This window comes from Parahaliea aestuarii, assembly GCF_008064635.1.
Taxonomy (GTDB): Bacteria; Pseudomonadota; Gammaproteobacteria; order Pseudomonadales; family Halieaceae; genus Parahaliea; species Parahaliea aestuarii.
This window is the reverse complement of the sequence record NZ_VRYZ01000006.1, coordinates 115,343-171,958: the sequence shown is the minus strand read 5'-3', so window position 1 is coordinate 171,958 and position 56,616 is coordinate 115,343. Positions and strand designations below refer to the sequence as shown.

Annotated in this window: 49 protein-coding genes (1 of these 49 running past the window's edge); 14 read left to right on the top strand and 35 right to left on the bottom strand. The window is 65.2% G+C overall.

Features of this window, described 5'->3' with window-relative positions:
* The 8 genes in view from FVW59_RS14095 to FVW59_RS14060 are tightly spaced (at most 11 nt apart) and all read right to left on the bottom strand, a layout consistent with a single transcriptional unit that may run on beyond the window.
* Positions 1–250: the beginning of a sulfotransferase family protein gene (locus FVW59_RS14095; RefSeq protein ID WP_187275898.1), read on the bottom strand. The gene continues 668 nt to the left of window position 1, outside the view; only the first 250 of its 918 coding nucleotides appear in the window; it begins with the start codon at positions 248–250; its stop codon lies beyond the left edge, outside the window.
* Between the two features lies 1 nt (position 251).
* The gene (locus FVW59_RS14090) at positions 252–728 is read right to left on the bottom strand and encodes a glycosyltransferase (protein ID WP_148064994.1); all 477 of its coding nucleotides are present in this window, start codon (positions 726–728) and stop codon (positions 252–254) included.
* A complete protein-coding gene (locus FVW59_RS14085) occupies positions 725–1,201 on the bottom strand; it encodes a hypothetical protein (protein ID WP_187275897.1) in 477 nt (158 codons plus the stop codon). The genes FVW59_RS14090 and FVW59_RS14085 overlap by 4 nt, the downstream gene beginning before the upstream one ends.
* A complete protein-coding gene (locus FVW59_RS14080; protein WP_187275896.1) occupies positions 1,188–2,255 on the bottom strand; it encodes a glycosyltransferase in 1,068 nt (355 codons plus the stop codon). The genes FVW59_RS14085 and FVW59_RS14080 overlap by 14 nt, the downstream gene beginning before the upstream one ends.
* On the bottom strand, positions 2,245–3,147 hold the full coding sequence (locus FVW59_RS14075; protein ID WP_148064991.1) for a sulfotransferase domain-containing protein: 903 nt from the start codon (positions 3,145–3,147) through the stop codon (positions 2,245–2,247). The genes FVW59_RS14080 and FVW59_RS14075 overlap by 11 nt, the downstream gene beginning before the upstream one ends.
* Entirely contained in the window at positions 3,144–3,620 is a 477-nt protein-coding gene (locus tag FVW59_RS14070) for a serine O-acetyltransferase (RefSeq protein WP_148064990.1), read from the bottom strand. Before FVW59_RS14070 ends, FVW59_RS14075 begins: the two co-directional genes overlap by 4 nt.
* Complete coding sequence (locus FVW59_RS14065; RefSeq protein WP_148064989.1) at positions 3,617–4,837, bottom strand: hypothetical protein; 1,221 nt, start codon at positions 4,835–4,837, stop codon at positions 3,617–3,619. The genes FVW59_RS14070 and FVW59_RS14065 overlap by 4 nt, the downstream gene beginning before the upstream one ends.
* Before the next feature lie 11 nt (positions 4,838–4,848).
* Positions 4,849–6,321: an undecaprenyl-phosphate glucose phosphotransferase gene (locus FVW59_RS14060; RefSeq protein WP_187275895.1), complete on the bottom strand. Its 1,473-nt coding sequence runs from the start codon at positions 6,319–6,321 to the stop codon at positions 4,849–4,851.
* A gap of 390 nt (positions 6,322–6,711) precedes the next feature.
* On the opposite strand from FVW59_RS14060, the gene FVW59_RS14055 reads away from it, so the two are divergent.
* The 7 genes from FVW59_RS14055 (at position 6,712) to FVW59_RS14025 (ending at position 14,154) form a co-directional block, all read left to right on the top strand.
* Complete coding sequence (locus tag FVW59_RS14055; RefSeq protein ID WP_148064987.1) at positions 6,712–7,041, top strand: hypothetical protein; 330 nt, start codon at positions 6,712–6,714, stop codon at positions 7,039–7,041.
* 122 nt (positions 7,042–7,163) lie between these two features.
* The gene (locus FVW59_RS14050) at positions 7,164–8,576 is read left to right on the top strand and encodes an O-antigen ligase family protein (RefSeq protein WP_148064986.1); all 1,413 of its coding nucleotides are present in this window, start codon (positions 7,164–7,166) and stop codon (positions 8,574–8,576) included.
* A gap of 162 nt (positions 8,577–8,738) precedes the next feature.
* A complete protein-coding gene (locus FVW59_RS14045; protein WP_187275894.1) occupies positions 8,739–9,869 on the top strand; it encodes a helix-turn-helix transcriptional regulator in 1,131 nt (376 codons plus the stop codon).
* Between the two features lie 511 nt (positions 9,870–10,380).
* Positions 10,381–11,520, top strand: a complete 1,140-nt coding sequence (locus tag FVW59_RS14040) for a helix-turn-helix transcriptional regulator (RefSeq protein WP_148064984.1) — start codon at positions 10,381–10,383, stop codon at positions 11,518–11,520.
* Between the two features lie 22 nt (positions 11,521–11,542).
* Positions 11,543–12,511, top strand: coding sequence for a hypothetical protein (locus tag FVW59_RS14035; protein WP_148064983.1), 969 nt, complete (start codon positions 11,543–11,545; stop codon positions 12,509–12,511).
* A gap of 66 nt (positions 12,512–12,577) precedes the next feature.
* Positions 12,578–12,904, top strand: coding sequence for a YqcC family protein (locus tag FVW59_RS14030; protein WP_148064982.1), 327 nt, complete (start codon positions 12,578–12,580; stop codon positions 12,902–12,904).
* The gene (locus FVW59_RS14025) at positions 12,901–14,154 is read left to right on the top strand and encodes an NAD(P)/FAD-dependent oxidoreductase (protein ID WP_148064981.1); all 1,254 of its coding nucleotides are present in this window, start codon (positions 12,901–12,903) and stop codon (positions 14,152–14,154) included. Before FVW59_RS14030 ends, FVW59_RS14025 begins: the two co-directional genes overlap by 4 nt.
* Positions 14,155–14,172: 18 nt before the next feature.
* Here the strand turns inward: FVW59_RS14025 and FVW59_RS14020 are convergent, their stop codons facing one another.
* The 13 genes from FVW59_RS14020 to FVW59_RS13960 all read right to left on the bottom strand — a co-directional run bounded on the left by FVW59_RS14020 (position 14,173) and on the right by FVW59_RS13960 (position 26,683).
* Positions 14,173–14,892: a 3-ketoacyl-ACP reductase FabG2 gene (locus tag FVW59_RS14020; RefSeq protein ID WP_148064980.1), complete on the bottom strand. Its 720-nt coding sequence runs from the start codon at positions 14,890–14,892 to the stop codon at positions 14,173–14,175.
* Positions 14,885–15,349, bottom strand: coding sequence for a hotdog family protein (locus tag FVW59_RS14015; protein WP_148064979.1), 465 nt, complete (start codon positions 15,347–15,349; stop codon positions 14,885–14,887). Before FVW59_RS14015 ends, FVW59_RS14020 begins: the two co-directional genes overlap by 8 nt.
* Positions 15,339–16,523, bottom strand: coding sequence for a beta-ketoacyl-ACP synthase (locus FVW59_RS14010; RefSeq protein WP_148064978.1), 1,185 nt, complete (start codon positions 16,521–16,523; stop codon positions 15,339–15,341). Before FVW59_RS14010 ends, FVW59_RS14015 begins: the two co-directional genes overlap by 11 nt.
* 56 nt (positions 16,524–16,579) lie before the next feature.
* Positions 16,580–18,850 (bottom strand): MMPL family transporter, encoded by a 2,271-nt coding sequence (locus FVW59_RS14005; RefSeq protein ID WP_148064977.1) that lies wholly within the window; start codon positions 18,848–18,850, stop codon positions 16,580–16,582.
* Positions 18,837–19,475: a LolA family protein gene (locus FVW59_RS14000; protein WP_148064976.1), complete on the bottom strand. Its 639-nt coding sequence runs from the start codon at positions 19,473–19,475 to the stop codon at positions 18,837–18,839. The genes FVW59_RS14005 and FVW59_RS14000 overlap by 14 nt, the downstream gene beginning before the upstream one ends.
* Before the next feature lie 18 nt (positions 19,476–19,493).
* Positions 19,494–21,053, bottom strand: a complete 1,560-nt coding sequence (locus FVW59_RS13995; RefSeq protein WP_148064975.1) for an HAL/PAL/TAL family ammonia-lyase — start codon at positions 21,051–21,053, stop codon at positions 19,494–19,496.
* A complete protein-coding gene (locus FVW59_RS13990; RefSeq protein WP_222711521.1) occupies positions 21,050–21,997 on the bottom strand; it encodes a lysophospholipid acyltransferase family protein in 948 nt (315 codons plus the stop codon). The genes FVW59_RS13995 and FVW59_RS13990 overlap by 4 nt, the downstream gene beginning before the upstream one ends.
* Positions 21,990–22,718: a glycosyltransferase family 2 protein gene (locus FVW59_RS13985; protein WP_148064974.1), complete on the bottom strand. Its 729-nt coding sequence runs from the start codon at positions 22,716–22,718 to the stop codon at positions 21,990–21,992. The genes FVW59_RS13990 and FVW59_RS13985 overlap by 8 nt, the downstream gene beginning before the upstream one ends.
* Positions 22,718–24,415, bottom strand: coding sequence for an ApeI family dehydratase (locus FVW59_RS13980; RefSeq protein ID WP_148064973.1), 1,698 nt, complete (start codon positions 24,413–24,415; stop codon positions 22,718–22,720). Before FVW59_RS13980 ends, FVW59_RS13985 begins: the two co-directional genes overlap by 1 nt.
* Positions 24,408–24,965, bottom strand: a complete 558-nt coding sequence (locus FVW59_RS13975) for a COG4648 family protein (RefSeq protein ID WP_187275893.1) — start codon at positions 24,963–24,965, stop codon at positions 24,408–24,410. Before FVW59_RS13975 ends, FVW59_RS13980 begins: the two co-directional genes overlap by 8 nt.
* Positions 24,966–25,032: 67 nt before the next feature.
* Positions 25,033–25,296, bottom strand: coding sequence for a phosphopantetheine-binding protein (locus FVW59_RS13970; RefSeq protein ID WP_148064971.1), 264 nt, complete (start codon positions 25,294–25,296; stop codon positions 25,033–25,035).
* Positions 25,293–26,051 carry a lysophospholipid acyltransferase family protein gene (locus tag FVW59_RS13965; protein ID WP_148064970.1) on the bottom strand — a complete coding sequence of 253 codons (759 nt, stop codon included), beginning with the start codon at positions 26,049–26,051 and terminating at the stop codon, positions 25,293–25,295. Before FVW59_RS13965 ends, FVW59_RS13970 begins: the two co-directional genes overlap by 4 nt.
* Positions 26,051–26,683, bottom strand: a complete 633-nt coding sequence (locus FVW59_RS13960) for a beta-ketoacyl synthase chain length factor (RefSeq protein WP_187275892.1) — start codon at positions 26,681–26,683, stop codon at positions 26,051–26,053. Before FVW59_RS13960 ends, FVW59_RS13965 begins: the two co-directional genes overlap by 1 nt.
* Before the next feature lie 268 nt (positions 26,684–26,951).
* Here FVW59_RS13960 and FVW59_RS13955 point away from each other — a divergent pair, with 268 nt between their 5' ends.
* On the top strand, positions 26,952–27,605 hold the full coding sequence (locus tag FVW59_RS13955; protein ID WP_222711520.1) for a 4'-phosphopantetheinyl transferase family protein: 654 nt from the start codon (positions 26,952–26,954) through the stop codon (positions 27,603–27,605).
* A gap of 49 nt (positions 27,606–27,654) precedes the next feature.
* Here the strand turns inward: FVW59_RS13955 and fadA are convergent, their stop codons facing one another.
* The 3 genes from fadA to FVW59_RS13940 all read right to left on the bottom strand — a co-directional run bounded on the left by fadA (position 27,655) and on the right by FVW59_RS13940 (position 31,553).
* Positions 27,655–28,830 (bottom strand): acetyl-CoA C-acyltransferase FadA, encoded by a 1,176-nt coding sequence (gene fadA / locus FVW59_RS13950; RefSeq protein ID WP_148064968.1) that lies wholly within the window; start codon positions 28,828–28,830, stop codon positions 27,655–27,657.
* 18 nt (positions 28,831–28,848) lie between these two features.
* Entirely contained in the window at positions 28,849–30,996 is a 2,148-nt protein-coding gene (gene fadB / locus FVW59_RS13945) for a fatty acid oxidation complex subunit alpha FadB (RefSeq protein WP_148064967.1), read from the bottom strand.
* A 293-nt stretch (positions 30,997–31,289) separates the two neighbouring features.
* A complete protein-coding gene (locus tag FVW59_RS13940) occupies positions 31,290–31,553 on the bottom strand; it encodes a hypothetical protein (protein ID WP_148064966.1) in 264 nt (87 codons plus the stop codon).
* Between the two features lie 215 nt (positions 31,554–31,768).
* Between FVW59_RS13940 and FVW59_RS13935 the strand changes: the two genes are divergently transcribed.
* Positions 31,769–32,302: a retropepsin-like aspartic protease family protein gene (locus tag FVW59_RS13935; protein ID WP_148064965.1), complete on the top strand. Its 534-nt coding sequence runs from the start codon at positions 31,769–31,771 to the stop codon at positions 32,300–32,302.
* A 16-nt stretch (positions 32,303–32,318) separates the two neighbouring features.
* On the opposite strand, the gene FVW59_RS13930 is transcribed toward FVW59_RS13935, so the two are convergent.
* The 10 genes from FVW59_RS13930 to FVW59_RS13885 all read right to left on the bottom strand — a co-directional run bounded on the left by FVW59_RS13930 (position 32,319) and on the right by FVW59_RS13885 (position 50,400).
* A complete protein-coding gene (locus tag FVW59_RS13930; RefSeq protein ID WP_148064964.1) occupies positions 32,319–33,767 on the bottom strand; it encodes a coniferyl aldehyde dehydrogenase in 1,449 nt (482 codons plus the stop codon).
* Positions 33,764–35,437, bottom strand: a complete 1,674-nt coding sequence (locus FVW59_RS13925) for a GMC family oxidoreductase (protein WP_148064963.1) — start codon at positions 35,435–35,437, stop codon at positions 33,764–33,766. Before FVW59_RS13925 ends, FVW59_RS13930 begins: the two co-directional genes overlap by 4 nt.
* Complete coding sequence (locus FVW59_RS13920) at positions 35,437–36,705, bottom strand: cytochrome P450 (RefSeq protein WP_148064962.1); 1,269 nt, start codon at positions 36,703–36,705, stop codon at positions 35,437–35,439. Before FVW59_RS13920 ends, FVW59_RS13925 begins: the two co-directional genes overlap by 1 nt.
* 186 nt (positions 36,706–36,891) lie before the next feature.
* The gene (locus FVW59_RS13915) at positions 36,892–37,938 is read right to left on the bottom strand and encodes a GGDEF domain-containing protein (protein WP_148064961.1); all 1,047 of its coding nucleotides are present in this window, start codon (positions 37,936–37,938) and stop codon (positions 36,892–36,894) included.
* 137 nt (positions 37,939–38,075) lie between these two features.
* Complete coding sequence (locus FVW59_RS13910; RefSeq protein WP_148064960.1) at positions 38,076–39,311, bottom strand: tetratricopeptide repeat protein; 1,236 nt, start codon at positions 39,309–39,311, stop codon at positions 38,076–38,078.
* Positions 39,312–39,324: 13 nt separating this feature from the next.
* Positions 39,325–40,029: a DUF4331 domain-containing protein gene (locus FVW59_RS13905; protein WP_148064959.1), complete on the bottom strand. Its 705-nt coding sequence runs from the start codon at positions 40,027–40,029 to the stop codon at positions 39,325–39,327.
* Between the two features lie 16 nt (positions 40,030–40,045).
* Entirely contained in the window at positions 40,046–40,705 is a 660-nt protein-coding gene (locus FVW59_RS13900) for a DUF4331 family protein (RefSeq protein WP_187275891.1), read from the bottom strand.
* A 119-nt stretch (positions 40,706–40,824) separates the two neighbouring features.
* On the bottom strand, positions 40,825–42,399 hold the full coding sequence (locus tag FVW59_RS13895) for an inorganic phosphate transporter (protein ID WP_148064957.1): 1,575 nt from the start codon (positions 42,397–42,399) through the stop codon (positions 40,825–40,827).
* A 152-nt stretch (positions 42,400–42,551) separates the two neighbouring features.
* Positions 42,552–44,783, bottom strand: coding sequence for a phospholipase D-like domain-containing protein (locus tag FVW59_RS13890; protein WP_187275890.1), 2,232 nt, complete (start codon positions 44,781–44,783; stop codon positions 42,552–42,554).
* A gap of 40 nt (positions 44,784–44,823) precedes the next feature.
* Complete coding sequence (locus FVW59_RS13885; RefSeq protein WP_187275889.1) at positions 44,824–50,400, bottom strand: DUF7379 domain-containing protein; 5,577 nt, start codon at positions 50,398–50,400, stop codon at positions 44,824–44,826.
* A 227-nt stretch (positions 50,401–50,627) separates the two neighbouring features.
* On the opposite strand from FVW59_RS13885, the gene FVW59_RS13880 reads away from it, so the two are divergent.
* The 4 genes from FVW59_RS13880 to pncA are packed head-to-tail and all read left to right on the top strand — an operon-like array spanning position 50,628 to position 54,217.
* On the top strand, positions 50,628–51,719 hold the full coding sequence (locus FVW59_RS13880) for a pentapeptide repeat-containing protein (protein ID WP_148064954.1): 1,092 nt from the start codon (positions 50,628–50,630) through the stop codon (positions 51,717–51,719).
* A gap of 44 nt (positions 51,720–51,763) precedes the next feature.
* Positions 51,764–52,300, top strand: coding sequence for a hypothetical protein (locus FVW59_RS13875; RefSeq protein ID WP_148064953.1), 537 nt, complete (start codon positions 51,764–51,766; stop codon positions 52,298–52,300).
* Positions 52,301–52,316: 16 nt separating this feature from the next.
* Positions 52,317–53,507 carry a macro domain-containing protein gene (locus FVW59_RS13870; RefSeq protein WP_148064952.1) on the top strand — a complete coding sequence of 397 codons (1,191 nt, stop codon included), beginning with the start codon at positions 52,317–52,319 and terminating at the stop codon, positions 53,505–53,507.
* Positions 53,504–54,217 carry a bifunctional nicotinamidase/pyrazinamidase gene (gene pncA / locus FVW59_RS13865; protein WP_148064951.1) on the top strand — a complete coding sequence of 238 codons (714 nt, stop codon included), beginning with the start codon at positions 53,504–53,506 and terminating at the stop codon, positions 54,215–54,217. The genes FVW59_RS13870 and pncA overlap by 4 nt, the downstream gene beginning before the upstream one ends.
* 20 nt (positions 54,218–54,237) lie before the next feature.
* Here pncA and FVW59_RS13860 read toward each other — a convergent pair whose 3' ends face one another.
* Entirely contained in the window at positions 54,238–55,560 is a 1,323-nt protein-coding gene (locus FVW59_RS13860; RefSeq protein ID WP_148064950.1) for a hypothetical protein, read from the bottom strand.
* 164 nt (positions 55,561–55,724) lie between these two features.
* On the opposite strand from FVW59_RS13860, the gene FVW59_RS13855 reads away from it, so the two are divergent.
* Entirely contained in the window at positions 55,725–56,600 is an 876-nt protein-coding gene (locus tag FVW59_RS13855) for a toll/interleukin-1 receptor domain-containing protein (protein ID WP_187275888.1), read from the top strand.
* Positions 56,601–56,616 lie beyond the last annotated feature (16 nt).

Sequence of the window (56,616 nt, the reverse complement as noted above, 5' to 3'; positions counted from 1 at the left end):
GCACCACGTCGAGCAGTTCGTCATTGCCTAGGCCGAAGTCGCGCAGCCGCCTGTCGCGCAGCAGGGTGTCGAGAAACTGGCGACCGTTGCGGGCGTGTTTCAGCTGTTTGAAGGCGCTGCGAAAGTACTGGCTCTCCGGGCCGACCACCACGTTGCTCAGTCGGTTCAGCTGGCTGGCCAGCAGGGTGGTGCCCGAGCGGGGGTAGCCCGTAATAAAGGTCAGTGATTGTTCCAGAGGCGAACTGTTCATGTCAGGCCAATACCTTCCGCAGTGCATTCAGTGTGGTTTCCGGTGCGAAGCGGGACACCGTCTCACGTTGTTCCGGGTGCTGCCGGGCCTGCACCAGGGCGTCGGCAAGCTGGTCGGCATCGTTGATGGGATAGCAGTGTTGCAGGCGCGAGAAATAACGCAGGGTCTGCTCCTGGTGGTTGTCGCGGTGTTCACTGTGCTGTGCCAGGCGCGCCATCATGACAATGGGTTTGGCAAATTCCAGGGCGGTGAATATGGAGCCGATGCCAACATGGGCGATGACCAGCTCTGCCCGGCGGAATTGACTGCGGCACTGCGTGGCAGAAAGGAAGGGAACCGCCGCGAAATTCTCCGGCTGATAGCGGCCATCGCCGATTTGTCCAAAGACCTCCTCCCCGGGGTGAGCTGCACAGTAGGCGTCCACCGTGGCGACCAGCCTGTCAAAGGGCAACTGTGTGCCGACCGTCAGGAAAATCATGCACCCGGCTCCAGATTCAGCGGTATCAGGCTGCCGAGGTATTGCACGCCGGCGCTGCGTTGCAGGTGAGGCCACTGTGTGTAGCAGTGCGGCGTCAGGTGGCGGGCAATGCGACCCGACAGCGACATTTTTTCCGGATTGGCGATGCTGTCTATCCACACCAGTTTGTCACAGCGCAGCCGCGCCCAGACCAGGGCCAGGAGGCCCGGGGCCGCTCCGGTGGACAGCACCACATCGGGCCGCTCGCGAAACACTACTGCGGCCGTCTGCCAGGCGGTGCGCAGCAAGCGCAGTTTCTGTGTCGCGTTGCTGTCGGTCAGCCGGTAGTAGCGCGCGATGGCTTGGCCCTCCGGGGCTTCCGGCGCGGTGGACGCGAGTACTACGCTGTAGCCTTCAAACGCCGGCGTAAGGCGCAGCAATTCAATCAGGTGGCCGCCACCGGAGCACACCGCCAGGAGTTTACGCGAGCTCATGATAGAGCTTGCGAATCTGCGGCACGATGGAACCGGGCGTGAAGCGTTCGTAGTAGCTGCTGCGGCCCTGCCGGCCCAGCTGGTCACGGCACTGGGCATTGGCGGCCCGCCCCAGCAGTTCCACCAGCGCGGGGATATCGCCGGGGCTGTGCAGGAGCCCGTTCTCCCCCGAGGCGATCACCTCGGGAATGCCGCCGACGGTCGAGGAGACCACGCATTTGCCCAGGCTCATCGCCTCCAGTATCGCCATCGGCAGCCCCTCGTGGTAGGAGGGCAGCACCAGCACATCGGCGCTGTTGAGCATGGCGTATTTGTCGTCGCCCGAGATCCAGCCGACAAAGGTAACCTTGTCAGCTATGCCGCATTGAAGGGCCAGTGCCCTGGCCGCATCTATTTCTCCGCTGCCGCAGACGATGAGCTCGACCTTGTCGCACACCTTGCACAATTCGCCGAAGGCCGGCAACAGGTCGTAGATACCTTTGCGCTGCCCCACTTCTCCCATGTAGACGTAGCGCACCACGTCCGGCTGCGCCCGGTGCATCGCCAGCGCGCCGGTCAGCGGTATTTCCGGCACCGGTTCTACGTAGTTGTAGATGAGGCGGGAGCGGATGCCGCTGTCGATGTCCTCCACGGTTTCCTGCCAGCGCCGTGAAAGCACTACCACGAAGTCGGCGGCCAGCAGGGTGTGGCGCATCAGCCATTTCACCGGCGCACTGGCGGTTTCGTGATACTGGTCGAACTCCGAGCCGTGCAGGTGGAGTATGACCCTTGCACCGCTGAGTTTGAGCAGGAACAGGATGATCGACTTGCGGAAGAAACTGCCTTTCATCGCCATGTGCAGGTGGTAGAGCCGGTGCCCCCGCAGTCGCAGCCACAGCAGTTTGGCCAGGCAGCTGGCGAACAGGCCACAGCGGTAGAAAACGCTGCCTTCGGCGTGTGAAGCGAGCCAGTAGGCATCGTAGCCCGAGAAAACGTCGCTCTGCTGGTAATTCTCCACGACGGAACGGATACCCCCGGGGGCGCGGGTACTGATCGTCACGATACTATGCGGCATGAAAGTGCCTCCAGTGAATGGTTGGGGTTCCGGTGGCACGCAGCAGCTGGCGAACCCGCTCGACGTCGCGTGCATAGTAGTCGCGGAGCTGGTTTACCGAAGTCTGCGACAGGGTGGAATCCTCCGGTAATCCGGCGCCGTTCACGCGCCGGTACAGGGCGACGATACGTCGCTTCAGGCGCGGATAGCGTCGCAGCAGGGGCTCCAGGCAGTGATTGAGTTTCATGCTCCGGGCGTGCAGCCAGTGGTGCTTGCCCTGGAAGGTGGCGTTGGCCCGAAAGAACTCGAAGTCACGATAGAAGCCGGCGTCGAGGTCCAGCGCTCCGGCGATGCGCTGCATGACGGTATCGGGCTCGCGGTTCAACTGGTCGAAATCGAGCAGCATGACGCGGTCGCCGAAGTGATCGAAGTAGTGCTGGAGATGCTCGGCATAGCGACCGGCGGGCAGCACATCCAGGAACCAGGAGTTGTCGAAGGGGGTATCCGCAAGGGCGATGCGACCCTCGTCGTAGGCCATGCAAAGTTGCACGTAGTCGTCGATACCCAGCCACTGCGGAATGAAAAAGCGACTGCGATGGAAGCGGTAGCTGGACTGCAGGCGCTCAACCGGGTCGCGCAGAATAAACAGCAGCCGGCAGCCGGACAGCGTGGCGTCGATACGCGGTGCGACATCGCGAGCCAGTCCCAGGTAGCCTGGCGAGGCCTCCATGCAGACCTGGTCAGCGCTGCCGGGTGAAAACAGAGCCCGGTAGCCCTGCTCGCTGCAGTTGGGCTGGCGAAAGTAGTCGGTTTCCTTGCGCTGGGACGGCCGCACGCCCGGGTGCATTGCCAGGTATTCGAAGACCGAGGTGGTGCCGGCTTTCTCGGTGCCGCCGATGATGAAGTAGCTCATGCCGCCATCTCGCTGCTGTCCCGGGGCTGCGCGGGCAGGGGCGTGGCCGGTATGCCAACCACCGTCTGGTTGGCAGCGACATCGTGCAGGACGACACTGTTGGCACCGATAACGGCATTGTCGCCGATGCTGACCGGGCCGAGAATTTTCGCGCCGGTAGCAATGTAGACGTTGTTGCCGATGCGCGGTGCCCCCTCCATGCCCTTGCCGCGCCCTCCCAGGGTGACACAGGTACCGATCACGCAGTCGTCGCCGATCACTGACTGGGGGTGAATCACCACTGACATGCCGCGATGGGAGCAGTAGGTGCGATCTCCGATGACACAGGCGGCCGGAATGGAGCAGTTGAAAAGAAAGTAGTTCAACGCTTCCGCGAACTTGCGCAGTGGGGTGAATCCCGTGCCCGGGTCGCCCCGGTAACAGCGATAGAGGCTGACGGCGTTGAAATAGCGGGTGGGGCGCTGGTAGGTCATGGTCGGCCCTTGTGTCCTGTGTAGATTGAGTGGTTAGGGGGGCGCGCTGCCTGGGCGAGGGCAATGTAGGCCAGGGCGACAGCCACCAGATAGCCGGGTAGCAGGCGATAGATGATGCCGTTGCTGAACAGGCCAGTGGCGATGTAGGCCAGTACCAGTGCGCGACCGTGCCGGTTGGGTTGCACCCGGTACAGCAGCACCAGGTTGGCTATCAGTAACAGCAGGCCGACAACGCCGAGTTCAGTAACCGTTTGCAGGTAGTTATTGTGTGAATCTTTCTCGCCGAACCAGTTTGCCACCTCGATGTAGTCGCTGCCGAAGCCGCGACCGAACACCAGCTGTGACAGGTCGGCGCTGGACAGCATCTGCAGCTTCACCTGCCACATGTGCAGCCGGCCGGAGGAGATACGGTTCCAGTCGATGACTTCGGTGGAGAGCAGGGCTAGGCTGAGGATGGCAGCGGGTACCAGCAGGTACAGTGTTGCCTTGCCGGTGGCGCCGAAGCGGGACAGGTAGAGAATGCCGAAGTACACCGCCAGCAGTACCAGCGGCGTGCGAATGGACCAGCCGACCAGCAGCATGAACACACCGAACAGCATCATGCCAAGCAACAGCAGTTGGCGGCCGCGAGCCTGGGCGCGATAGCACAGGGTCCCGATGATCAGGGCGACGGAAAATATATAGGCCGCTTTGTGCAGGTTGCCGAAATAGGTGGGCAGCTTGGTCTGCTCGTGATTGACGTTGTCGGGCATGAACAGCAGGCCGGCAAAGCCGAGCACGAAGACCAGCGCCACCATGTTCTCGGTGATGCGGGCACTGGCGTGACGGTGGTTCACCGCACACAACATCAGGGCAAAGTACAGCAGTAGCGGCAGCACAAAACGGGTGTAGTAGATCACAGTGGCGCCGGGCCTGTGGTAGAAGGCACCCTGTACGACCAGGTATAGGGTAAAGCAGAGCAGGCCACCGACACAGATTTTCGCCTCCTCGCCAAGGCGCTGCCAGTAGACGGCAAGGGCCAGCCCGACGAGGGGCATCATCAGCAAATCCAGTGCGTAGTTCAGGGCACCCAGAATGCCCAGTTGTACCGAGAAGGAGATCAGCAGCTTCAGGAACAACAGCGTATAAAGCGCCGCGCCGAGGGCGCCGGGCTTGGACCTTAACAGTCCCGGTGCAGGCAGGCCGGTAAGCGGGTCGCGGGAACTCAGGGTGAGCATCGCGCGGGCGCTTAATAGATATCTTTGGACAGCAAGGTGAACGGCGTTTTCACCAGTATGGTGATATCCAGCCAGAGCGACCAGCGGTTGATGTAGTCGATGTCATAGTCCACCCGGTGCTTCATCTTGTCCACGCTTTCGGTTTCCCCCCGGCAGCCATTGACCTGGGCCAGGCCGGTGATGCCGGGCTTGATCCGGTGGCGGATCATGTAGGGCTTTATCAGTGATGCGTAGTACTCGTTGTGTTGCAGGGCGTGTGGGCGTGGGCCCACCAGAGACATCGACCCTCCCAGTACGTTGAATAGCTGCGGCAGTTCATCGATTGAAGAGCGACGGAGAAAGCGGCCGATCGGGGTGACACGCTTGTCGTTACGGCTGGCCTGGGTGACGCTGTCGCCATCTTCCCGGTGCATGTACATGCTGCGGAACTTGATCACCTCGATGACGCGGCCGTCCCAGCCGTGGCGCTGTTGGCGAAAAAAGACCGGCCCGGGTGAGGTGAGCTTGACGCCCAGGGCCACTGCGATCATCAGCGGGCTGAGCAGGAGCAGGGCGAACGAGGCAACGAGCGTGTCCAGCAGCGACTTCGCCAGCACCTGTCCCTCCCGGGCCATCGGACTTTCAGACAGGCTGAGCAGGGGGACGCCGGCGACCTCGCTGACACCGTGATTAAGCAGCCTGAGGGAGAAGATGTCCGGGGCCCAGATGATGTCCACGTTCTTGTCGACGAGGCGGTCGTAGATGCTTTCAATCATGTCGGAGCAGGACAGAGGCAGGGCGATATATACCCGGCGGATACCGTGTTGCTGAACGAGTTGCTCCAGGTCGCGGGTGTAGCCAAGCCAGGGCGACAGGGAGCCGTCCCAGCTGTCGCGCCCCTTCACACTGTTGTCGATGACGCCGATGATGCGGTCCGGCAGCCAGGGGTTGTCATCGAAGCTGCGGGCAAGGTGGTGGGCAAGCGCTTGCGAACCGACGATGGCGGTGCGAATCGGCTCGCCGTAGTGCAGGTGGAAGCGTTGCAGTAGCTTGAGTGTTGTGAGGTAGCAGATCACCTGCAGCGAATAGGCCAGCAGGGCCCAGCCGACCAGCACCAGGCGGGAAAAGGATTCGCTGGACTTGGTGACAAAGCCCAGTGTGAGTATGAAGCCGAGGGTAAGCCCCCATGCCTTGGTCAGCTGCAACAGGCACTGTATACGTCCGCGGGACTGCTGGAAGACCCCCGTCAGTTGGTAGACAGGCCACATTACCAGTGCGGTAAAGCCGGCCAGTTGCGGGTAGGGGGCGGTAATCGCGCCGTTGCGCCACCAGGCCAGCAATAAAAGACTGGCCATCGCCAAAAGCATGCAAAGGTAGATCTGCGCATTCATGGCCAGGCAATCCTGCCGGCGGAACAGGCGTTTTACCGGAATGCCCGCAACGCCTCCGACGGCGCCTGCATAGTCCCGGCGAGGGGTGTGTATTCCAAGACTGCCGATATTCATGGCGCAATTCCCTCTGTAGTCACTTGAATGGCGGCGCTGTTTATACTGCTGGACATTGGCGATTTCATGCGTGTACCACATGGGTCACGTGAGGCTTCTTTACCTCTCCGCTTACGCCTGCTGACCCAAACGGGTGAATCTTTAAAGTACATACGGAATATAAAGGGAGAGCTGTAATGCCCGGAAGGCGACTGCGCCGGGTAAAACGCCGGTGGCGAACCTTGAGCAAGCGGCTTGCTATGCGTTCCAGCACGTTATGCAGGGCGACAATCGTTCGTTTTGCACCCAAACGGGTTTGTATTGGCGGTCCTGGCGTTGGCCAATTGGACAGGGCTGTTCCAGTATTGATGGTGAAACACCCGTTTTCTTCACACATATGGAGGTCACCAGATGAAGAAGCGCTATCTTGCCTTCGCGGCAGTACTGGCATTGCCCCTGGGGCAGGCCAATGCTGATGTCATGCCCCGGGATCAGGCACTGTTCGAGGAGGAGCGACATCCCGCCAGCTTGCCCACCGCCAATTACCGCGGTGGCAAATGGCACCAGAGCGGTAACCGCTGGGGCGGCTACGGTCACGGATACTGGGGAGGTGCCTGGGGCGGTGGTCACGGCCAGGGCTGTCGCAAAGTCATCAGCTGGGTAATGGTCGGTCGTCACCCCATCTGGGGTTTCCCGTTCTTCCGGCCCAAAATCCGAAAAGTGTGCCCCAGTCCACACTGACCTACTTTTCCTGCATCGCCGCTCTCCGCTTGCGGAGGCGGCGCAAATGCGCCCCCGGCCTGTTGATTCACTCTGACAAGCGTGCGGGCAGCGTAGATAAGGCCAAGTTAAAGTAGGCGCAGATGAATCAATCCAGTGCGCAGGCTGAGCCTGCATCCGCCAGCCTGCTGTTTTACGGCTTTCTGGCCCTGTTGTTCTGGCTTCCGTTGCCGCTCGGCAGCAACCGCTGGTGGGCGTTGGCCCTGTTCGAACTGGCGGCGATGATCCTGGCCATGGTATGGCTGGTGCTCTACCTGAGGGGGCGGCTGACTACCGGGGCGGCGCTGGCCCAGGCTGCTCCGGCCCTGTTCCTGCTGGTGGCCGCACTGGCCTGGATGTGCCTGCAGATCGTACCGCTGCCTCCCGCCTGGATTGCAGTGCTGTCCCCGGAGGCCATGCGAGTTCACGAACTGTCCGGCTCGTCCCCAACTCTGTCCCTCAATCCCTTTGCCAGCCGCGCGGCACTGTTCGAATCCCTGAGCCTGGTGCTGGTGTTCTGCCTGACGCTGGTGCTGGTCAATTCCCGGCAGCGCCTGCGCGCGCTTTCAATCGTGCTGATTGTGAGCGGGGTCTGCCAGGCCGCGTATGGCTCCCTGATGACCCTGTCCGGGCTTGAGTACGGGTTTGTTGTAGAGAAAGAGGCCTACCGCGGCGTGGCGACGGGCACCTTTGTCAATCGCAATCACCTGGCCGGTTATCTGGAGCTGTGCCTGGCGGTCGGTATCGGCCTGCTGCTCAGCGAGCTGGCGCAGGAGCGATCGCCTCACTGGCGGGCCGGTGTGCGGCGCTTCCTGCAGTCTATGCTGGGGCGCAAGGGACTGTTGCGCTTGTCTCTGGTAGTGATGGTCATCGCCCTGGTGCTGACGCGCTCACGCATGGGCAATATCGCCTTCTTTGCCAGTCTCGGTATCACCGGGCTGCTTTACCTGTCGGCCCGGCGTCGCATCACTCGCTCCGGACTGCTGTTCTTTGCCAGTTTGCTGGTGGTCGACCTGCTGATCGTCGGCAATTTCTTCGGCGTGGAAAAGGTGGTGCAGCGCTTGCAGGAGACCTCGGCGGTTACCGAGCACCGGGATGAAGTGGTGCAGGAGTCGCTGCAAATTATTGCCGACTACCCTTTGAGCGGTACCGGTGCGGGCTCCTACTACAGCACCTACCCCTCTTACAGTACCGGCGTTGTTCCCCAGGTTTACGACCATACCCATAATGATTATGTGGAAATCGCCAGCGAACTCGGGCTGGTGGGTTTTGCCCTGCTGGCAGCGGCAGTGATTTACTGCCTCTACCTCGCGCTGCGGGCCCTGTTCCGTCGTCGTGATCCGGTCATGCAGGGGTGTGCCTTCGCCTGTGTCATGGGGACGCTGGCTCTACTCATTCACTCCCTGACCGATTTCAACCTGCAGATACCCGCCAATGCGGCGCTCTTCGTTGTGATACTCGCGCTGGGCGTCATCAGCGCCAGCGGCCGCTTTGCGCCGGTGACCGTGGACAACTAGCAGCGCGATTTCTCAATACCCGTCCCTGGCAGCATGTATCCCATATGGTTCATGACCGGGGGTGCCTGTCGGCCTACTCTGGATATTCGCAGGCCCCATGGAAGGGCTGACTCTGTCGCCAACGGGCGGCTGCTGTGTCGGGGAGAGATCGCACCTTTGTCGATGGCAATCAATTCAGAGATTGGCCGCATTATCGGCGAAATATACGATTCGGCGATAGATGCTGGTCGGCTGCCGCAGGCGCTGGCCTCGGTATCGAGGCTGGTAGGGGCCGATTACGGCGTGATTGCCCTCGGCGACCGCTACAATGCCTCGGTTAACTACCGCATCGCTGTTCCCGACGGCGGCGGTGACAAGCACCTGTCCGATGTGCTGTGTGACAGCGACTGGATCAGCTACGTACTGGATCAGCAGCCGGGTCGCGTGCTCAGCCACTCGACATTGCCGGCCAGCCAGCGCCAGGCGCGGCGGCTCAACGGCAGATTGCGCGGTATCGACTTCGGGCGCGGGCTGTCCGGCGGCTTTTTCCTGAAAAAATCCGGCTACTGCTATATTTCCTTCTGTCGCCGCGACGGTGGCGAGGCATTTTCAGCCGAGGAGATTGCGCGGCTTGAACTGCTGACTCCCCACGTGCAGCAGGCCTTCGAGATCAACCGTCATGTTCAGGAGCGCTCGGTGCTGCACGATGTGGTGCGGGAGCGCTATGAACAACTGTCCACCGGCGTGGTTTTGCTGGATCGGGACGCTTGTGTGGTGTTCAGCAACGCCTGGGCGCGGCGCCTGTTTCGCGAACCGGGCGGTATTCACTGTGTCGACGGCAGGCTGGGTGTGGCATCCCCTGAAGAAGACAGAAAGCTGGCCGGCCTGATAGAGCACTGTATCCGTACCTCCCACATAAAGGGGGTGATGACGGATGGTTACGTGGCGGTGCCGCGACACGAGCAGGACAAGGCTCCGCTGGCGATCAGCGTCAGCGGTTACTCCAGCAGCGATGATGCGCGCCCCCTGCTGCCCGCGGCTACCAGCGTGATGTTGCTGCTCTACGATGTCGAGCGCCGCAATTCCTCCCAGCGCTACATTCTCGAGCAACTTTACCGTTTGACGCCCAGTGAGGCCGCGCTTGCTGCCGGCCTGGCTGCCGGTAAAACCCTGAATGAGATTGCCAATGCCGGTGGCGTAAGCCGCGAGACACTGCGTTCACAGCTCAAGCGCGTGTTTCACAAGACCAGCACCAACCGGCAGTCCGACCTGGTAAAACTGGTACTGACCGGCCCCGGCAGCCTGCTGGTCTAGCCGCTACCCGCCAGATCGGTCCGGCGGAAGCCCGTTTCCCGGCGCAGGCGCAGGCGTCCGAATTTTCGTTCTCTCACCCGTTCGGGTCAGTGCGACTCCGCGGCAAAAATGGCCTTTCTGCTTCAGTGGCGGAGCCCGGCAAGTTCTGCCCGCCTTGCCGGGCGGGTCTCCTGTGCTACCGGGAGTGGCGCAAATTCCTGACAACCGCGGCATTTTCGCGCCTGATCGTGTCATTTCTGCCCCGCACACACGACAGGTTCCGAGCGCGAGTGCGCTGTCCCGGCCGGGGCTGCACGGGCAACTCTGTGAAAAATTCCAAAACATGAAAAATAAAAATTAACAACTTACATGAGGCGGGATTTGGTCTTTAATTATCAAATATGTGACCTGGCTCACATAAAAGTAGAGCACGATAACGTGCCGCGCCTTGTAAGGACCATTGCTGATTGAGCCGAAACATGTGGGTGGGCCATTGCCCGCCCGGGGAGTTGCGTTTCCAGGGAGCTGCACGATGAATCCGCAATTTGTAAGAGTAGTAGAGACTTTGTATGAATCCACTTTCGAGCCAGGCCAGCTGGAAGTGTTTCTGGAGGAGATGGCAGAGCTGACCGACAGTGCGGCCGCTGGTATTTACTGTTGCGACGACAATACCCGTCACAGCGGCTTCGTATCGAGTATCGGTATATCCGCCGGCGAGCTGACCGCGCGCGAACGGGAGGCCGGCTTCCACCGGGAGGTGGGGCGTCACATGTCGCCCCCGCCGCGGTCCGGCAGTATCACCTATACCCAGGATTTGCTGCCGGGAAAGCGCCTGCACCGGGAGCGTCTGTTCAGCCATTTTCTCCAGCCCCAGGGACTGGAGCAGGCCGGTTGCCTCTATGTCGAGCACGGCGGTCATCACACGGTGACAGCGTCGTTCATGCGCAAGACCGGCCGCGGCAAATACCGGGAGCAGGACAAGGCGCTGTTCAGCAAGGTGATGCCGCACCTGCAGCGCAGCTTCCGGCTAAAGCGCCACACGGCGGGCCTGCCACTTGGACTGTCGTCCGCCTGGGAGCTGATGGACATGCTGTCCTACGGGGTCATCCTGTTTAACAGCCGGCAGGAAGTGATTTACCTGAATCCCCAGGCTGAGCGCATTGTGGCAGACAACGACGGCGTGGTGCTGAACACCCGCTACCTCGGCGCCTGCCGCAGTGGCGAGAGCCAGCAGCTGCGCAACCTGTTGCGCGCTACCATCGCCTCTACCATTGATCCGGCCGTGCCGCTGGGCGGTGGCGACCTGCTGGTTAGCAGGCCCTCGGGTAAACGCGCCTACAGTGTCATGATCCACCCCCTGACACCCAGTGTATTCAGCGATGACCAGTGCCCGGCCGCCGCTGTCATCCTGCAGGATCCGGAGCAGGCGTCGGAGGCCCCGCTGGCGCGTATGCGCTCGCTGTATGACCTGACCACCGCCGAATCCCGCGTGGCCAATGAGATCATGCAGGGGCACTCACTGGAGATTTGCGCGCAGAATCTCGGTCACTCGGTGTCCACATCGCGCAATCTGCTGAAGCGGGTTTTCGCCAAGACTGAGACCGGAAGGCAGAATGAACTGGTGAGCCTGCTGCTGCGCTCACCGCTGGGGCTACAGAGCGCGCAGACCTGATTTGAAGATTGGCGGGAACAGAATGCCGGTATACCAGCGGCGCTGGTCGGCGCAGTTGTGCGCCCCGCTTGCAGCCCTGCTGGTGGCCGCCGGCAGTGTTGCAGTGGCGGAGCGGGACCTGTACCGGCAGCCCTTCTCGAGCCAGTCTCCGTGGAATGTATCTCTGGGGGAAACACCCTATGGGGATGCAGCCTGGGAGCCGCTCGACCTCGGCGAACAGGCCCACGTTCATATCAACAGCAACAGCTGGTCCATTCCCTTCTACCTGGCGGCGGACACGACGCCAGAGCGGCCGATCTACATCCGCAAGCTCGAGGACTACGTAGAGGCCCCGGTGCCCGAAGACGCCCGTCCCGCCGAGGGAACCGACGGCCATCTGGCGGTGATGTCGGCTGATCGCACCACCATCCACGAGTTTTTCCGCTATGACGAGGCGGGCCAGGCGGACATCTATCGCCGGCTGGATGCACCCGGCACCGGTGTGGCAGAACGTCCCGGCTGGCACATCGGCACCCGCGCCTATGGCGGCTCCTCAGTGGGCGGCCTGATACGGCGCTGGGAACTGGACGCGGGGCGTATTGATCACGCGCTGGCGGTGGCCCTGAGCCTGAACTTCCTGAAGCGCGGGTTTGTGCCGCCGGCGACCACGGAGGATGCCAATAGCGAGAAGAACTACACCGGGCATATCCCGATGGGCGCGCTGCTCAGGCTGCCGGCGGACCTGCAACCCGAGGAGCACCTGGAACGCCCCCTGGCACTGCTGATCGCGCGGGCGTTGCAGACGCACGGTGCCTATGTAGTGGACTCCGGTGGCAGCAACGCCCTGCTGTTCTACGCAGAGCCGGGTTTTGACGATGATCTGGTCGCCGCCAGCGCCAATGAACTGGACCGGATTCTGCCCCTGTTGCAATGGACCACGCCCGAGTCCGGCCTGGATGTCGGGGGTTTTTGCCAGGCTGGAGAGCGGCCCGCCGCCCTCACCTCACCCTGAAAGTTGCTACAATGCGCCGCTGCCGTTGCGAGCGGCAGTGTTGCGAATTTTCCCGGGGAGCTTTCTATGCGCACTGACATCGCCGAGGCGCTGATCGATATCGAGGCCGAGCTGCGTCGGCTCGGCCTGTGGGACAAGATCCCCCCTTCCAGTGAAGCCCTGGCCAGCACTGAACCCTTCTGCCTGGACACGCTCAGCCTGCCGCAGTGGTTGCAGTTTGTCTTCCTGCCTACCCTCTATTGCATGCTGGAGGAAGAGCAGCCGCTGCCCGGGCGCTGCGCCATTGCGCCGATGGCCGAGGAGCATTTCCGCGGATCGGGACGGGGGGGTGAAGCGCTGCTGGAAGCGCTGGCGCGGGTGGATGAATTGTTAACGGCAGTAGCACCGGAATGACCGCGGGGCTGGACGCCGATGTGATCGTTATCGGCGCAGGGCCAGCCGGCGCAGTTGCCGCTGCCCTGCTGGTGCAGCGGGGGCACCGCGTGCTGGTGCTGGAGCGTGAGCATTTTCCCCGTTTCTCTATCGGTGAGAGCCTGTTGCCCCAGTGTATGGAGTACCTGGAAGAAGCCGGCATGCTGGCCGTGGTGCGCGCCGCCGGCTTCCAGCGCAAGAAGGGCGCCCTGTTCCAGCGCGGCGGTGTTTACAGCGGCTTCGATTTTGGCGAGCAGTTTTCCCGCGGTTTTGGCGAAACCTTCCAGGTGCAGCGCGCCCGTTTTGACCAACTGCTGGCGGCAGAGGCGCAACGCCAGGGAGCGGAGATCCGCTTTGGGCACAGTGTCGAGGCCGTTGAGTTCAGCGCGACCGACGCGCTGTTGTCCTGTCGTGACGGGCGGGGTCAGGCCTGTTCACTGCGCGCTGGCTTTGTGCTCGACGCCAGTGGCTTTGGCCGGGTGCTGCCACGCCTGCTGGATCTGGAGCGGCCCTCTGGCTTTCCATTGCGGGCGTCGCTGTTCACCCATGTTGTCGATGGCATTCCGGCTGGGTCGGGGTTCGACCGTGACAACATCCTGATCACCGTCCACCCCATCCACCGCGATGTGTGGTACTGGCTGATCCCTTTCAGTGGGGGGCGCGCCTCACTGGGGGTGGTGGCCGAGCCTTCCTTTTTCGAACCCTACGGCGAGGACAACAGCGCCGCCCTGCAAGCCCTGGTCACCGAGGATCCGGTGCTGGACAGGCTGCTGGCACAGGCGCACTGGGACACCCCGGCCCGCCGCCTCAGCGGTTACTCCGCCAGGGTCAGCCAACTGGCCGGTGAACGCTTTGCCCTGCTGGGCAACGCCGGGGAATTCCTCGATCCGGTGTTTTCCTCCGGTGTCACCATTGCCCTGCGCTCCGCCAGTATGGCGGCGCAGGTGCTGGACCGGCAGTTGCGCGGCGAGAGCGTGGACTGGCAGGTGGATTACGCGGAGCCATTGCAGCGCGGCGTCGATACCTTTCGCGCCTTTGTCGACGCCTGGTACGACGGTCGCTTCCAGGACATCATTTTCCATGCCCGCCCCCAGGGCAATGACATCCGCCGCATGATCTGCTCGATTCTGGCGGGCTATGCCTGGGACGAAAGCAATCCCTACGTGCGTCAGCCCGTGCGCCGCATCGACACGCTTTGGCAGTACTGCCGGCCGGAACCCGTCACCGGCTAGGTTCACCGGCGCGGTCTGTCAGCACAGACCGCCGTTTACGGAGATCACCTGGCGGGTCACATAGGCGGCGCCGTCACTCAGCAGGAAACGCACCAGTGAGGCCACTTCTTCCGGCCTGCCGAGGCGGCGCATGGGGATCTGTTTTTTTACCTCGTCCAGCGGCAGTTCCTCCAGCATGTCGGTGTCGATCAGGCCCGGTGCGACGCAGTTGACGGTGATTTCCCGCTTTGCAAGCTCCAGCGCCAGTGCCTTACTGGCGCCGATGATACCGGCCTTGGCCGCGGAGTAATTGACCTGCCCGCGATTGCCGATCAGCCCCGCCACCGAGGCCAGGGTGACGATGCGCCCCGGCGCCCGGCGTTTCACCATCGGCATGACCAGCGGATTGAGCACGTTGTAGAAACCGTCCAGGTTGCTGTGGATAACACTGTCCCAGTCCTCCCCGGTGAGGGCGGGAAAGGCGGCGTCGCGGGCGAGGCCGGCATTACAGACCACACCGTAGTAGGCGCCGTGCTCGCCGATGTCCGCCTCCAGGGCCGCGCGGGCGGCCTCGCGGTCGGCCAGGTCAAAGGCGAGCACCCTGCAGGGGACCGGCAGCGATGCCGCCAGCTCTTCGGCCAGTGCCACCCGGCTGCGGCAGTGCAGTAGCAGTTCGTAGCCATCGGCGGCGAGGGCCGTGGCAATGGCGCGGCCGATGCCGCGGCTGGCGCCGGTGATCAGTACGCGGCGTTCACTCATGTCCGGGCTGCTCCAGGTAGTTTTCCAGGTCTTTCGGTTCGTAGGCCGCCAGGCGCGCGCGCTGGCTGACGTCGGGGCCCAAAAGCTGACAGTCAAAAGACCCCATGCCGCTATCCGTCTGCAGCAGGCGGCGCGCACTGACCTGCAGCTGCGCACCGCAGGGCAGGCGCGGGGTGTTGGTTTCAAAGTGGCGGGTGCCAAGCAGAAAGCCCACCCGGGGTGGCTCACCGCGTTGGTGTGCCTCCCAGCCCGCCAGTGCTGCAACCGCCTGGGCCATGTACTCCAGCCCCAGCCAGGCGGGTACGCTGCCGGCGCTGTCGAAACGACCATCCGCCGCCACCTGCAGGGCGCAGCAGATCTCCCCCTCGGCGGCGCTCACCACGGCATCCAGCAGGCGCATGGGAGGCCGGTGCGGCAGCAGTTCGGCCACCGGTGGAAAGGTGGGCTTAGCGGCCATCGGTTCTGCTGACGATCAGGGAGACGTTGTTCCCGCCAAAGGCAAAGGCATTGCTCAGGCAGTGTTTCAGGGGCCGGCGAGGCCGCTCATGGTGGTCGCAGAGAGCCAGTGGAGACAGTGCCGGATCGGCGTTGAAGCCCTGCTGCATCGGCGGCAGGCGCGGGTCTTCCTCCAGCAGCAGCTGGCAGCACAGGGCCAGCTCCAGGCTGGCGGCGGCGCCCAGGGTGTGGCCGGTCCAGGTCTTGCTGGTGCTGCAGGCCACACCGTCCTCGCCGAACACCCGCTGTAGGGCTCTGGCTTCCATGGCGTCGTTGTGGGGCGTTCCGGTGCCGTGCAGGTTGAGGTAGTCGATATCCGAGGGGTGGAGACCGGCTTCATCCAGCGCGCCGCGTATGGCGGCGACGGCGCCGCTGCCCTGCGGGTGAGGGGCAGAAATGTGGTGGGCGTCGGAACTCGCGGCGCCGCCCGAGAACCGCAGCGCGGAGGGTGTCCGGCTGAGCAGGAAGGCGGCTCCGGCCTCACCGATATTGATGCCGTCGCGCTCCGCCTCGAAGGGCCGGCACAGACCGGCCGAGACGGCTTCCAGGGAAGCGAAGCCGCGCACGGTGAGTTCACAGAGCGTGTCCACGCCGCCGCACACTACCGCATCGCAGAGCCCCAGGCGCAGCAGGCGGCGCGCCGCCAGCAGGGCATTGCCGCCGGAGGAGCAGGCGGTGGATACCGTGAATACCGGGCCCTCCGTTTTCAGCAGGGCGGCGCAGAACTCACCCAGGCCGCCGAGCATCCCCTGTGCCGGGTGAAAGTCGGGCGTGGCGCTGCCGCTGCCGATAGATTCGGCAATGGCCGCCTGGGTGCTGTCGGTACCGGAGGTGCTGGTGGCCATGACCAAACCCACGCGGTTGCTGCCATAGCGGCTGCAGGCCTCATCGATGGCCGGGCGCAGGGCCTGCAGGGTCGCCGCCGCCAGGCGGTTGTTGCGACAGTCGTAGCGCTCCAGCCCCGGCGGCAGGCGGGGCAGATCGACACTGACGGCGCCGCACAGGGCGCCGTAGCGGCGCTGAAACAGGGTCTCCCGGTCGGGCAGGGGACTGTTGCGGCGCAGCAATCGTGCGGCGAGCTCCGCGGGGCTCGCCCCGAGGTTGCAGATCAGATTGAAGGCATTGAGATAGAACAAGCGCGGGGTCTTTCCGGTTGGCGGCGGAGCCGCGGTGGTCTGGGTCAGGCGCTATGTTACGGCCTTGGCGGTGGCCGGTCACCCGGATTGAGCCAGGACAGGCCCCAGGCCGCCAGCAGGCCGAGGGCGATGCTCAATCCGAAACTGGCGATAAAGGGCGTCCGGGACAGGGCCAGCATGCCGAAGGCCAGCAGGGAGGTGAGGGCGGAGAGACTGACCGCCAGGGTGGTGGCGCCCTGATGATCGGCCGCGGAGGCGTTGCGAAACACGCCGTAGTCCAGCCCCACTCCCAGCACCAGCATCAGGCCCAGCAGGTGGGCGAGGTTGAAGCTGCCGGCGCTGGCGCCCAGGGCGGTCAGGTAGCCCAGCAGGCCCAGGCCAAACAGGCAGGCACAGGCGGGCAGGCCGACCGCCCACAGGGCGCGGCGCCAGCCCAGCATCGGCCCCAGCACAATAGCCACCAGAACGGCGGCGGCGGGCAGCAGGGCGCTGAGCAGGTGGCGGTAGTGCCCAAGCAGACCGTTCACCCGCGCCACCGGATCCACCAGGGAGGCGCCCGCGAACTGCCGGATCTGCTCCAGGTCTGACGGGGCCAGTTCCCCCGCGGGAATGAGTACGCTGGCGCACTGGCCGCCGTTACAGCCGAGGAGGCCGGCACCCCCGGTGGGCAGAGTCTTCGGGGGCAGGGCATCGGGCGTCAGTGCGGCGCCGGGCGCCTGCAGTGAGGCCAGCACTTGCTGACGGTCCGGAGCTTTCATACCCAGTTGTTCCAGGTGTTTTGTCAGCGCTGTACGCACGGCCGGAGCCTGCCACAGCGCCAGGTTGCTTTGCTGCTGTTGCCGGGAGGGAATGAACTGTGAGATGCCCTGCAGGGGGGTATCCAGCGCAGTGCGCAGCGCCTCTTCCGCCTGCAACAGCGATTCCGTGTCCGGCCCCAGCAACAGCACATAGCGGCTGTCGGCGCCGGCAGGGGCCAGCTGTGACAGCGCTTCCCGATCCGCTTCCAGGCTGGCCGGTGCGGCGTAGAAACTGCGCACGTCATCCCCGGGTTGCAGTAACAGGAGTCCCGGCAGGCAGAGCAGGGCCGCCATCGCCAGGATGACACGGCTGCTGCGCGCAGAGGGCAGGGGGCGCCGGCACCAGGGGGGGAGGTTGCGGCCTTCCCGCGGCCGGTAAAGGGCGGGAAACAGCAGGCACACTGTGGCAAAGCTGACGGCCAGTCCCGATGCCATCAACAGGCCGATCTGGCGCAGGCCGGGAAAGGGCAGCAAAGCCAGGGCGCCGAAGGCCAGCACGCTGGACAGGGCGCCGAGACCGAGGGCGCGCCCAACCCGGGCCAGGGGGCGCTGCCGCTGCCAGCCGGGGGCCAGGGAGTGGGCGAGATAGTGCAGGGCGTAATCCGCAGCGATACCGATCAGGGTGGCGCTGAATACCAGCGCCAGCAAATGCACCTGTCCCAGCAGGCTGACGCTCACCAGGATGCCGGCAGTCAGTCCGCTGCTGACACAGAGCAGGGTCAGTAGCAGGGCGCGCGCAGAGCGCAGGGCCAGCCACAGCAGGACAGCGAGCAGGGCGAGGGAGGCGAAGCCGATGGAACTGATCTCCCCCCTGGCACTGTGGATGCCGTAGGCGGTATACAGGGGCGCGCCGCTGGCCCTCATCTGCAGGCCCTGGGCCCGGGCCTCCTCCCGCAGGGAACGGTAGAGCGGGTAGAGGGGTTCGAGGCGGTTCAGGGCGATGCCGGCCGGCGATAGCTCCAGCACGGCCAGCGCGGCGCCGTCGCCGCCGGGGGAGGCGGGCGCCGCGGCGCTGAGAAAACGGCGGAAACTGCCGGCGGGGTCCTGGCGCAGCTGGACCAGGCCGGCGCCCCCCAGGGGCGAGTAGAGGAAGTGGCGGTAGTCTGTCAGCAGTCCTGCCGGATCCTGCGCCAGGCGCTGCTGGTCGCCCCCGGTCAGCAGGGCAAAACGCCAGGGCGTGAGGGCGCGGGCTGTAGCCTGCCAGCGCTGCTGTTCTGCGCTCAGTACATCCCGGGTCTCGAAACCGGCATTGTCGAGCGCGGCCATGGCGCTTTCGAGAAAGCGTTGTGCGTGATCATCGGCGCGCTGTGGGTCGGTATCCTTTACCCACAGCAGCAGGCGTCGCTCATAGGCGCTGGCTTGTTGCGCTTCCGCCCGCTGCTGCCAGTACAGGTCCTGATCCCGGGGCAGCAGGGTCATAATGTCGGTTTGCAGCCATTGCCCCGGCCAGCGCAGCCAGGCCAGCGCCAGCAGCAGGGTCGCCCCCAGCAACCACAGCCACAGGCCCCGGCGCGTCTCAGGGCTTGTCACTGGCCGGATTTCCCTGTGCACGAACCTCGGTGAACTCGATCAGGGTGATATTGCCCTCGCCCTGGTCAACCTGCAGCTGCTGCAGGTAACGGGCGCCACTCAGATGCAGGCTGTGGAACAGCGACTGCAGGCGGTGGGCGCGGGGTATCAGGGTTACCTGCCAGGCTGCTGCGTCAGACCCGTCGGCGGGCAGTGCGGCAGTTTCCTGCACGATGGCGAAGTGCCGCGCCAGGGCCGCCGTGTCGCCCCCGGCAAGGGCCTGTAGCAGGGCGGCCGCCGGGATAGTGTCCAGGGTCCGGCCGTCGATGCTGAGCACGCCGTCGCGGATGCGGGTTATGGAGGGCTCCGGCAACTCCATAACCCAGTCGATATCGCCGCCGTTGTGCAGGCGGAAGCGGCCACTGCTGATCACCGGTCGCTGCAGGAAGGGCAGCTCCCGCTGCTGGCGGAAGCGGCCCTGCAGGCCTTCAGCAGGTGGTCGCAGGTGCTCACCCAGGCGGGCGAAGAGAGCGCTTTGTGTGGCTGGGAGAGATGCGCTGCCCTGGTTGTTTGCCATTGTCCCGGGGCTGGCCAGCGTCAGCGCCAGCAGCCAGATGGCCAGCAGGTTGCGCCAGTCGCAGCTCATGGAAAGCAACACCCGGCCTCAGTCATAGAGCACCCAGTGGCGGCGGCGTATGGCGTCGAGGGTGCCGCGCAGTTCACTCTCCAGGGCGCGGTCGTCCACCAGCAGGGAAAAGTGCTCGGCTACCTGGGCAATGCTCTGCCGCGGGCCCTCCCGCAGGGCGTCCAGGCTCAGTTCCTGCCGGTCCAGCCGCAATTGCACACCCTGCCAGCCGGCCAGCAGGCCGGCGGCTGCGACCTGCTCTGTCAGCGTCTGCACCCGCAGGCAGTCGCGGGCGGCGATGGTACCCATGCTCACCTTGTCCTGGTTGTGGCACTCGGTGGAGCGCGAGAACACGCTGGCGGGCATGGTCAGCTTCAGGGCCTCTGCGGTCCAGGCCGAGGCGCCAATCTGTACCGCCTTGAAACCGTGGCTGATGGCCTGCAGGTCGGCGCCTGCGCCCGAGAGATTGGCGGGCAGGCCGTGATTTTGCCGCGGGTCCATCAGCTGGGCCAGCTGCCGGTCCAGCAGGTCGGCGACATTGGCCACGGCGGTTTTCAGGCTGTCCATGGCCATGGCCACGTGGCCGCCGTAGAAATGTCCGCCGTGCATCACGTGCTCGCCGCTGGGGTCGATCAGCGGGTTGTCGTTGGCGCTGTTGAGTTCCGTGGTGACCAGGCTGCCGGCAAAATCGAGGGTATCCAGCAACACCCCGATAACATGAGGCGCACAGCGCAGGGAGTAGCGGTCCTGCAGGCGGTCGCTGTTGCGCGGCAGCTCTCCCTCTCGCAGGTCACTATGCAGCCAGGCGGCGCAGCGCACCTGCCCGGGGTGGGGCTTGGCGGCGAACAGGGCGGGGTCAAAGTGAAAGGCGTTCCCGCGCAGGGCCAGGGAGCAGAGCGCGGTCACCCGGCTGGCAAGCTGGGCCAGATAGCGCGCCCGGGCGATGGCGAGGCAGGCCAGTCCGGTCATCACTGCGGTGCCGTTCATCAGCGCCAGACCTTCCTTGGGTTGCAGCTGCAGGGGCTGCCAGTCCAGCTGGCTGAAAACCTCGCTGGCCGGGAGCCGCTTACCGCGGTGCCAGACTTCGCGCTGTCCCTCGAGTACGGCGGCCAGGTAGGACAGGGGGGTGAGGTCGCCGCTGGCGCCGACCGACCCCTCGCTGGGCATCACCGGCATCACATCCTCATACAGCAGGCGCTGAAGGTGCTGTAGCAACTGATAGCGCACTCCGGAGTAGCCTTGGCACAGACTGGCCAGGCGGGCGGCGACCACCGCGCGGGTCTCCTCTACGCTGAACGGCTCTCCCAGACCGCAGCCGTGGAAGGTATAGAGCTGGCGCGGCAGTTGTTCGACCTGCGTCGGCGGGATACTGACGCCACAGGAATCGCCGTAGCCGGTGGTGACACCGTAGACCACCCCATCCTCTTGCCACAGGCGCTGGACAAACCCGGCGCCGGCTTCAATCGTGCCGATAAAGTCGGAATCTTCGCTGAGCAAAGCCCGGGCGCGGCCAGCGGCGATGGCGTCGACAGCTTCGATGGTGAGGTCTGCGCCGTCGAAGACAATGCGGTCCCGGTGGGCGGGGGAAGCTGAGGTCATGGGGACTGGTCCCAGAAACGGTAGAAGTTAAACCACTGCAGGGGCGCGCTGCGGGCCTTGTTTTCCAGCGTTGACACATAGCTGGCCATGTATTTTCGCAGCGCTTCGCTGCGCTGCTTCCTGGGCAGGTGCACGCGCTCCGCCAGGCGCTGGCAGTCGATGTCGTAGCCGCTTTCCGTGCGGGTGCAGAATACCGTATAGACCGGGCACTTCAACAGGCCGGCCAGTATGAAGGGGCCCTCGGGGAAGGGGGCGGGACGACCGAGAAAGGGCAGGCGCTGGCAGCGTCCGCGGGAATTGACCGGCACCCGGTCGGCGAGGATGACCAGAAATTCTCCGCGTTCCACACAGGCGGACAGGCGCAGGGCGGTGGCGGGGCTCAGCTCGCTGACTTCCACCAGTTCCAGTTCCGCATCCAGGGCCAGGTCCCGCAGCAGGTGGTTGAAGCGGTCGGCGTGGCGGGTGTGAACGAGAATGTTCAGCTTCAGGCCGGGGTTGCCGCGGGACAGGCTGCGACAGATTTCCAGGTTGCCGAGGTGGGCTCCCAGCAGTACCGCGCCCCGGCCGCTGTCGAGCTGTGCCTGCAGCAGGTGCCGCTTTGGGAAGTGCACGCTCTGCAGCAGATCCGGCCGCGCCCACACGCCGAGTTTGTCCACTGTGGAGCGAGAGAAGGCCAGCAGGTGGCGATAGCTTGCGAGAGGCCCCGGTGCCGGTGTGCTGCCGCCGCTGAAGCAGTGCAGCTGTTGCAGGTACTCCCTTGAGGCACGGCGCGCCTCGCCGTGAAACAGAAAGTAAAACAGCACCACCGGCTGCAATACGAGGGTGAAGGCCCAGGCGCCGATGTAGCGGTATATCCAGAACATCAGCCGCATACCGGCGATAAAGCCGGCCTCGCCGATATCGGCCCAGTGGCGCGCGCTGCCTGGAGAACCTGTTTCAGCCACGGAAGTTGCGCGCCAGCAATTGCGGCAGTCTGCGCAGCATGCCGAAGAAGAGCCGCGTGTGGCTGATCGCCAGCAGTGCGGTATCGCGCCAGGCGCGGAAGTGGGAGATGCCGTCCGCCGGATAGTCCACCGCCGTTGGCAGCCCGACGATCTGCGTGCCATCCCAGTGCAGGTAGACCATGATCTCGGTATCAAACTGCATGCGGTCTCCGGTGTGGTGCTGCTCAATCTGCCGGCAGGTTGCTGCCAGTGGGTAGATGCGGAAGCCACACATGGTGTCGCGGATTTCCAGTGACAGGGTATTGAGCCAGACCATGGCATGGGTGAGGTAGCGGGAGTAGAAGCGCAGGGCCGGAATGTTGTGGAATCTGGGTACCCCGCTCACCATCGCCCCGGGTTGGGCCTCAGCCAGCGCCAGCAATGCCGGAATGTCGTCGAGGTTGTGCTGGCCGTCGGCGTCGATCTGCAGTACGTGGCTGAAGCCCTGGGCGCGGGCGTGGAACAGTCCGCTTTTCAGGGCGGCTCCCTTGCCGCGATTCTCGCTGTGCTCCAGCAGTGTTGCATGCTCGGTCGCGGCGAGTTCCCGCAATAGCGCGGTGCAGTGGGGACCGGAACCGTCGTTGACCAGAATCACCGGCAGGCTGTAGTCCGCCAGCATGGCCAGCAGCTGGCGAAGCCGGTGGGGATGGTTGTAGACCGGAATCAGGGCGCAGCAGCGCATCAGTCGCAGGCTCCAAAGCGCAGTTTGCCGCGGGCGTGATCGCCGTCGCTGGAGCGGGCAGCAAAGGTAAGCCAGCCGCTCATACTATTGTAGTCCAGGTGGAATGTTACCAGGGTGTTCGGGCGCACCAATTGCTGAAACTTGACACCTTTCATGCCCAGAAACTCCCCCTGCAAACCCAGCTCCCGGCGGGCGTAGTCCTCCACCCACTTCAGCAGGACCACACCGGGCAGCACCGGCGCCGAGGGAAAGTGGCCGTTAAACCAGGGCGAATCCGAGCGTACCAGCAGCTGCAGTTTCAGGGTGTCCTGATCGCGCTGGCAGCGCAGGAGAGGGGGTAGCAGGGCGGGCTGGAACAGCGCACGCAGATCGCTCAGGGGCAGCTTTCCCTGGGGGTTGCGCGGGAGTCTGGCCACCAGTCGGAAGCGCCGGGGCACCGCCGCTGCGGGCAGGCGCGCCGCCAGGTCCCGGCGCAGCTGGCGCAGCAGGCCGGGAAGAAGCTGCACCGCCAGCCCTGCGTGTCCGGCTTCGCTCAGTACGATGACGGCACCGATGCGCTGCCCGGGCAGGGGCAGGGCGGCGGCTTCTTCGATCCAGTCCAGGGCCAGCAGGGCCTGCTCAACGGCGGGCAGCGAAACCCGCTTGCCCTCGATCTTGGCAATACGGTCGAGTCGAGCGCCGAGTGTAAACCCGCTACCGCCGGCAGGTTTTGCGCTGTCAGCACTGTGGTGCCAGGCATCCCGGGCCAGCATCGGCGAACGGATGGCCAGGGCGCCGTCTGCACCGATGCGGGTGCGAACGCCCGGCAGAGGCTGCCAGGGCGTATCGCTGTCGCATTGCTGACGCCAGGCGATGCCGCCGGTTTCAGAGCTGCCCAGTACCTCTATCGGGGCTTCGCCGCGGGTTTCGGCAATCTGCAGGGCGGCGTCGGTCTGGAGGGGGCCACCGGAGGAGAAGATCAATTGCGGCGCCTGCTCAGTGGCGAGCAGGGGCAGGGCGTCGCCCAGCCGGTGCAGGTGAGCGGGGCTGGCAATCCAGGCAAAGGGAGCCAGCGGTGCAAGCTGTTTCAGCAGCGGTGTGGGGTCGACAAAGGGGCTGCGCCAGAAACTGCGCCCCTGGCACAGTGGCCACAGAACGGAAAACAGCAGGCCGTAGAAGTGCTGGTGGCTGACGGTGCCGGCAATCAGGTTCTGCTGCAGCTGCATGCCCCACTGCTGCTCCAGGGCTGCGAGTTCTGCGTCGATCTGTCGCCCCGCTTTGGCAATCGCCTTGGGCTGGCCGCTGGAACCGGAGGTGAAGACCACCAGTTCGCCCAGCGGTTGAATCTGTGGCTCCCGGGTGGGGCTTTCTTCACCCGCATGGATTGTAAAATTTTCCAGGCCGGCAAAGTTGCCGATCAGCGAACAGCCCTGCTGCTGTAGTGCCCGCACGGTGGCGGGGTGGCAGTCGCCCGGGATGTAGACCCGGTGGCCCAGGCCCAGCAGCGCCAGCAGGGCCACCGCGAAGTCGTAGGTGTCGGGTTCAAACAGGGCCCAGTTGCGCGACGCCTGATCCGCCAGCCGCGCCTGCAGGCTGGCGACTGCCGCCAGCAAATCCCGCCACAGGAGGACCTGCTCCGGCCCGCGACTGACGATATGCCCGGGCGGATAGCGCTCCGGGCCGAGACTGCTGAACACCTCCCGACACTGCTCAGGCATGCGGCCTCCGGCGAACCCGCTGGCGCAGCAGCCACTCCCCGGCAAACAGGCCGCCCATCAACAGATAGGCGATCAGGCCGTTGTAGAGGCTCCAGGTCTGCAGACTGGCCGCCTGTGCGGTCCACAGGGCGATAGCGCCATTGACGGCAAAGAAGGCACACCACACCTGCGTTACACGGCGGGTGTAGGCGACGGCTTCCGGCGGCAACTCTGCTTCCTGCAGGCGCGCCAGGCGCTCGGCAACCGGCGGGCCCCGCCACAGGCTGGCGGCAAACAGCCCCAATAGCAGGGCGTTGACCAGGACCGGGTAGAAGCGGAACCAGTGTTCGCTGCCGCTGGCCCAGGCACCCAGGGCCAGTGCCAGCAGCAGGGCGGCCAGCGCGACGGGGAGCGCGCTGCCGACCGCGCGCAGCGTCAACAGGCGCAGCAGTGCCAGCAGGGCAAAGCCCGCGGCGGCGCCGCTGAGTCCGAAATTGTACAGGGCCAGAGGTAGCAGCAGGGGAAAGGCTGCAACGAGCATCGCGCCCAGCAGGGTGGTTGCACCCTTCATGCCCGGGCCGGGAATGCCGCGTACTTGTCGCCTGCTGGCACCGCCGGGTGGGCGGCGCGGCGTCGGTTCACGCCGCCGCACCCTCGCTGCGGACAAAGGCGGCCAGACTGGCGACGCTGCGGAAGTGCTCGCGGGTGCTCTTGTCCTCGGCATCCAGGTTGATGTTGTAGCGCTGCTGCAGGGCCATGCCCAGTTCCAGCGCGTCGATGGAGTCGAGACCGAGGCCGTCCTCGAACAGCGGTTCATCGGTAGCGATGTCGGCGGTGCTCATCTCTTCCAGCTCCAGGGCGTCGATGATGAGTTGCTTGATGTCGTTTTCCAGGTTGCTCATAGGGAATTCTCGCAGGTGAAGTAGTCTTGCCAGTGCCGGGTCAGGCGCCGGGCGGCCAGGCTGTAGCGCCCCGCCGCGGCCAGTGCGGCGGGTTCTGCCGGGATCGGGGCTGCTGCCGCCTGTAGCTGGAAATGGGGGCGCCGGGTTGGCACCCGATACCAGGGCATACCCTTGTACAGGGTTGGCGGCCTGACCTTGATGCGCACCAGCACCAGGGGAGGACTGGAACGCAGGCAGAGATGTGCGGCCCCCCGCAGCAGGTGCGGGGCCGTGCCGGGGGTGCTGCGGGTGCCCTCCGGAAACACCACCAGGCTGGTACCGGTGGCCAGCGAGGCGGCGCAGTCTTTCAGCAACTGGCTGGCATTGCGGTTGGGAAGGTAGCCGGCCCAGCGCAGTGGGCCACGGGTGAAGGGGTTGCGAAACAGGCCGTCCCGGGCGATGCAGGCGGTATTGGCCGACTGGCTGACCAGAAAGATGACGTCGATCAGGGAGGGATGGTTAGCCACGATCAGCACTCCGGGCCGGTTCAGCAACTCGCTCTGCTGGAACTCCCAGCTGAGCACGCCCAGTTGCTGCATCAGCGCGATAAAGGCACGGCAGGCGCGCTGCACCCAGCGGCGGCTGCGCCGCACCGCCACGGCGGGGTCTGGTGAGAACAGGTGTACCAGCGGCAGCAGGACATAGCCCAGCAGCAGGCCGGCCAGGCCAAAGCTGGCAAAGCACAGGCCGGTGGCGATAACCCGCCAGGCACGCATCAGGCCACATGCTCCAGCATCCAGCTACAGCCGCCCTCATCGATGCGCACTGCGGGCTCTCCCGCCAGCAGACGGTCCAGGGCCCCGGCATTGCCGCCGCTATCGGGCGCTGAATCACCGCCGGCAAACTGCAGGCGCAGGCGTGCCACTGCGTCCCGCTCACCGCTGCCCAGGCAAAGGGCCAGGGCACTGGGTCCGGCGGGGCTCTCCAGCCAGGGGGCGTAGAAGTCGGGGTAGTCCTCTTCGGCAAACACCAGGGCCACGCTGTCGCAGCCCTCGTGCAGTTGGCCGATGGCCTCCAGCAGTGCCGGCACCGGTGACCGCGCGCGAGGCGCCAGGGCCTGCATGGGCCGGGTATTGTTGCGCTGCACCGACCAGAGGCCGGCTATGGCATTGTGGACGGACAGGCTGAAGGCCGCCGGTGAGATATCCCCTGCCACCGCCAGCTGGTGCAGCAGGCCGTGGGTGCGGTTTATCTCCCCCATGGCGGAGCTGAAAACCAGCGGCAGTTCGGCGTCCGGGTCGCAGTAATTGAGCGTGTGGAATACCGCGCGTGCCAGTGGCGAAAGGCGGCGTCGCTTCAGGGGAGGTATGTGGCGGAGGTCGGGAGCCTCGAGCTGCCGCTCCTGCAAACCCTCCGGGCCGCACTGGCGGCAGAGACCGCCGCTCCCGGCCCGGGCGCTCCACCGGGACCAGCGCAGCACTGTAAATGTCAGCGAACTTTCCAGAACCAGCCTCTCGCCCGGTGTACGCCGCTGGCCTACCCAGGGCTGTTATCGAAGTTGCGGCGGGGAAAACCCCCGATCGTCGCAAAATTTGCGGCATTATAACTGAAGCACTCAGTCCGCTGACAGGTTGCAAAGCGACAGCCTGCACGCAATCCCCGGGAGGTATCGTACGGTGCAGCACAGCGACAAAAGCCTGCAACTGTGGCTGCAGCCGTTCACTGGCAACGGCCGCAGTGCCCAGTCCCGCGCCGCTCGCCAGCTGTTGCAGCGGGCACTGGAAGCGCGCGGGCTGGCGCTGCCGGAGAGCGAGCTCGGTGCCGGCTGGGCGCGGCTGGAGGAGGAATTGCTGCAGTGCTGGAATCTCTATCCGGGTATCAGCCACTGCCCCGGACTGGTGGCGGTCGCCCTGGGGCAGGTGCCTTTTGGCCTCGACTGCGAGAGCCCCGGTCGTGCACGCGACTGGCTGGCCCTGGCCCGGCACGCTTTCAGCGAGGCCGAGGCCACATCCCTGGCCGGCCTGCCCGCCGCGGAGCGCGCGGCAGCCTTTCTGGCTCTGTGGACCCTGAAGGAGGCGGCGATCAAGGCCACCGGCGGCAGCGTGTTCGGGGACCTGAATCGGTTGAGGCAGATGGGAGAAACCTACAGCCTGCAGGAAGCGGGGCAGTGGTGGGCCTGGCGCGGGACCTGCAACGGCACCGCTGTGGCGCTGGTTGCAGCCGGGGAGATCCTGCCGCCGAGGGTCTTTCTATGGGACGGCACGGCCGCGCTGCCACTCGATTCAGTAGCGGATTTGTCGGGGGCGGTGTTCCCCCTGCGCGGTCCATGAACAAAAACGCCGCCCGGTTGGGGCGGCGTTGGCAGGGCAGCAGCGAGACTTATACCCGCTCGATCACCGTGGTAATGCCCTGGCCGAGGCCAATGCACATGGTGGACACGCCGAGGGTCAGGTCGCGGTCCTGCATCACGGTCAGCAGGGAGCCGGTGATGCGGGTGCCGGAGCAGCCGAAGGGGTGGCCCAGGGCAATCGCGCCGCCGTGCACGTTCACCTTGTCTTCCATGTCGTCCAGCAGTTCCAGATCCTTCAGCACCGGCAGGGCCTGTGCGGCAAAGGCCTCGTTCAGCTCCACCATCTCGATGTCCTTGATGGTCAGGCCGAGCTTCTTCAGCACCTTCTGGGTGGAGGGCACCGGGCCGTAGCCCATGATCGACGGGTCGACACCGGCCAGGGCCATGCCTTTCACCTTCGCGATCGGGGTCAGGCCCAGGGCCTGGGCCTTCTCTGCGGACATCATCAGCATGGCGGAGGCGCCGTCGGAAATCTGCGAGGAGGTGCCCGCGGTCACGGTGCCACCCTTGGGGTTGAAGGACGGGGTCAGTTGCGCCAGACCTTCCAGGGTGGTTTCCGGGCGAATGGTCTCGTCCTCTGTGACCAGGGTCAGGGCGCCGTCAGCGTCGTGGCCTTCCACACCGATGATCTCCTTCGCGAACTTGCCTTCCACGGTGGCCTTGTGGGCAAGCATGTGGGAGCGCAGGCCCAGCTTGTCCTGGTCCTCGCGGCCGATGCCGTGCAGCAGGGCCAGGTATTCGGCGGTCATGCCCATCATGCCCGCGGCCTTGGCCACGTTCAGGCCCATGCGCGGATTGATGTCCACGTCGCCCATCATCGGGATGTGGCCCATGTGCTCCACGCCGCCCACCAGGTAGACGTCACCGAGGCCGGCCTGGATGTTGGCGGCGGCGGTGTGCAGGGCGCTCATGGAGGAGCCGCACAGGCGATTCACGGTCTGGGCGGGGATGGTGAAGGGCAGGTCGGCGCGCAGCACCAGCAGGCGGGCCAGGTTCATGCCCTGCTCACCGCGTTGCAGCACGCAGCCCCAGATCAGGTCGTCGATCTCGGCCGGGTCCAGCTTTTCGTTGCGGGCCAGCAGGCCTTTGATAACGGCAACGGAAAGGTCGTCGGCGCGCACATTGCGGAAGCAGCCGTTCTTGGAGCGGCCCATGGCACTGCGGGCGTAGTCGACGATAACAGCGTCTCTTGGATTCAGACTCACGATAATTCTCCTTGGCCCTTAGTAGTAAGTTTCGCCGGCAGCGAGTTTGGCTTTCATACCGTCGGTCAGCTCGTAGCTCTTGCCGAGGTGGGCGAATTTTTCGCTGGCGGCGGCGATGAACTCGAGGCCCACGGTATCCATCCAGCGGAATACACCGCCGCGGAAGGGAGGGAAGCCCAGGCCGTAGAGCAGGGCCAGGTCGGCCTCGGCGGGAGTTTCCACGATGCCTTCTTCCAGGCAGCGGGCCAGCTCGGTGGCCATCGGCAGCATCATGCGGGCGATGATGTCCTCGTCGCTGAACTCGGTGCGCTCGGCTACGATGTCCTTGATCAGCTCGTAAGTGCTCTCGGTGACGGTCTTCTTCGGCTTGCCGCGCTTGTCTTCCACGTACTCGTAGAAGCCAATGCTGTTCTTCTGGCCGTAACGCTCGTTCTCGAACATCACTTCGGTGGCGGTCTTGAAGTCCAGCTTCATGCGGTCGGGGAAGCCCTCGGCCATCACTTCGGCCGCGTGCACGCCGGTGTCGATACCGACCACGTCCATCAGGTAGGCCGGGCCCATGGGCCAGCCCCAGCGCTCCATGACCTTGTCCACGGCCTGGAAGTCGGCGCCGTCGCGCACCAGCTTGGAGAAGCCGTCGAAGTAGGGGAACAGTACGCGGTTCACCAGGAACCCGGGGCAGTCCTTCACCACCACGGCCTTCTTGCCCATTTTGTTGGCGTAGGCCACGGTGCGGGCGACGGCAGTGTCGGAGGTCTTCTCGCCGCGGATCACTTCCACCAGCGGCATGGCGTGCACCGGGTTGAAGAAATGCATGCCGCAGAAGTTCTCCGGGCGCTCCAGAGCCTGGGCCAGGAAGTCGATGGAGATGGTGGAGGTGTTGGAGGCCAGCACGGTGTCCGGGCTGATCTGCTTTTCGGTCTCCGCCAGTACCGCGTGCTTCACCTTGGGGTTTTCCACCACGGCTTCGACCACGATGTCGACATCCTCGAAGCCGCCGTAGGTCAGCGTCGGGTCGATGCTGTTCAGCACCTCGCCCATCTGCCCCGGGCTCATGCGGCCGCGCTCGACGCGCTTGGCCAGCAGTTTGTTGGCCTCTTTCAGACCCAGGTCCAGGCCGGCCTGGTTGATGTCCTTCATCTTGATCGGCACGCCCTTGTAGGCGCTCTGGTAGGCGATGCCGCCGCCCATGATGCCGGCGCCGAGAACCGCGGCCTGCTCGACCTTTTTATCGGCCCGCTTCTCCCAGCCTTTGGCCTTCTTGCCCAGCAGCTGGTCGTTCAGGAACACGCCCACCAGGGCAGCGGCCACCGGGGTAACGGCCAGCTCGGCAAAGCCGGCGGCCTCCACTTCCAGCGCGGCTTCCAGGTCCATGCCGCGGGCCTGCTCGATGCAGTCCACCACTTTCACCGGTGCCGGATAGTTGCGGCCGGCCTGCTGCGCCACCATCTGCTTGATGGTGAAGAAGGCCATCATGGCCTCGGTGTCGTTCAGGGGCAGCGGGCTGCTTTTCTGTGTGCGGCGTGCGACATAGTCAAGCTTGCCGTCGATGGCGTTGTTCAGGGTCGCAAGGGCCACTTCGCGCAGTTGTTCCGGCGCGGCAACGGCATCCACTGCGCCGGCCTTCAGGGCGGCGTCGGGGCGCTGCTCGGCAGCGGTGGCAATCCACATAACGGCCTCGTCGACACCGATGATGCGCGGCAGGCGCACGGTGCCGCCCCAGCCGGGCAGGATGCCGAGTTTGGTTTCCGGCAGGCCCACCTTGGCAACCGTGCTCATGACGCGGAAGTCGCAAGCCAGGCAGACCTCGAAGCCGCCGCCCAGGGCGAAGCCGTTAATGGCCACGGTCGAGGGGTAGGGCAGGTTCTGCAGGCGGTTGAAATTGGCGTTGTTGAGGCCGGTGAAGCCTTTGATTTCATCGGCGCCCGCACCAAACAGGCTGGTGAACTCGGTGATGTCGGCGCCGACGATGAATACCGGTTTGCCGCTGGTGACCAGCAGGCCCCTGAGGCCGGACTCCGCCTCGAGGGCATCGAGGGCTTTGGTCAGGTGGCCGACCGTGTTCTGGTCGAATTTGTTGACCGATTCACCCTGGAGATCGAAATGCAGCTCGGCGATGTCGCCGTCGAGGCGGGTCACCGTGAGCGCGTCGCTCTGATAGATCATGTCGCTGTCCTGTGTGGCTGAGACGGATGGAGTCGGCCGGGGCGGGAGAATTGGCGGCCCGCAGTGGCCGGAGGGGTCGCTATTGTAGCGGTCTGTTCTGCCGCCGTGAACCGATATGTTGACAGCGAACACAAGAGTCTGGCTTATGTTGGCTATTTACACGGCTAATAGTCATCGGGGTCGGGATGAGGCCGGGTCAGTGCAGCGGCGGAGCAGAGAGAAGTATAGGGGGAAATAACTGATAGTGCGGGAAAGTGCGCCCCGCCAGACATGGCGGAGCGCGATCAGCTGACTTAGCGCTGACGGGCGTAGGGCGGGCGACCTTTGGGGCCCTTGCTGGCCTTCTCGTCGGCCACTTCCAGGGCAGCGGCGTCGCTCACGCTGAGCACCTCAGTGCTGCGTTTGAAGGGCGGCTTGCCCTTCATGTCCACGCTGTGAACACGGACAGTCTCGGACTTTTCGGCGTCCTGAACGCTCAGTTCATTGGCCTGTGCCACGGTGCCGAGGCCCAGAGTGGCCAGGCTGGCGGTGGCGATGGTCAGCAACATCTTGCGCATTGCATTCTCCTTGCGGGTTGGTTGAAAAACACTGCGGCGATACTAATCAGGCCGCACAAAAATTGCACTGCTTTGCACTGCATTGGTGCGCCCGCAAGCGATTTTCGCCGATATACGCCCTGTTTCGGGCATTTTTTGCTGGTACGGCTCTTGCAGTAGCTACTGATAAGTTCGCCGAAGCGAAGTCGCACCGCCAGTTGGCGGAGGATAGACCGATGCAGCCATTACTATTGACCACCCCGCTCCGCCCTGAGTTCCGCCGCCTGTGGTTGCGCGGCGCCGGCCTGCTGGCCCTGTGCCTGGGTGTGTCGCTACCGGCCCGGGCGCTGGATTTTCCGGTGGAACTGCCCCTGGCCCGCTCCGGTGCGGGCACCCTCACCATCAGTGCTGAAGTGGGGGGCCAACATGCCGAGTTCCTGGTGGATACCGGTGCCGGCATGGTGACCATCAGCCGCGAGCTGTTTGAAGCACTGGAAGACACGGGCGAATTGCGGGAAGTCCGTCGGGTGGCCCTGCGCCTGGCCAACAACCGCGTCAGGCCGGTGCCGGTGTACGCGGTGGAGCACTTCCGGCTTGGCCAGCACTGTGACCTGGGGCCGGTGGAAGTGGCGGTGCTGGGAAAGGGCAGCCGCAATCTGCTGGGCCTCTCCGCCCTGACCCGGGCGGCGCCCTTTGCGCTGGACACGCGCAACCCCACCCTTTTTCTCAGCCAGTGCAGTGACGAGGCCCGGGTCGCGGGCCTGCACTGAAGCCGGCTGTTGCCCGCTATTTCTTGATCTGTGAACTTAGCAGTTTGGCGATCTTGTCGCCGTAGGGCGGCAGGGTACCGGCCAGCTTGGCCATATTGACCCAGCCCTCTTCATACACCGCCCGCGCGTGGCTGAAGGTGCGAAAGCCATCGCGGCCGCGGTAATTGCCCATGCCCGACATGCCGATGCCGCCGAAGGGCAGGTCGTCGCAACCCACGTGCAGCGCCACCGCATTGATGCTGGCGCCGCCGGAGCTGGTGCGGCGGAACACTTCCGCCTGCTCCTGCTTGTCACTGCCGAAGTAGTAAAGCGCCAGTGGCTTTTCGCCGCGGTTGATGTGGTCGATTGCCTGGTCGATATCGCGGTAGGTTTTGATGCACAGCAGCGGTCCGAAGATCTCCTCGCGCATGCAGGCCAGGTCGTCATCGGGGTTGATCACCAGGTGCAGGGCAATCTTGTGCTGCTCCGGGCCGGAGCGCTCTTCGCCCGCCGGGCATAGCGGCACTATACGAACGCCCGCGGCTTCGGCTTCGTCCAGGTAGCCGGCGATGCGGCCATAGTGGCGCTCGTTGACGCAGGCCACAAAGTCCGGGTTGTTCTGGATGCGTGGATAGTGCTGGCCGATCACGCGCTGGCAGTGGCGCACGAAGGCTTCCAGCTGGCTTTCCGGCACAAAACAGTAGTCGGGGCTGATGCAGAGCTGGCCGCCGTTCATGGCCTTGCCCATGATGAGGGCTTCGGCAATTTTATTGGTGTCGCCGCTGTGGGAAATAATCACCGGCGACTTGCCGCCGAGCTCCAGGGTGACGGGCGTCAGGTTGTTGGCCGCCGCCTGCATCACCTTGCGGCCGACGCCGGTGGCGCCGGTAAAAATCAGGTGGTCGAAGGGCAGGGCGCTGAAGGCGGCGCCGACTTCGGGGCCGCCGGTTACCACGGTGATTTCCGAGGGTTCGAAGTAACGGGCGAAGAGGTCTTTCAGCAGCTCCGCCGTGCGCGGAGTGTATTCCGAGGGCTTGATCATGGCCCGATTGCCCGCTGCCAGTACATCCGCCAGGGGGCTGAACACCATGTTCACCGGCACGTTCCAGGGGGTCATGATGCCCACCACGCCCTTGGGCTGGTACTCCACCCTCGCTTTGCCGCCGAGGAAGTTCATCGGCATCATCGGTGTGCGGCGCTCGGGCTTCATCCACTTTTTCAGCTTGCCCTTCACGAACTTGAGGCTGCCGATGGAATTCATGATGTCCATCATCTGGGTGACGTAGGGAGAGCGGCAGCCGAAATCGGCGTTCACTGCCTCGCACAGGGCATCCCTGTGATCGACCAGCAGCGCAATGCAGCGGTCGATGCGGTCCACACGGGTGGCGTATTCAACGTAGCCCTCGGCACGGAAGGCGCTGCGCTGGTTGTGCAGCAGTGCCTCCAGTTGGCTGCCGAGGGCGGGCTGGTCAGCGGCGGCGTTCATGCGATGGTTTCCTCCAGGGTTGCCGGGGCCGGACTGGCAACGGGTATGCCGGCGTCCTGCAGCAGCAGGTCGGCGCACTTCTCGGCGATCATGATGGTGGGGGCATTGGTATTACCGGAGATGAGGGTTGGCATCACCGAGGCGTCGGCGACCCGCAGGCCGGCGATGCCGCGCACGCGCAGGCGCTCGTCGACCACGCTGTCGCGGTCGCCGCCCATGCGGCAGGTGCCCACCGGGTGGTAGACCGACTCCGATTCCCGGCGAATATAGTCCAGTAGTTGTTCGTCGCTTTGCACGGCGGCGCCGGGCAGGAATTCGCTGCCGCGATAGCTGTCCAGGGCCGGCGCGGCAAAGCAGGCGCGCACCCGTTTCACCGCGTCCAGCAGGGCCTGCCGGTCGCCGGCATCACTCAGGTAATTGGCGCGTATGGCCGGCGCGATGGCCGGGTCTGAGCACTGTATATGCACACTGCCGCGACTCGCGGGGCGCAGGTGGCAAACGGTCGCGGTGGTGCCAGGGCAGGTTTTCATATTGCCGGCGGCGTCGGTTTCGCTGGCGGCCGGGGCAAAGTGAACCTGTGCATCGGGCCGGTCCACCGCATCGGAACTGCGGAAGAACACGCCCACCTGGGCCGCCGGATGGGCCAGCAGGCCGCCGCCGTTGAGGGCGTAGTGGCCGAGGTTCTTGAGCATGGCCAGGGGCCGGGTTTCCTCGTAGAAAGTGGGTATGCCGTGCAGACCCTGGATCACGTTGGTGGTGAGGTGATCCTGCAGGTTCTCGCCCACTGCCGGCAGGTCCTGCAGCACCGGCATGCCCAGTGTGCTGAGGCGCTCGCCATTACCGATGCCGGACAGTTCCAGCAGTTGCGGGCTGTTGACGGTGCCGCCGCAGAGTATGATCTCGCATCGTGCCCGCGCCTGCAGGCGCTCCCCCGCCGGACCCTTCGTCAGCCGGTATTCCACCGCGACGGCGCGACCGTCTTCCAGCACGACCCTGCTGGCAAGGGCGTTGGCGATAACCGTGAGATTGGGTCGCCTGCGCACCGGGTCCAGAAAGCAGCGCTTGGCGCTCTGGCGCCGGCCGCGACGAATGTTCTTCTGGTAGTAGCCGGCGCCTTCCTGGCTGGCGCCGTTGAAGTCCGGGTTGTAGGGCAGGCCGGTCTCCATCGCCGCCTGGATGAAAATATCGGCCAGGGCCAGGCGCTCCCCGACACTGAACTCCTCCACCCACAGCGGGCCGCCCTGGCCGTGGAAGGCGTCGCCGCCCTCGGCCTTGTGCTCGCTGCGTTTGAAGTAGGGCAGCACGCTGGCGTAGTCCCAGCCCGGCAATCCGAGGTTGGCCCAGTGGTCGTAGTCCTCGCGCTGGCCGCGGATATAGACCATGCCGTTGATGGCACTGGTACCGCCCAGCACTTTGCCCCGCGGCCACTTGATGCGCCGTCCGGCCAGCTCCGCCTCCGCCTCGGTGTGGTAGCACCAGTTCAGGGTCCTGTGGTTCATCAGGAAGGCGAAGCCGAGCGGGATGTGGATCATCGGGTGGCGGTCTTCACCACCGGCTTCCAGCAGCAGTATCCGGCGACTGGCTTCCCGCGACAGGCGGTTGGCCAGGGCGCAGCCGGCGGAGCCGCCGCCGACGATGATGTAGTCGTACTCCTGTACCGCGGCGCCCATCAGGCGGCCTCGCTGCCTGCGCCGGCAGTATCAGTCTCGGGATCGAAAGTGATGTGCATTTCCTTGATGGCGTTGACAAAGAAGGAGCGCACAAACTGCGGTGGCGCCGCCAGCCGCGCATTGCGCAGGCGCGGGATGATCTCCTCCATCATGATGCGCAGTTCCAGGCGCGCCAGGTGGGAACCGATGCAGAAATGCTGGCCGATGCCGAAGGAGCGCAACTGGTTGGCGAGATCCGGCTGGCGCTGGGCGCGGCGCACATCGAAGCGCATGGCGTCATCGCCGAATACCTGCTCGTCGTGGTTGATGGTGTGGTAGTGCAGCAGCACCTTGTCGCCGGCCCTGATCAGCTGGCCGCCGAGTTCCACATCCTCGGTGGCGGTGCGGCGCATGGCGATAAAGGCGGTGTTGTAGCGCAGGATTTCCTCGCAGGCATCGGAGATCCGCTCCGGGTGCTCAACCAGGTACTGCAGCTGGTCCGGGTGTTCCATCAGCAGGCGCATGCCGTGGGCGATAACAGTACGGGTGGACTCATTGCCGCCGACCAGGATGAGGATGAACATCCAGCCGAACTCCTCCTCGGTGATGCTGCGCCCCTTCACTTCGCCTTCCAGCAGGGCCTGCAGAAGGCCGGGCCTGGGGTTCTTCCGGTGTTCCTCCGCCAGCTTCATGGCGTAGCCGATCACCTCCGCCGAGGCCAGCTGGCCGGCTTCTTCCGAAATCGACATGTCCGGGTCGTCGGCGAAGATCATGGTGTTGGTCCAGTCGAAGAACAGCTTGCGGTCCTCGATGGGCACGCCCAGTAATTCCAGGATGGCGATCAGCGGCAGTTCCGCCGCCACCTCCTCCACGAATTCACATTCGCCCCGGCCGGCCACCGCGTCGACGATGCGTTTGGCATGAGCGCGCAGTTCCGGTTCGAAGCCCTCCACGTTCTTGGGGGTGAAGGCCGAGCGCACGATGCGCCGCACAATCTGGTGCTCCGGGGGATCCATGCCGATGATGGTGCGCTGGTGAATCTCCGTCACCATCCACTCTTCATACTCGGTGGGAAAGGGAGAGCGCAGGGCTGAGGAAAACAGCTGGGGGTTTTTGCTGACGTAGTCCAGCTCCTGCTGGCGGGTGACCACCCAGTAGGGCACGCCGCTGAGGGGGTCCTCAATACGCACCACCGGGCCGGCGGCGCGAATTTTTGCCAGTTCATCGTAGGGCATACCGCCCACGTAGCTGGAGGGGTCGAGCAGGTTGGTGAAGGGGCAGCTGGTCATGGAAAACTCCCTGGGACGGCCTGTTATGTTGTTGCCGCTGTCGGTTCGGACACTGTCGCGATTGTAAAGCGACTGCCCGCCGGGCACTCGCGTCTGGTCATGGAAAAGCCAGACTAATGACTTGTAGTTTAGTAGGCAATACCCGGCGTAAAGGCGTGGGCCAGTCGCCGCGGGAGGGGGGATGGTTCAGGCGGACAGCGGCCGGGAGTCCGCCTGTACCCGGTTGCGACCGGCGTCCTTGGCCTGGTAGAGGCGCTCGTCCGCCGCGGCGTAAAGGCTCGCGAGGTCGTCGCCATCGGCACCGAGCGTGGCCACGCCGGCACTGAGGGTGACGGCAATGGCCTGGCCGTTGGTATGGACTGGTTGGCTGGCAACCGCGTCACACAGGGCCTGCGCTACCTTCAGGGCCTGCAGTTTGTCGGTGTTGGCCAGCAGGACACCGAACTCCTCGCCGCCGAGGCGGGCCATGTCATCGGTGTCTCGCAGGCGCTCTGCCATCAGTTGTGCCACATGCACCAGCACGGCGTCCCCGCAGTCGTGACCGTAGCGGTCGTTCACGCGCTTGAAATGGTCGAGATCCATTACCAGCAGGGCCAGGTTGCTGCCTCCGCGCTGGGCGCGTTTGCGTTCGCGTTCAAAGGCCTCGGTAAACCCCAGGCGATTGTTCAGCCCGGTAAGAAAATCGGTGCGGGCGGTGTCGGCGAGATGCGCTTCCGAGCGTTCGCGGCTCAGTTCGTAGATATGCGACAGCGCCAGCACGCAGAAGGCGATGACCGTGACATTGGCGAGTGATCGGGGGTCAGTGAGTTCCGGTGCCTGCTGGTAGCGGAGCCAGAACAGTACCGAGGCAGCGGTCATGTAGAAGAGGGACATGGCCAGGCCGGTACGGCGGCCCAGTAGCAGGTGGCTAATGAGGGGAATGACCAATACCCAGCCAAAGATGGTGACACTGGTACCCGGCACCCAGAGGGCGAACATCATCACGCTGAAAAAGGGGATCAGGAACAGGATGGCGACCCGCTGCAGACTCTCGACGCCACGCAGGCGCTTGAGCAGGAACAGGGAGTAGATCGTCATGCCGAGCTCCGCCAGCGCCAGCGGCCAGGAGTTCAGGCGAATGTTGAGTATCGCAAAGCCAACGCCCGACACCGCTGTCATTATCAGCAGGGCCTGCAGGACGTTTTTCCTGAGTGAGTTGGAAAGCCGCCGTTGCAGCTCTGTCGGATCCGGCATGGTTGCTTGAAGTGTACTTGCGCTGTGCTCGGCAGGGAGTTGAGCACATTCACCGGCCGATAGGAATCTCAACGGCCCCTGATCGCCGGGTAAAGGCTGAAAATGCGACACAAGTCCGGCGCGTGCCGACGGCCGGCTCAGTGGCTGGCGTCTGCGGCAGTGCTGGCCAGTGCGCCACGGATCAGCGCCAGTTCTTCCAGCGCGTCCGGCGTGGCCCAGCCGGCGTCGACTTCGGCCCCGAGAATATCCAGTGCCGTGCGATAGTCGCCGGCCTGGCGCAGGGCGGTGGCCAGCTGGGTGGCGGCCGCGCCGTAGGGGCGCTGGCGGTAATCCCGCCGCGCCAGTTCCAGGGCGCGCTGCACCGGGCCGTAGTTCAGGTAGAAATCCACGGCGTGACCGGTGATAGCGGCGGGGTGTTCCTGCAGGCGAATATCCAGCGTGCGACGGGCGTGCTCGATCGCCTGTTCAGCGGCTTCCCGTTGCCCCTGGCGACGGTCGATCTCGGCCCGGGCGGCGATAAACTGCGGGTCGCCAGTGGCGGCGATGACCCCGTCGTAGAGCTCTGTGGCCAGATCTTCGTCCCCCAGCAGTAGTGAGGTCTCCGCCAGATGTTCCTGCACCAGCCACCAGCCGGGCAGGGCTCTGTCCGCGCGCCGGAACAGGGCCCGGGCGCGCTCGTACTCTTTGCGTTCCAGGGCCAGGATCCCGCGCTGCAGATGGAACCAGGCCAGCTGGTGGGGATTATCGTTGTGATAGCGCTGCTCGGCAGCTTCCAGCAGGGCGTCGGCCTCGCGACTGGAGCCGGTGCCCTGGCGCAGCCGCGCCAGACGCACATAATCCGCCGGCAGGTTGCGCTCGTTGAGCAGGGCAACCGCCCCGGCCAGGGCGGCCTGGTAGCGACCCTGGTAGTAGTCGATATCGATCAGCAGGTCGCGGTTGTCCGCCGCCGGACAGGCCTGCAGCGCCCTCGCCGCCGCCTCTATGCGATGGTTGGCCATGGCCAGTTCGGCCTGTTCCCGGCAGGGCGGCGCTGTACGGCTGCGCGCCTCCAACTCCGCCAGGGCGGTCTCGGCGCGATCAAAACTGGCCAGTTCACCGGTCAGCCGGGCGTGGTAGAGCCAGCCCTCGAACAGGCGCCGGGCAGGTGCCGTGGCACCGGACTCGCGGCTGCTTTCCAGCGCTTGCTCCAGCGCCGCCAGCTGCTGCTCGTGTCGATCGCGCAGGGACGGGTAATCCAGCGCGGCGGTCGCAGCGGCTGCCTGTGGCTCGGCGGGGGTGTCGATTTCTTTCTCGGGTGTGCAGGCCGCCAGCAACACGGCGACGACGAGCCAGCACGGCGCTGGCCAGCGCCGTGAAGTGAAGAGTACTGTCATGAGCGGTGCGGCCTCAGGGCATGGCGATGGGGTCGCGCAGGTAGGGGAAGTTGGCCGGCGAGACATCGTCCGGGCGGGCGTCGTTGCCCGGCGGGTTCAGCGGCAGGTCGGCGAACAGATCCAGCGGGTGTACGCTGAGATCGAGCAGCACCGCGGCCAGCACCCGATCCACCACCGGGTCATCGGGATGGCGGCCGTTGGGCCAGCTGCTGGGGCTGGAGATATCCAGGGTCACCACATCGGGAATGACCACCGGTGCCGCCACCCCGAGGCAGGCGTTGATGTCGTCGGCGCTGTCGATCTCGCCGGGTGCACCGGTGGCGCAGCGCGACAGGCCGAGGCTGTCGAGGTCATCGGCCAGGGCGTTGTTGACGAAGATCAGGGTGTCGACGAAGGCGCCGGCGAAGTCGGCATCGCCGGACGGGTCGCCCTGGTTGAGGGAGTCGCGCTCGTTGTCGGCATTGTTGTTGATGGGTACCGAGTCGCGAATCGGCTGGCCGCCGCCGCGCAGCAGGGCTGTGGCCACCGCCGGCTGGCCCATGCGATCGACGCGGGCGTAGTCGCTGGGCGGGTTGGAGCGGATTTCCACGGTGGGGGTGCCGCCCCCGCCGCCATTGCCACCGCCGTTATCGTCGTCGGAATCGCTGCTGTCGGAGCAGGCACCCAGCAGGGTCGCGCCCAGCACGGTCGCCAGCAGGTAGGTGATGGATTGCTTCATGGCTGTGCCTCCCTGGCTATTCCACAATGCGGGCGGTAGTGGCCCAGGCTTTGAACACGGTCTGTCCATCGCCCAGTGCCGCGGTGTCTATCTCGAAGGCGATGGCGCTGAGGTTGCGCCCGCCGAAGGTGTCGCGGGTGTTGTCGAAGGACACCGTGCCGCTGCTGAGGGTTTCACCAAAGCCCTGGGAGTCGAAGAAGAAGGGGTCGTCGGTGGAGCCGACAAAGGCGTTGAGGCCGCTGGCGCTCTGGAAGATGCGGTTGTCCCCCGCCACGCTGCCGCTGAAGTCGTCGCCGGCGCCGGGCACGTTGTCCAGGCGCACGGTGCAGCTGCCGTCTTCCTGCTCCGCCATGCGGATGTCGATACGCACGTCCGCCTCCACACTGTCGGCGCCGTCGCCGTTGTCATCGCGATCGATGTAGAAGCTGTAGAGCACGTCGCGATCACAGTAGAAGTCGGCATCCATCTGGTCGTTGGTGTCGGAGCCGCCGCCGTAGGTGATCATCGCCACCAGTCGGTTGTCGGTGTCGGCGGGGTCAAAGAAGAAAATATCGCCGATATCGGCGGGTCGGTCGGCGGTGGCGGCGGGTGACTCGGTATGATCTGCGGCCAGTGTGATTGTGCTGGCCAGTAAAACCGCTACCGGTACCAGGCAACGCGAAGTTTGCATCGGCATGAACGCTCTCCTCCCTGTCGATGTATTGCACGGGCATCCGGCCCGGGCCATCGGACTTAGCTTAGTTCAGCTTCAGCAAACGGCAAGGACCCGTGAAGAATTCCAGGGGCCCAGAGCGCTCAGAGAATCGAACGCATCAGCAGGAAGCAGGCCGCACTCAGCAGGCCCGCCGCTGGCAGGGTGATGACCCAGGCCATGGCGATGGGCTTCATCAGGTTCCAGTTGGTAGAGCGATTGACCAGGCCGATGCCAAGGACCGCTCCCACGAGAATGTGCGTGGACGACACCGGCAGGCCCAGGGTGGAGGCCACCAGCACCACGCAGGCGGCGGACAGCTCTGCGGTAAAGCCTGAGGCGGGGTGCATGCGGGTAAGTTCGGTGCCTACGGTGCGGATCACTTCCTTGCCGATAAACCACAGGCCGGCGACCAGGGCGATGCCGAAGGTGACCATGGCGGCAGTGGGCACCGGTGCTTTCGGGTTGATCTCGCCGCTGTGCAGCACATCGAGAATCGCGGCGAAGGGGCCGATGGCATTGGCGATGTCGTTGGAGCCATGGCTGAAGGCGAAGCCGGCCGCGGTGAATACCTGCATCCAGCTGAACAGCAGGAAGGTGGATTTCTCCAGTGAACCGCTGCGCTGGGTGCGGGCAAGAATGTAGACCGCCATCCATACCGCCGCGGCGACCATCAGTACGATCAGGCCGTTCTGCAGATCGGATGATTCAAGCTTCAGGTTCTTCAGGCCCTTGTACAGCAGCATGGCGGTGATGATCATCGAGCCGCCGGCGGCCAGCAGGGGCACGTAGAGGGTAAGGGCGCGGTGGGCGTCGATGTCCTCCTTTTCCCGTTCCAGGCGGTAAATTTCCTTGTAGTAGTCGGATTCGAAGTCGTCTTCGGCGGCGTCCTCGATGGTGCGCACGCTGGCGGCGTCGCGGGCCAGGGCGCCGGTATAGGACAGCTGCTGGATCTCGGTCATGCGCTCGGTGATGGTTTTGTGCTCTTTGCGCAGGGCTTTCTTGCGCGCCTTCAACTCGTGCAGGCGCTCCTGGGCGCGGTCGTTGTAGGTGAGGATGTGTTTGCGGATGTAGTAATACAGCACATAGGACCCGAGTCCGCCGAGCACCGGCGACAGCACCCAGGATACGGCGATGGTGGCAATTTGATCCCAGCGTACCAGGCTGAGGGCATCGTTCATGCCCGAGGCCACCCAGCCCAGCGCGATGGAGCTGCCGACAATACCGCCGATGATGGAGTGGGTGGTCGACACCGGCCAGCCCTGCCGGGTGGCGATGAGCAGCCACAGGGCCGCCGCCAGCAGCGCGGACATCATGATGTAGACGAAATCCATCACGTCGAACTCGGGCTCGGCGGTCAGCGTACCGAGATCGACAATCCCCTTGCGGATGGTATCGGTGACGGCGCCGCCAGCAATCAGTGCACCGCTCACCTCGAAGATCGCCGCCACCACCAGCGCCTGCTTGATGGTCAGGGTGCCGGCGCCGACGCTGGTCCCGAAAGAGTTGGCCACGTCATTGCCGCCGATATTGAAGGCCATGAACAGGCCAAATGCCGTGGCGAGCAGGAAGATCAGGGTGTTGCCGGAGCCCGTGTATCCCAGCCCCCACCAGGCGAAGAGAGCGGCAGAAGAGGCCAGCAATAGAAAGAAGAAAACACTGAGTCTGTCGAAGGGCATGAAGCGCTCATCCGCGGCCGGGGTTCACAGGCTGCCCGGTGGCGGTGGGCAGCGACCGGCCGGGCGTCAAACCCGCAATGATGGCGCAGAAGTGTGACAGTTTTGTTGCGGGAATGTGGTCGGGCGGCCGGCGATGCAAAGGCTCCTGTTGGCTATATGACTTTCAGCAGGCTGTTAAAGCGCTCCGCCGCGCCCGCATCGCCCTGCAGGATAGCCTGGCTCTCGCGGTAGACCGCAGTGAACAGCTTCCTGGCGTGTGCCTGCAGGTCGGCGGCCTGCTGCGGGTCGACCCGCTGCTGGCGGTCGTACTTGGACACCAGCGCCATCATTGCCGCCAGGCTATTGGTCATCAGTTGATCCGTCCCGGGTCCGATGTCACTGCTCAGGTCGCGGATGCGCCCCAGTTCGCGCTGTTGTTGCAGCCAGGCCGACCAGGCGCTGACCAGTTGCGGGGCGTTCTGCAGGAGGATGCCGTTGTTGGTGTCCATGATGAAGCTGCGCACGTCCGCATTGGCCGAGCCGATGAACAGGGCGTCGCCAAACAGCATGACCTTGCTGTGCAGGCTCAGCAGCGCCTGGCCCGGCAGCGCCTGGTATTCCTCGTAGCGGAAATCCGCGGCGCCGGCGCTGCCGGCGTGCCCCCTGCGGTACTCGTCCAGGGCCTTAAGCTGCCAGGCGGCCAGCAGGTTGACGGCGTTGAGGTCGGTGGTGGCGAAGGAGTTGGTGACCACCTCGATGCTGACATGGGCGCAGTCGCGGCTGCCGTCCAGCATGCTTCCGAGGGCGGCCAGCAGGTTGGCCGGCAGCAGGAAGTAGGCATTGTGTATCACCACCCGGGCCGGCTGTTCGGCGCTGGCGCGCTGACAGGTGCGCGCCAGGGCGGCGAGCCAGGCGTGGTGAATGTGCTTGCCCCAGTCACCGGGTTCACTGTCGTTCGCGCCGTAACTCCTCGCACCCCGGTGAAAGGGCAGGTTCTCGAAGTAGAACAGCTGCGCGCCGGGATCCACGGTCAGCGCCGCGGTGTCAGTGGCGGGGCGGTAGTCGCGCTGGTAGCGCGCCACATTGGTCCTCAGCCGGGTGGCGGCCAGATCCAGGCGCTGTTCCAGCGATGGCAGCGCATCGGCGAAGGCCGCGGCGGCGCAGTCCACCTCTGCACTGTTCGCCGTGCTTTCGCCTTCCGCCCGACAGCTATCCTCGGCGGCCTTGAGTGCCGCCAGGCTGGCCAGCGCGGCGTTGGGTGCGTGTGCGCGCACCTCGTCGAGGGTGGCCACCATGGTGCGGAATTGCCACAGGCGCTCAAAGGCCGCGGTGATGGCCGCGCCGCCGCTGCTGACCGCCAGGGCCAGGTCGGTATCGTTGAACACGTATTTCTCGGTCAGCTCCCCGGGCTGCAGGTGGTAGCTGTCCTGCACATTGCGGCCACCGATCAGCAGGTGGCGTGCGTCGACCCACAGTAACTTGTGGTGCAGGAATTCACTCTGGTAGTCCCAGTCGCGGCGGGCGGCTGCATTGTCGGCGCGTTCCAGCGGCATGTAGGACGCCAGGGCGCCGAACACCGGGTCGATCTGCTCGCCGTACAGGGCGCGGGCAAACGCCAGTTCAATGCGTGCCTTGAGGCTGTCCACGCCGCTGCCGTAGCGCGCTCGCAACCAGGTTTTGCCGAGTCGCTGCAGGGATTCCTTTTGGGCCGGGTTACCAGCCGCGGCTCCGCTGCGCAGGGCGGCCGGGTCCAGTCCCTGTCCCTCCTGCACGGCGAGCGCCATCAGCTCGGCGTTGCGCGCGTAGAGGCCGGCCAGGAAGTCCCCCGACCCGGCGACGCTGAGGTTGGAAATATTCAGGGCCTCCGCCGCCTGACCGTCGATGCGCTCCGCGGCAAATGCGTCCTCAAGGTCAGCAAATTTCTGCGCCGGGCAGTCGGCCCGCTGACCGGAAGCCTCGCCGCAACCGAGGGTCAGGTAAGCGGCGTCCATAATCATATTGCGGGTCGGGCGATTGTAAAAACGCACCTCGAGCTGCCCGCCGCTATCGCGCTCGAGCATGCTGAACCAGTCAAGCTGGCTGTAGGCGGCGCTGTAGTCCGTCAGCAGACGAATGCGGACGCCGCGGCTGGCGGCGCGCAACAGGGCTTCGGCCAGCACTGAAGAGCTGTAGTCGCTGTCGAAGATGTAGTAGGCGATGTCGATGCTGTCCCTGGCGCCATTTACCAGGGCCAGCTTGCTGGCGAAGGCGTCGTCGTTGTCCAGCAGCACCTGGCCGGCATTCGCAGTGAGGGTGGCCGTGGCCTGGGTGCCGAGATCTTCTGTTGTGCCCGGCGTGTTGCCGCAGCCGCCGCAGCCTGCCAGCAGGCATCCGGTTAACAGTAGTGAGCGGTAAATGGCATTCACTGGCGTACTCCCTGGTGCTGGTTGTCTGTATTGTCCGGTGTCATTGCGCCGCTTCGCTGAAGGCGACCTGGTCGCGCAGCTCCGCCAGACTCCGGCGCAGTTCACTGACGCCGCTGCGGCGAGCGCCCCTGAGCAGGTCCAGCATGTAGTCCAGGTTCTCCAGCATCGAGGACCACTCCCGCCGGCTGACCCCACGCCGTGCCGCGGCCAGATAGCAGGCCTGAATATGCGCCAGCGGGTCTGCAAGGCTGTCGTCGGCGTTGAATTGCAGCAGCAGAAGGGCCAGCTGGCAGTCGGCCAGCGCCACGGCTCCCCAGAAATCGTCCGCCTCGCGGGCTTCGAGGGTATTGGCCAGCCGGGTACCCAGCGCCACCAGCGCCGTATGCTTCCGGCCTCTCTTCAGGCGGCTGTTGGTCAGGTAGCGCAGGGCCACCGCGCTGGCCCAGTTGCAATAGGTGTAGGGGTCCGGCTCGCTCAATTCCCCAGCCGGGCCCGGTGCCCCCAATTCGCAGGCCCGCCGGTAGCTGTTCGCGGCCTCCAGCAGCAGGGTGTTGCGGTCGCCGCTTTTCGCCGCCAGCCAGGCCTGGCGTTTGCAGGTTGCCCCCAGCAGGCTCAGGCGCTCGCGGGTTTCGCCGCGCTGCAGCAGGTCGTTCAGGCTGCTGCCGGCAGCTTGCAGCTCCGCGAGCAGTTCGCTGCGCAGGCGTTCGCGCGCCGCCGCCGGAGTACTGCTACTGGCGGCCGCCCAGCGTTGTGCGGCGTAGCGGCTGCGGTAGTTGGCACACTGCTCGATGGCGCGCAGGGGGCAGTCGCCCTGCCCGGCGCCCATCGCGCGCTCCAGCCACTCAACCCCGCGGCGCCAGTCGCACAGTTCGCCCCAGGCGAAGCCGATGACGGCGGCGACATCAGCGCGCTGGCGCCAGGCGACCATCAGCGCCGGTGGCACGCCGCCGAGCAGGGCTTCGAGCCGTTCGCGGGCCTGGCGCAACTGCCCGGCGTCGTCGTGAATGCCCGGTCCGCGCGGGCTCGAGCGCAGGCCCTGGCGGAAGTTCTCCAGTGCGGCGATGAACTCATCCACCGCGTGGTAGCTGCGCTGGCTTTGTTTGCCGGTCCAGCTGTCGTTGATCACCAGTCGGTAGCCCGGGTCGCCGTAGGCCTGGTAGGCGCCCCAGGTGTTGAAGTCGGGGAAGTGGGTCCAGGTATGTTCGCGTGCCAGCCGCACCGCCTCGCCAAAACTGCGGCCGTCAAACATCAGGCTATAGAACTGTTCGGCGAAGGCGATGGCCGCGGCGTCGTTGACCGCCCAGCCGGCCGCAATGACCGCCCTTACCCCCATGCGGATAAACTGCTCGCCGAGGTTGGCGGCCAGTTCGTTGTACGGCGGGTTGCTGTCGCTGCGGCCGAGGTGACAGCAGTTGATAAACACCAGCTCCGGCACAAAGCGCAGTTGGTCGATGTCACCGGGGGTGAGGATGGTGTGCTTGCCAATCACCATGCCGGACAGGGTTGCATCGGTGGCTGTCGCGCAGTCCCGGCAACCGCTGTGCCAGCCGGTTTCCTCCGACACCGGCATGCGGTGGACGCCGTGCCCCGCCAGGTGCAGGATGCGCCAGCGGCGGGCGTGCAGGGCGTCGACGATGGTGCCGGCGTCTTCGTCTATGGCTTCCAGCACCTCGTAACCCTGCTGGCCGAAGCGGGAGGCCACTGCCGCCGCCTCCCGGCGCGCGCCCACCAGATCGGCGAAACGCTCCCAGCCGTCCAGCCTGGGGTTGCCCACCACCAGGGCGTGGCGGCCGTTGGCGTACTGTACATCGGGCCGGAAGTCATCCGTCTTGAATTGCCGCACCATGCCGCTGACCACCGCCAGCGGCTTGCCGACACTGCTCCAGCGGTCCTCCAGCAGTTCCCAGGGGTAGCGCGCGGAGTAGGCGTCCACCACCAGTACCCGATTGTGCTGGGCCGCGGTTGAACCCTTCAGCCGCCGCGGCAGCAGCATTTCATAGAGGGTTCTGGCGGTGTGGGTATCGGCCCGCGAACTGCCGCAGACCCGCTGAATGAACTGGTCCGCCAGTTGTAACTGGGAGGTGGCCTGGCTTTCCTCGATACGCGCCTGGCCGGTGGTGATGTCAAAGCGCAGTCGCTGCGCCGCGTGGTCTCTGCTGATGATCATGCGGTGCCACCAGTAGGGAGCCTCGTCGGCCACCACCCGCCGGCGGTGGCCACTGCGCTGGGCGATGACGCCCTCGGGCCACACCACGCGCCCGCCCAGGGAGGAGCGCGCCAGCAGTTCGTCGAGGGCCCGGGCCGCGGTGATGGCGGTGTCCTGGTAGAGCTCCACCAGCTCCAGCTGGTCGAAGGTGACGGTCTGCTCCATGCCGCTGTCGCGCAGGTCGTCGCAGGCCCGCACGGCGGCGCGCAGGATGGCTTCCACCGACTCCCGTACCGCCACGCCCCCGGGGCCGCTGCCCACCAGCAGGCAGCACAGGCGCGCCGAGGGGATGCCGTCGGCGCTGTTGAAGCGCTGGTCCGGCCACTGCTCAACCTGCAGCGCGAAATCGATAAAGGCCCGGTGCAGACTCGCTTCCAGGGTTGCCGGGTTGAGCTCGCCGGCCTGGCCCAGGCCCACCACCAGGGCGGCCGGCGGGTGTAGCCGGGTTCTGTCGTTGGCGGTGAACAGGTGGCTGCCTGGCGCACCGGGGTAGAGCCCCAGATTGAGGCGCTGGGACAGGCGTCCGCCCATGCGGCGATCGAGTTCGGCCTCGGCATTGACCATGGTGTCGTCCAGGTAGTGGCCGACAACGACGGTGTGATTGACGTAGGCGAGGTCGCCGTGAACCACCCTGACGGTCAGCGCTTTTGCCGCTGCGGCCGCCGCGCCGCCGCCGCTGCGGCGACCGGGGCCAAAGCCCAGCTGGTGGAGGTCTCCCGGGCCCGGGATCTGGTCCGCCGGTGGCGGTTCGCGCAGCGGGAAGGGCTCACCGCTGGCGCTCTCATCCCGCGCTGCGACAGGTGGATTGCGGGACAGGCGTTCGGTGCCGCCCCGGGTTAGCAGGTCGAGAATGGCGGGTAGCAGGTGGGGCTGCCGGCAGAGGTCGTCGTGGGCGGTGTCGGGGGCGTACCAGAAGGGCACGTCCGGCAGTCGCCCGGAGGCCCAGGTGACGGTGCCGTCGCCCTCCGCCACGCCGAGGAAGCGTATGCGCTCGCTCACCCGCCCGCCGCGTTTGCCGCCCACCGGCGCATCTTGCAGGCGGTAGTCCATCACCGTCTGCGGCTGGCAACCGGCGAGGTAGAGCGTGTGCTGGGGGCTGAGGCGGGTGCTCTCGAGCTGCCGCCAGGTGGCGTCGGCGTCGTCCAGCAGGGACTGCCGGGGCACTTTCCAGTCCGCTTCCAGTACGTCGCGAATCCTGTCGTAGGTGCCGCTGTCAAAGAAATCGCGCCCCGCCTGCTCCCGCGGCAGCAGTTCCAGCAGGCCCGGCAGGGTAGCGGCGAAGTCGACGATGTCGTCCACGTCCTGGGTCAGGTCCAGTAGCGCCAGGCGGGCCTGGGTGGGGTTGAAACCGCTCAGCCAGCGCAGTGCCTCGTGGGAGCCGCGATTGGGTGTCCCCAGCATCAGCAGGCGACTGCCTGGGAGGGCCATGATGCGGCGCCACAGCTGGGCCCCGGCAGCGCCGTCCGAGAGCATGGCCCGCACCACCAGTCCGCCCATGGAATGGGCCACCAGGTATACCGGCTGTTGCTCGCGCTCGGCGCGGGTGAGCCAGCCGTCCAGTTCGGTCGTCAGCGCTGCGGCCGCCGCCCGGACCGAGCGCCGCCAGTCATAGGGAAATACCTCTACCCGGCAGCGCACCGCCAGCGCTTCGATCAGCGGGCCGTAAAAATCGCCGAGCACATCGCCGGCGCTGACCTCCCTGGCACTCATCCGCAACTGCTTTATGGCACCGCCCAGCAGGCGCAGGTAGTTCAGCCACACCAGGTCGCCGCCGACCTTCAACTCGCTGCCCAGAATGCCCGGTATGACCACCGCCAGTGGCCGTCCGGAGGCTGCCACCCGGCTGCGTTCCATCGCGATGCGCCAGGCCGGGCGCTGGTCGCCGTCGCTTGCGTCGCGCGCGATGGCGGCGAGGCGCTGCTCAGCCTGCAGCGGCTGGAAGCCTGCGCTGTCCCCCTCGCCACGCAGCAGGGCGTCCACCAGCCAGCGCAGCGAGCGGCCGTTGTCGAAGTAGCTGAAGTGGTTGACCCCGGAACCCCTGTCGCAGCGAAAACGCGCCTGGCCGGGTGTTCGCGCCAGGCCGCCGAGCATGGAGGGGGTGTTGACCACCAGGTCGTGATCACCGGCGTAGAACCAGTCGCTGATCCACACGCCGAGCCGGTGCAGCAGGCCGCTGCCCTCGGTGTCGCCGGCGATGACCGAGAGATCGGCTCCGGAGCGCAACTCCGGCATGGCCAGGAAGGCGGTCAGGGCGGAGCCGGGCATCATCGCTTCCAGCCCCGGCAGGGTGCGTGGGTCGGTACGCTCCTTCACCACCGCGAGCAGGAAGTCGGTGAAATCGCCGATCAGGGGGGGGCCGGGAATCAGCCGCAGCAGCGAAAGCCAGCGGTCGAGACGGCCCGAGGCAAGGGTAGTGCCGCGGGCCGGGCAAGCCACGCGGGCGAAGCGGGCGACGGTGATCGCCTTCTCTTCGAGCAATTCCAGCAATTCCCCCAGCATGGCCCGATCGCTGGCGTAGCTGTCGTCGCGCTGTTGCAGTTCGGCGTCGTTCAGCGGCCCCAGGCCCAGCTGGGTGGCGATGGTGTGATCGCCCTTGAACAGGGCCGTCAGGCGCTCGTTGTGGAAGGCCTGCAGCGGATTCTCACACTGGCCCAGACACAGCAGTTCGCCGACCAGCCCGCCGCGGGAGTGGCTCACTAGATGCAACTGTGTTTGCGCCGGCAGCAGGCGCACCAGTTCCAGTGCGTTCTGGATCGGGCTCTGGGTAAGGCTGCGGTGTTCCCAGGCAAACACCCGGTCCTGGTAGAGCCCCTGCAGACGCTGGCGGGCATCGCTGCCCCCGTCCTCCCAGAGGCTGGCGAAACTGCCCCCGGTGCTGGACCCGGTGCCGTGCAGGAACAGCAGAACCGGCCCCTCCGCGGTGGCGGCAGGAAAATGCGGGATCGGGTCTAGCGCCAGTTCGCCTGCCAGCGACAGTTGGCACAGGCTGTTTTCGCCGTCGATGAGCGCAAGGCTTCGGTCCTCCAGCAGCCGCGCCAGTCGCGCCGCCGACGTGGCTTTGAGGTCGACACCGAAAAATTCGAGTACCCGGATGCCGATACCGACCAGCCCCCGTTCGGCGCCGGCGGGCGGGTGGGGGTTGATTTCCCATGCCGCGCCGCCATCGCGGTCGACGTGCTTGCGGCCGAGTTCCCGGACCAGATCGTCGGCCCGCATCCACAACTGGTCGCCGCTATGCAGGTGCAGGCAGACCACGTCGTCTGCCGCCGCCGTGTACAGGTCGGCCTTGTCGTCGCGATCCAGCCCGGTCGACAGTAGCGCCCTGCGGCGCAGTTGCAACTGCGGTCCAACGTCGGGCAGGGCGGCGACCGCCTGTTCCCGGCGCCCACGAATAACATAGGTATCGCTCATGAGCCTGACTCTCCCCGGCATTCACCCGTCCGGCTGGCCGGGACTTGCCAGTGTCGCGCGACGTCCCTGTGAAGCGGGCTGTCTGCCATCAACATAGGCCAGGGTCTGGTATCTGTCGAACCGCCCGGCGCGCCAGCAGGCGCAGCGCGTGGCGTGCAGGGCCACTGCAGCGAGGGACTATACTTGCCGGAGGCTGGCTTAGGGGTCGAATCGAGGGAGGCTTACCCATGTCCGAGGCAGTGGCAACGACAATGCTGATGCAGGGCGCTGCCAGCTGGAATACCTGGCGGCAACAGCATCCGGGCCGGCTGAGCTTCTCCGCCCCGAGCTGGTACGACTGCCCCGGGCCGGGTGGTCTGCAAATCAAGGGTCGCAACCGTGTCGACTTCAGCGGCATGGACCTGTCCGGCGTATCTATCTACAACGCTTTTGCGGAGGGGTTGCAGCTGCGCAATACCCGCTTTGTCGGCGCCCATTTCGAAGAGGGGGATTTCTCCCGTGCCGACTTCAGCGGTGCAGAATTTCGCGACACCCGCTTTAACAAGACGATTTTTACCGGGGCCTGCTTTGAAGGGGCCAGCTTTGTGAACTGCAATCTCAACCGGGTCAATCTGGTGGGCGCCAATTTCCGGGTCGAGCGCATTGTCGAAACGGTGGTTTACGGTATCGCGGCCTGGGACATGGAAGTGGCCGAGCAAACCGAGCAGTCCCGCCTGGTGATCGAGAAAACCTACGAACTTTATACGGAGCTGATTGCCGGCGGCACTATTCCCCTGATGGTCGATGACATCGAACTGGCCCAGTTCGTGTACTACCTGAGCAACCATCGCAAGATGCGCGACACCCTCAACATTCTCAATGACCGCGGTGTGCTCCTGCTGGGGCGCTTCCAGAATGGCGGGCTGGAGCGGCTCTATCTTGTCCGCGACTGGTTTCAAAAGCAGGGCTACATGGCGATGATTTTCGACTTCGCCCGCCCCGACAACCTGAGCCTGACGGAAACCGTGGTAACCATGGCCGGCCTGTCAAAATTCGTGGTGGTCGATCTTTCCGGAGGTAGCGTGCCAGCCGAGTTGCAGTCCATCCTGGCGCAGATCAAAAAGCCCCTGCTCGCTTTTGGCGATCCCTACGCCATGTTTCCCGACCTCGAAGACCAGACCGGGGTGATCGCCATCGAGGCCGACGATGCGCAGTTGCTGACGGCCCTTGGCGCCCAGTTGCCTGCTGTCGAACGGCTCCACGCGGAGCGCATAGCGCGACTGGCGCGGCGCTATGGCAGCGCGGACGCAAACCGCGACACGACAAGGTCGCGCCCCTGAGCTAGCCTTTTAACAACTGCCTCCGGCCCGCCAGGAAAGCGACCGTGTCCGATGCCGCCCCCGATCCAGACTGCCCGCCGCTGCCCCAGGCCCGCCTGCTGGCCAGCGTGCTGCCGATAATCCGCAGCCGCGGCCGGCGCTACCGCAAGTTCCTGCAGGTGCGGGCGCGCCCGGCCAGGCCGGGGGAGGAAGTGGTCACCGTTACCGCCGACGGCGAGGAGACCCGCAATCGGGCCGGCGAGGATCACCTGCTGGTGCAGAACCTCACCGCCGCCGGCGAGCGTTACCTGATGCGGCGGCAGAGCTTCGCCGCTCGCTATCGCCGGGTGGAGGACGCCGGCGCCGGTTGGGCGCTCTACGACGCCTTTGGCGAAATTCTGGCGCTGGAAATCGACCCCGGCTTGCAGGCGCTGCTCGGGGTGGGAGCCAGTTTCCACATTGTTGCGCCCTGGGGCAGGCCGCAGGTCGCCCGGGCGGGGGACATGCTGGCCGCGCCCTGGCCGGCGCTGGATGAAATCTACCGGATTGCGCGCCGCGAATTCGAAGAGACCTATCGCGCCACAGCGGCGCCGGGGGAGTGACAGGAGTGAGGATGCCATGACCCAGACCTGCTTTGTGATCATGCCCTTCGGGATCAAGGAGGACGCCAGCGGGCGGGCGTTTTCCTTTGACGATCTGTATGAATTCCTGATCAAGGACGCCATCGCCCAGATGGAGGGAGTCGAGGCACTGCGCTGCGATGAAATCTCCGAGGCAGGCTGGATTCACTCGACCATGATCAAGCACATCGCCGAGGCGCCGCTGGCGGTGGTGGATATCAGTACGCTCAATCCCAATGTGTTCTACGAACTGGGTGTGCGCCACGCCCTGAAACCCTCGGGCACTGTCCTGATCCGGCGCGAGGGAACGGAGTCACCCTTTAATATCGAGGGCTTCAACTGCATCGACTACGATCTGGGAGACGGTGACAAACGCCGTGAATTCCAGCGCCGCCTGCAGGCCTTCCTGAATAATGCCCGCAGCCAGCCGCAGCACAGTGACAGTCTGGTCTACGATGTACTGCCGGATTTGCGGGTCGAGCGTGGCCCCAGCATCTGCGAGCGCAAGCCGCGCTTTCTGTGGGATACGCACATCTATCCCTACCGGCTGGTCGCGCAGCCGGAGAAAGAAATCTGTCTGGTGGCGGGAGACTGGCGCGACATCAAGCACTGTGATGTCTGGGTCAACTCGGAGAACACCAACATGCAGATGGCGCGCTTCTACGAGCGCTCGGTGTCAGGCCTGATTCGCTACCTCGGCGCGACCAAGTCGATCACCGGCGATATCGAGAAGGACACCGTGGCGCTGGAACTGGCGGCGGCGCTGGGCGGTGCCGGGCGGGTGGAGAAGGCAGCGGTGGTGCCCACCGGGCCCGGCCTTCTGGCCCAGACCAACAACGTCAAAGCGGTGTTTCATGTGGCCTCGGTGGAGGGAGAGCTGGGCTTCGGCTACCGGCCCATTGCCGGCATCGAGCGCTGTGTGCGCAACGCCCTGCAGATGGCCGACGCCAGCCGCTTTCGCGAGTTGCACCTGGAATCCATGCTGTTTGCCATTATGGGCACCGGTACCGCCGGTGGCGACCTCGCCGATCTCGCTGCCCGCCAGATCGGGGCGGCCGTCGACTACCTGGAGCTCAATCCGGCCTCCGCGATCAAGCGGGTGTGTTTTTCCGCTTTCACCGACGTCATGCTGGAAACACTGACCGCCGCTGTCGCAGCGATTCCCAACCTGGAGCGACCCGAGCCATGAAGCGAAACCTCGTCACCGGCCTGCTGGCCTGCCTGTTCCTGCTGGCCGCCTGCAGCGGCACCGACCCGGGGCCGGATCGCGAGGGGCGCAGCGCCCTGATCATTGTCGATGTGCAGTACGACTTTCTACCCGGCGGCGCCCTGGCCACCAGCGGGGGGGATGAGATCATCGGCCTAATCAATGCGCTGCAGGCGCAGTTCGACCTGGTGGTGGCGACCCAGGACTGGCATCCGCCGGGCCACGGCAGCTTCGCCAGCGCCCATCCCGGCCACCGGGTGGGTGAGGTGATTGAGCTGAACGGCTTGCGCCAGGTACTGTGGCCGGATCACGCCGTGCAGCACAGCCGCGGCGCGCAGTTGGCGGCAGCGCTGGACCAGCAGCGTATCGAGCGGGTCTTTCGCAAGGGCCTTAACCCCGGCGTGGACAGTTACAGTGGCTTTTTCGACAACGACCGCCGCGGCGATACCGGGATGCGGGATTACCTGATATCGCGGGGCGTTACCGATGTCGTGGTGGTTGGCCTGGCCCTGGATTACTGTGTGAAGTACACGGCCCTCGACGCCCGGCGCATCGGCCTGGGGGCGACGGTGCTGGTCGACGCCACCCGCGCGGTCAATCTGAACCCGGGTGATGCCGGCAAAACCCTCGATGAGCTGCGAGCAGCGGGGGTAGTCGTCAGCGATTCAGCAGTCTATTTGAAGGAGGGCTAGCCGCGTGTGGCAATCGCCTGCTAGAGCTCGTGCGGCTCCAGCACCTGCAGGGGAATATGGGTGTCTCCGTTGGCCAGTAATTCGATAATGGGGCCCAGGTCCCTGGCGGTGGAACTGGAGAAGCTGTCGGATCGCTCCCAGCAGGCGCTGAATTTCTGCAGCCCGCGCCATTCGTTGCCCTGGCGCCGCGCACAGAAGATGGCCTTGTCCAGGGTCAGCAGGGAAAACTGGTAGACCACCCCAATGCCCCGCCGCCCCCGGTCTCCCATCACCGGGCCCAGGGTGCGTACCCGCTTGTAGAGGGAACGGTTGAACAGGCTGCGCGTCGGTTGCCACAGGGGCTCGGTAAAGGTCGAAACAACAAGCACTTCCTCAATCAGGCGTGCGCCGTGCTGTGCATCGTGGCTCTCCTCCATTTGCCGCAGTACTTCCAGCGTGGTTTCGATCATATCGCCGTATCCCACCACAACGACAAATTTATAGCTGTCGCTATCGGGCGTGAAGTCCAGCCGGATTTGTCCGGGGTAGTCGCTGCGCTCCAACCTGGTCGGGATCACAACGGTGGATTTCAGCGCCAGGCCGTTGTTCAGCAGTGTCCGCCTGGCGTGGTCGCCGTAGGCGTCCTCGATCTGTATCAGGATGACCTCGAAATCCCTGTCTCCGGCGCGCTGGTCGATATAGCGCGAGAAGATCCAGGACTCGTCCTCCGAGCGGATATAGTGGCGAAAGATGCCGTGCTTGCTGTCTGCGATGTCGGGAGCGCTGGCAACGGTGGCGATCAGAATCGGCTTTTCGTCATCCGGCATGTCCCCGGCCCACTGCTTGAAGCGGTCGCGCAAGCTCAGGGCGCTGCCACTCATAGTGACGATAAATACCCGGACCCCTTCGTCATACCACGCCTGCAATTGCAGCATCAGCTGGTTCAGGTCTTCCAGTGGCGGCGCGGAGGCCGGGTCGGGTGGAAGCGGGGTCACCTGGTCTTTCCGGCCGTTTTGCAGGGGGAACTGGTAGTAGCGCAGGCGCGGCTCGACGCGGTTTTCCTCCCAGGCCTTGAGGAAGCCTTCCCGCTGGCGCTCCATATTGCCCCTCACGCTGAACGCGTCCTCGCTGGGCAGCAGGACAGCGACCGGGGAGTCCGCAATAGGCAGCGGCCGGGAGGCGAGCCAGAGGTAGATGCAGAGGGACAGCAACAGGACAGCTTCCAGGGCAAACAGCAGCCAGCGGGGTATGCGCAGGGTGGCGGCAATGCGGTCGTGCAGTCCCAGGCGTTTCAGGCCGGCGTCAGATACCGCCTGGATGGCATCCGCGGCCGAGGCTTCTTGCTGTTCGACTTCCTTGCGCATGGCGGGACAAACCCCGGGTGATTCACGCAGGCGTACAGGCACCTGTTACCGGCAAGTATAGTGCGACTTGGCGCGTTTACTACGGCTGGCCTTGATCTACACTTGTTTTCATCAGGAGCCGGGGCCGAGCGTTGCCCGGACAGGTTCTTGGGAGGAGCCGTCGCGTGGTCAAAATCTTTATATCCCACTCGGAGAGCGACAGGGAACTGGTCGAACCCCTGTACAAATGGCTGCAATGTGGCCTGGGTCTGTCCGGCGAGGATATCCGTTGTACCTCGGTTGAGAACATCAACGTCGGAGAGGCCTCGATGGAAACCCTGCGCGAGGAATTGCAGCTGGCACAGGCGGTGGTGGCGATCGTAACCAGCAACAGTCTCCGCTCCCACTGGGTGTCAATTGAGATGGGAGCCGCCTGGTTGCGTGAGCGCCTGCACCCCATTCGCGGGCCCGGGGTCAATCCCTCTGACCTGCCCAGTCCTCTACCCAACATCACCAACGCCGGCTACTGCGAGGAGCAGGCCATGTACCGCCTGTTGCAGAGCCTGGCCAGGCGGCTGGACCTGCCCATTGTGGGTGTCTCCAAGTTTGAACTGGATGAAATGGTCGCAGTGGGACGACGCTACCTTACCGAGGGTTTGCGCAGCTGGTTTTCATTGCCGCCGGCCATGGCGGCCTCCCGCCACGATGCGAATCGCTTCCACTACGTGACTGACTCCCTCTGCAGGCGCTTGCATCTGGATCGGCAGAGCCTCTATCACTGTACCGACGAGCACGGCTGTATCGAGCGCGACCCGGAGCCGCTGCCGAGTTGGGCCAGGGATCACTGGAAGCTTTCCAGGATGGCGGTCAATCACCTGTTGAAGGGCGACCAGAATCTGCTGGACCTGCCGCTGAATGTGGTCAATGAGGAACTGCTGGCGGAACTCAAGCGCGCCCTGTCCAAACGCAACCTGAAACGCGGTGAGCAGCTGCGCGGGTGGTTCACTCGCGCCGAGCAGTGGGTGGTGGAACACCCTCCGGTAACAGAAAAGGGACATTGATCCGGGGCGCCTGGCC

Excerpts from the sequence above, each read along its gene's own strand:
- FVW59_RS13980 (WP_148064973.1), bottom strand. The coding sequence starts at position 24,415 with ATGCCTGAGCAGTGTCGGGAGGTGTTCAGCAGTCTCGGCCCGGAGCGC.
- FVW59_RS13905 (WP_148064959.1), bottom strand. The coding sequence starts at position 40,029 with ATGAAGCAATCCATCACCTACCTGCTGGCGACCGTGCTGGGCGCGACC.
- FVW59_RS13885 (WP_187275889.1), bottom strand. The coding sequence starts at position 50,400 with ATGAGCGATACCTATGTTATTCGTGGGCGCCGGGAACAGGCGGTCGCC.
- FVW59_RS13860 (WP_148064950.1), bottom strand. The coding sequence starts at position 55,560 with ATGCGCAAGGAAGTCGAACAGCAAGAAGCCTCGGCCGCGGATGCCATC.
- FVW59_RS13970 (WP_148064971.1), bottom strand. The coding sequence starts at position 25,296 with ATGAGCAACCTGGAAAACGACATCAAGCAACTCATCATCGACGCCCTG.
- FVW59_RS14025 (WP_148064981.1), top strand. The coding sequence starts at position 12,901 with ATGACCGCGGGGCTGGACGCCGATGTGATCGTTATCGGCGCAGGGCCA.
- FVW59_RS14020 (WP_148064980.1), bottom strand. The coding sequence starts at position 14,892 with ATGAGTGAACGCCGCGTACTGATCACCGGCGCCAGCCGCGGCATCGGC.
- FVW59_RS14015 (WP_148064979.1), bottom strand. The coding sequence starts at position 15,349 with ATGGCCGCTAAGCCCACCTTTCCACCGGTGGCCGAACTGCTGCCGCAC.
- FVW59_RS13920 (WP_148064962.1), bottom strand. The coding sequence starts at position 36,705 with ATGACCAGCTGCCCCTTCACCAACCTGCTCGACCCCTCCAGCTACGTG.
- FVW59_RS13930 (WP_148064964.1), bottom strand. The coding sequence starts at position 33,767 with ATGAACGCCGCCGCTGACCAGCCCGCCCTCGGCAGCCAACTGGAGGCA.
- FVW59_RS13925 (WP_148064963.1), bottom strand. The coding sequence starts at position 35,437 with ATGGGCGCCGCGGTACAGGAGTACGACTACATCATCGTCGGCGGCGGC.
- FVW59_RS13975 (WP_187275893.1), bottom strand. The coding sequence starts at position 24,965 with ATGAAGGGTGCAACCACCCTGCTGGGCGCGATGCTCGTTGCAGCCTTT.
- FVW59_RS13965 (WP_148064970.1), bottom strand. The coding sequence starts at position 26,051 with ATGCGTGCCTGGCGGGTTATCGCCACCGGCCTGTGCTTTGCCAGCTTT.
- FVW59_RS14055 (WP_148064987.1), top strand. The coding sequence starts at position 6,712 with ATGAAGAAGCGCTATCTTGCCTTCGCGGCAGTACTGGCATTGCCCCTG.
- FVW59_RS13895 (WP_148064957.1), bottom strand. The coding sequence starts at position 42,399 with ATGCCCTTCGACAGACTCAGTGTTTTCTTCTTTCTATTGCTGGCCTCT.
- pncA (WP_148064951.1), top strand. The coding sequence starts at position 53,504 with ATGAAGCGAAACCTCGTCACCGGCCTGCTGGCCTGCCTGTTCCTGCTG.
- FVW59_RS13880 (WP_148064954.1), top strand. The coding sequence starts at position 50,628 with ATGTCCGAGGCAGTGGCAACGACAATGCTGATGCAGGGCGCTGCCAGC.
- FVW59_RS14045 (WP_187275894.1), top strand. The coding sequence starts at position 8,739 with ATGGCAATCAATTCAGAGATTGGCCGCATTATCGGCGAAATATACGAT.
- fadB (WP_148064967.1), bottom strand. The coding sequence starts at position 30,996 with ATGATCTATCAGAGCGACGCGCTCACGGTGACCCGCCTCGACGGCGAC.
- FVW59_RS13915 (WP_148064961.1), bottom strand. The coding sequence starts at position 37,938 with ATGCCGGATCCGACAGAGCTGCAACGGCGGCTTTCCAACTCACTCAGG.
- FVW59_RS13935 (WP_148064965.1), top strand. The coding sequence starts at position 31,769 with ATGCAGCCATTACTATTGACCACCCCGCTCCGCCCTGAGTTCCGCCGC.
- FVW59_RS13940 (WP_148064966.1), bottom strand. The coding sequence starts at position 31,553 with ATGCGCAAGATGTTGCTGACCATCGCCACCGCCAGCCTGGCCACTCTG.
- FVW59_RS14090 (WP_148064994.1), bottom strand. The coding sequence starts at position 728 with ATGATTTTCCTGACGGTCGGCACACAGTTGCCCTTTGACAGGCTGGTC.
- FVW59_RS14060 (WP_187275895.1), bottom strand. The coding sequence starts at position 6,321 with ATGAATATCGGCAGTCTTGGAATACACACCCCTCGCCGGGACTATGCA.
- FVW59_RS14050 (WP_148064986.1), top strand. The coding sequence starts at position 7,164 with ATGAATCAATCCAGTGCGCAGGCTGAGCCTGCATCCGCCAGCCTGCTG.
- FVW59_RS14000 (WP_148064976.1), bottom strand. The coding sequence starts at position 19,475 with ATGAGCTGCGACTGGCGCAACCTGCTGGCCATCTGGCTGCTGGCGCTG.
- FVW59_RS14075 (WP_148064991.1), bottom strand. The coding sequence starts at position 3,147 with ATGAGCTACTTCATCATCGGCGGCACCGAGAAAGCCGGCACCACCTCG.
- FVW59_RS13910 (WP_148064960.1), bottom strand. The coding sequence starts at position 39,311 with ATGACAGTACTCTTCACTTCACGGCGCTGGCCAGCGCCGTGCTGGCTC.
- FVW59_RS14030 (WP_148064982.1), top strand. The coding sequence starts at position 12,578 with ATGCGCACTGACATCGCCGAGGCGCTGATCGATATCGAGGCCGAGCTG.
- FVW59_RS13870 (WP_148064952.1), top strand. The coding sequence starts at position 52,317 with ATGACCCAGACCTGCTTTGTGATCATGCCCTTCGGGATCAAGGAGGAC.
- FVW59_RS14065 (WP_148064989.1), bottom strand. The coding sequence starts at position 4,837 with ATGCTCACCCTGAGTTCCCGCGACCCGCTTACCGGCCTGCCTGCACCG.
- FVW59_RS14080 (WP_187275896.1), bottom strand. The coding sequence starts at position 2,255 with ATGCCGCATAGTATCGTGACGATCAGTACCCGCGCCCCCGGGGGTATC.
- FVW59_RS14040 (WP_148064984.1), top strand. The coding sequence starts at position 10,381 with ATGAATCCGCAATTTGTAAGAGTAGTAGAGACTTTGTATGAATCCACT.
- FVW59_RS14085 (WP_187275897.1), bottom strand. The coding sequence starts at position 1,201 with ATGAGCTCGCGTAAACTCCTGGCGGTGTGCTCCGGTGGCGGCCACCTG.
- FVW59_RS13995 (WP_148064975.1), bottom strand. The coding sequence starts at position 21,053 with ATGACCTCAGCTTCCCCCGCCCACCGGGACCGCATTGTCTTCGACGGC.
- FVW59_RS13985 (WP_148064974.1), bottom strand. The coding sequence starts at position 22,718 with ATGCGCTGCTGCGCCCTGATTCCGGTCTACAACCATCCCCACCGGCTT.
- FVW59_RS13900 (WP_187275891.1), bottom strand. The coding sequence starts at position 40,705 with ATGCCGATGCAAACTTCGCGTTGCCTGGTACCGGTAGCGGTTTTACTG.
- FVW59_RS14070 (WP_148064990.1), bottom strand. The coding sequence starts at position 3,620 with ATGACCTACCAGCGCCCCACCCGCTATTTCAACGCCGTCAGCCTCTAT.
- FVW59_RS14035 (WP_148064983.1), top strand. The coding sequence starts at position 11,543 with ATGCCGGTATACCAGCGGCGCTGGTCGGCGCAGTTGTGCGCCCCGCTT.